A 48,515-nucleotide genomic window follows, 5' to 3' on the forward strand; every position below is an offset into this window, starting at 1 on the left:
CTGGTCGCCGTCTCCCGGCCGGCGCGTTCGCCCTCGCGCAGCGCGGCCCGGGCCGCCGCCCGGTCGCCGGGCGCGGCGGGCCCCGCCGTGGCGGACGTCGAGGGCAGCGGTACGCCGACGAGCCGGGCGAGTTCGGCGGCGTGTGCGCGGTGCGCCTCGGCGATCGGGGCGAGCAGGCCGGCGAGCGTGGGATGCGCGGCGGCGGCGTCGCGGTGCCCGGCGGCGAGTCGGAGCGCCTCGTCGAGCAGCGGCGTGAGCGGGTCGGGCCCCGGGGTGGGGTCGTCGTCGCGGTCGAGGAGACCGCAGCCGGTCAGCGGCGCCGCCGCCCCGCCAAACGCCAGGAGGGCCCCGGCGCGCAGCATCTTCCGCCGGGAATGCCCGGTCGCCGCGTCGTGTCGTGTCGTTCTGGCCGTCGCCACCGGACAAGTCAACACCATCGCCGGCCGTACGTGGGCCACCGGCGTCGGTGCGCCGCCCGGCCCGCCGCCCGGCAGGCGCGTTACGCTCTGCGCAGCCACCGGCGCGTCAGCTCCGGTGGCGTGCCGGCATGGCGGCCGACAGGTGCCGTCGATCAGCAGGAGGGTGCGGAGATGACGCAGCGTGGCCGTGCCACGAGGTCGACGGGACCGGCGGGCAGGCCCCGACGCGCCGACGCCCCCAGGGGCGGGGAGCGTGCCGGTGGCCCGCGCGGCGACCTCGCCGCCCGGCGGGCCCGCCTGCGCGAGGTGATCGAGCCGGTGGTCACCGGCGCCGGTTACGACCTGGAGGAGCTCTCCGTCTCCCGGGCCGGCCGGCGGCACGTGGTGCGGGTGATCGTGGACGCCGACGGCGGGGTCAACCTGGACGCCGTCGCCGAGGTCTCCCGCGCCGTCTCCGCGGCCCTCGACGCCGCCGAGGAGGCCGCGGGCGACATCGTCGCCGGGGAGTACCAGCTGGAGGTCAGCTCCCCCGGCGTGGACCGGCCGCTCACCCTGCCGCGACACTGGCGGCGCAACGTCGGCCGGCTGGTGAAGGTGACGGCCCGCGGCGCGGGCGCCCCGTCCGACCGGCCCGACGGGCAGCCCAACGGCGACCGGCAGGTCACCGGCCGGGTGGTCGAGGCCGACGACGAGCGCGTCGTGCTGGAGACCGACATCGGCCGGGCCGCGTGGGCGTACGCCGCGCTCGGCCCCGGCCGGGTGCAGGTCGAGTTCCACCGCCTCGGTGAGATCGAGGAGGCGGACGAACCCGACGACATGGACGACACCGACGACACCGACGACTTCGACGACGAAGATGATGTGGAGGACGAGGAGAGGTGAACATCGACCTCGCGGCGCTGCGCGCACTCGAGCGCGAGCGGGAGATCCCGTTCGACACGATCCTCGCGGCGATCGAGACCGCGCTGCTGACCGCCTACCGGCACACCGAGGGTGCGGAATCGCACGCCCGGGTGGAGATCGACCGCAGGTCCGGCGCGGCCATGGTCTACGCGCAGGAGCTGGACGGCGACGGCAGCGTGGTGCGGGAGTGGGACGACACCCCGCACGACTTCGGCCGGATCGCCGCCATGACCGCCAAGCAGGTGATCCTCCAGCGGCTGCGGGAGGCCACCGACGAGGTGCACTTCGGCGAGTACGTCGGCCGCGACGGCGACCTGGTCACCGGCGTGGTGCAGGCGCACGAGGCCCGCAGCGAGAAGGGCATCGTCAGCGTCGACCTCGGCAAGCTGGAGGGCGTGCTGCCTCAGTCCGAGCAGGTGCCGGGGGAGCGTTACGCCCACGGCGAGCGGATCCGCTGCGTGGTGGTGCACGTGGCCAAGGGGATGCGGGGCCCGCAGATCACCCTCTCCCGGTCGCATCCGGCGCTGGTCAAGAAGCTCTTCGCGCTCGAGGTGCCGGAGATCGCCGACGGCACGGTCGAGATCGGTGCGATCGCACGTGAGGCAGGTCACCGTACGAAGATCGCGGTCCGCTCCACCACCCAGGGCGTCAACGCCAAGGGCGCGTGCATCGGGCCGATGGGGCAGCGCGTACGTGCCGTGATGAGCGAGTTGCACGGCGAGAAGATCGACATCATCGACTGGTCGGACGACCCGGCGACGTTCGTCGGCAACGCCCTGTCGCCGGCCAAGGCCCTGCGCGTCGAGGTCGTCGACCTGGCCAGCCGCACCGCCCGGGTCACCGTTCCGGACTTCCAGCTCTCCCTCGCGATCGGCAGGGAGGGGCAGAACGCCCGACTTGCTGCCCGGTTGACCGGTTGGCGGATCGACATTCGGTCCGACGCCGAGCAACCTGGTGCCACCGGCCGGGGCGGGGCTGATCACGTCCCCGAACCGGGCGGCGCGATCTCGGGCACCTAGGGGTAGACTTTCTCCAGTGGTACGACGCGCGCTGCCGGAGCGCACCTGTGTGGGCTGCCGGCGACGTGCGCCGGCCAGCGAATTGCTGCGGATCGTCGCGGTCGGCGACGAGGCTGGTCACAGCCTTCGGCCCGATCCGGCCCGCAGGCTGCCGGGTCGGGGAGCGAACATGCACCCGGATCCGGCCTGCTTCGCGCAAGCGGTGCGGCGACGCGCTTTTGGGCGCGCGCTGCGCATCAGCGGGGTCCCCGACCACGGTGAGCTCGCGGAGCACGTCGATGCGCCAACCACTACGTCCGGTCAGCCCGACCGGGCGAGGGTCGCTAGCAGGGTAGGACGACCGACATGAGCACACGATGAAGTCCCTGAAATGACCAGGCTTCAAGTGCACGAGTGAGGTCGCTGCGGGTACTGCCCGCACGACCTCGGAGTGAGGAGTGCAGTGGCAGGTAAGGCCCGCGTACACGAGCTTGCAAAAGAGCTCGGGGTCGAAAGCAAGACCGTTCTCGCCAAGCTCAAGGAGATGGGCGAGTTCGTGAAGTCCGCGTCCAGCACCGTCGAGGCGCCCGTCGCCCGACGGCTGCGCAGCGCGTTCGTCGCCTCCGCCGGATCTCCGGCACCGGCCGCCCCACCGGCGGCCGCCCCGGCGGCGACCCCGACCCCGACGACCTCCCCGGCCCCCGGCGGACCCCGGGTCTCGGCCAAGCCGATGCCGCCCCGGCGGCCGGCCGCGCCGACGCCCGGCCCGAAGCCCAAGGGTCCGGTGCCCGGTCCGCCGCAGCCCGCGGCCCCGGTCGCCAAGCCGGCGAGTGCCCACGACATCGAGGTGGCGGCCGCCGAGGCGCGTGCCGCCGCGCTGAAGGCCGAGCAGGAGGCGGCGGTCAAGGCCGCCCAGGCCGCTCGGCAGCAGCAGCGTGAGAACGTCCGTCGGGAACCCCCGGCGGACGGTGGCAACCGTCCCGGTCCCCGACCGGGTCCCGGTGCCATGCCGCCCCGCCCGGGTTCCCCGGCCGCCGGTCGTCCCGGCGCCCCGGCACCGGGCCCGGGTGGCCGTCCGGGCGGACGTCCGCCGGCGCGCGGCGCCGGTAACAACCCGTTCGGCATCCAGGGCAGCCAGCAGCAGCAGCGGCCTCCGGCCGCCGGTGCGGGTGGTCCCCGGCCCAGCCCGGCCGGCATGCCGCCGCGCCCGAGCCCGGCCTCCATGCCGCCCCGTCCGAGCCCGGCGTCCATGCCGAGCCAGCGTCCCGCCACCGGTCGCCCCGGCCCCGGTGGTGCCGGTCGCGGCCCCGGTGGCGGCGCGGGTCGTCCCGGTGGTGGCGGCGGTGGCGGTGGCTTCCGCGGCGGTCCCGGTGGTGGCGGCGGTGGCGGTGGCTTCCGCGGCGGTCCCGGTGGCGGCGGCGGTGGCGGTGGCTACCGTGGCGGTCCCGGTGGCGGCGGCGGTGCTCCGGGCGGCGGTTTCCGTCCGGGTGCTCCCGCCGGTGGCGGCGGTCGCCCCGGTGGCGGCGGTCGTGGCCGTGGCGGCGGTGCCGCGGGTGCCTTCGGGCGTCCGGGTGGCCGGCCGACGCGCGGTCGCAAGTCCAAGAAGCAGCGCAGACAGGAGTTCGACAACCTGTCGGCCCCGACCATGAGCTCGGGTGCACCCCGGGGTCAGGGTCAGGTCGTCCGGCTGTCCCGTGGCGCCTCGCTGTCGGACTTCGCCGACAGGATCAACGCCAACCCGGGTTCGCTGGTCCAGGAGATGTTCAACCTGGGCGAGATGGTCACGGCGACCCAGTCCTGCTCCGACGAGACCCTGCTGCTGCTGGGTGAGCACCTCGGCTTCGATGTGCAGATCGTCAGCCCGGAGGACGAGGACCGCGAGCTGCTCGCGCAGTTCAACATCGACCTCGACGCCGAGATCGCGGAGGACCGCCTGGTCAGCCGTGCGCCGGTCGTGACCGTCATGGGTCACGTCGACCACGGTAAGACCAAGCTGCTCGACGCGATCCGCAAGGCGAACGTCGTGGCCGGCGAGGCGGGTGGCATCACCCAGCACATCGGTGCCTACCAGGTCCACGTGCCGCACGAGGGCGAGGACCGCGCGGTGACCTTCATCGACACCCCGGGTCACGAGGCGTTCACCGCCATGCGTGCCCGTGGTGCCCAGGTCACCGACATCGTGGTGCTGGTCGTCGCGGCCGACGACGGCGTCATGCCGCAGACGATCGAGGCGCTGAACCACGCCAAGGCGGCCGACGTGCCGATCGTGGTGGCGGTCAACAAGGTCGACAAGCCGGAGGCGAACCCCGACAAGGTCCGCCAGCAGCTGACCGAGTACGGCCTGGTCGCCGAGGAGTACGGCGGCGACACCATGTTCGTCAACGTGGCGGCGAAGCCGGGCATCGGCATCGACGAGCTGCTCGAGGCGGTCCTGCTGACCGCCGACGCGTCGCTGGAGCTGACCGCTCCGATCGACGGGCCGGCGCAGGGTGTGGCCATCGAGGCGCACCTGGACAAGGGCCGCGGCGCGGTGGCGACGGTGCTGGTGCAGAAGGGCACCCTGCGGGCGGGCGACTCCATCGTCGCCGGCGGGGCGCACGGCCGGGTCCGGGCGATGCTCGACGAGAACGGCAACCAGGTCGCCGAGGCTGGTCCGGCCCGTCCGGTCCTGGTGCTCGGTCTGACCGCGGTGCCGGGTGCCGGCGACACGTTCCTCGCCGCTGCGGACGACCGCACGGTGCGGCAGATCGCCGAGCAGCGGCAGGCACGGCGGCGGGCGGCGTCCTTCGCCAACTCCCGCGGCCGGGCCACCCTCGAGACGCTCATGGAGCAGCTCAAGGAGGGCGAGAAGACCTCGCTCAACCTGGTGCTCAAGGGCGACGTCTCCGGTTCGGTGGAGGCCCTCGAGGACGCGCTGTTCAACCTCGACATCCCGGAGGAGGTCCAGCTCAGGATCATCCACCGGGGCGTGGGTGCCATCACCGAGAGCGACGTCATGCTCGCGAGCGCCTCGTCCGAGGCGGTCACGATCATCGGCTTCAACGTGCGGGCCGCCAACAAGGTCCGTGAGATCGCCGACCGCGAGGGCGTGGAGATCCGGTACTACACCGTGATCTACCAGGCCATCGAGGAGATCGAGGCGGCGCTCAAGGGCCTGCTCAAGCCGGAGTACGAGGAGGTCGAGCTGGGCACCGCGGAGATCCGCGACGTCTTCCGCTCCTCCAAGATCGGCAACATCTCCGGTTGCATCGTCCGGTCGGGCATCATCCGGCGCAACGCCAAGGCGCGCCTGCTGCGGGACGGGTCGGTGGTGGCGGACAACCTCACCGTCAGCTCGCTCAAGCGGTTCAAGGACGACGCCACGGAGGTGCGCGAGGGCTTCGAGTGTGGTCTGACCCTGGGTGGTTACAACAACGTCCAGGTCGGCGACGTCATCGAGACCTTCGAGATGCGGGAGAAGGTTCGCTCCTGATCCGCTGAACCACTGATCGAGGGGTTTACGCCGCGAGGCGTAAACCCCTTGATCATGTGGGGGGCGGTGCGGGTATCGTCCGGGGCGATGTTCACCGGAACCGCGGTCTTCGACCTGCTGCTGCCGGGCGACTCCCGGTCGCTCAAGGCCAAGAGATCATACGTACGGCCGATCGTGGCGGCGCTGCGCCGCTTCGAGGTCTCGGCCGCCGAAGTGGGAGCGCTCGACCTGCACGGTCGGGCCGAGATAGCCGTGGCCGTGGTGGCCGCCGAGGCGTCGCACGTCCGCGAGGTGCTGGACTCCTGCGAGCGCCTGGTGGCCGCCAGGCCGGAGACCGAGTTGCTCTCGGTGCGCCGGCGGCTGTACGGCGAAGAGGACTGACCGGCGGCGCCCGTCCGCCGGAGGCCGGCAGGCAGCCGGCGCCGCGCGGCGCGGGTGGCCGCGCGGGTAGTGTTCGAATGGTTGGGCCGTCGGCTCCGGGGCGCTCCGCGTCGCCGGAGCGCGGCCGGGAGCAGGACACCGTGGAGGTGGCGAGATGTCGGATCCGGCCAAGGTACGCCGGCACGCGGAGCGGGTGCGTGAACTGGTCGCGTCGGTGGTGCGCAGCCAGATCAAGGACCCCCGGCTCGGCATGATCACGATCACCGACGCCCGGATCACCGCCGACCTGCGCGACGCGACCGTCTTCTACACGGTGCTCGGCGACACGGCGGCCCAGGCGGGCACGGCGGCGGCGCTGGAGAGCGCCAAGGGCATGCTGCGCAGCACGGTCGGCAAGGCCCTCGGGCTGCGCCACTCGCCGACGCTGACCTTCGTCCTGGACGACGTGCAGGATCAGGTCAAGCACATCGACGACCTGCTCGCCCAGGCCCGCAACGCCGACGCCGAGGTGCAGCGGCTCGCGGCCCGGGCCGAGTACGCGGGCGAGCCCCAGCCGTACCGGCTGGAGGAGGACGAGGACGCCGACGTCGACGCCGACGAGGCGCGCGACGACTCCGACGCCGACGAGACCCCGCCCCGGGGCGGGGACCCGAGGTGACCGAGCCCTCCGGCGCTCCGACCGGTGGTGCCCTCGCCGGGGAGGCGTCCCCGGTCGCCCCCGATCCGGCCGAGGCGGCGCCCCCGGTCGGCACCGGACCCGTCGAGGCCGACTGGGCCGCCGCCGTCGCGGCCGTGCGGGCCCTGCCGCCCGACGGGCGGGTGCTGCTGATCTGCCACGTCAACCCCGACGGGGACGCGCTGGGCAGCATGCTCGGCTTCGGGCTCGGGCTGCGCCGCCTCGGTGTCCGGCGGATGCAGGCGACCTTCCCCGGCCCGCCGGAGGTGCCGGAGCCGTTCCGGGGGCTGCCCGGGCTCGACCTGCTGGTGCCGGCCACCGAGGCGTATCCGGACCCGGACCTGGTCGTCTGCTTCGACGCGGCCAGCGAGTCGCGCCTCGGCGAACTGGTCGACCGGCTGGAGACCGCCCGCGCCGCGCTGGTGCTCGACCATCACGCGTCGAACACCCGATTCGGCCGGATCAACCTGGTGGACCCGCACGCGGCGGCCACCTCGGTGGTCGCCGAGGAGCTGCTCGCCCGCCTCGACGTCCCGCTGGACGTCGGCATCGCGGAATGCCTCTACGTCGCACTGAGCACCGACACCGGCTCGTTCCGGTTCGAGGCGACCACCCCGGCGGTGCACCAGCTCGCGGCCCGTCTGCTGGCCACCGGCATCCGCCCCGGTGAGATCTCCCGGCGGATCTTCGACACGCGGCCGTTCGGCGCCGTCCGCCTCTTCGGCGAGGTGCTCGGCCGGGCCCGCCTGGAACCCGCGAGGGCGGCCGGGCACGGTCTGGTGTGGACGTACGCGACCCAGGACGACCTGGCCCGCCACGACCAGCGGCCGTACGTGCTGGAGGCGTTGATCGACTCGGTCCGGTGCACGGCCGAGGCCGACGTGAGCTGCGTGGTCAAGCAGACGCCCGCCGGCGACTGGGCGGTGTCGATGCGTAGCAAGGGTGCGGTCGACGTCAGCCGGGTGGCGGTCGCGCTGGGTGGTGGTGGGCACCGCTTCGCCGCCGGCTTCACCGGTTGCGGGACGGTCGACGAGGTCGTCGACCGGATCCGCGCGGAGCTCGACGGTGCGCTGACCGGAGCCCGCCGGGACTGAATCGGCACGGGCCGGGACGGGAAGATCAGGGTGAGCCCGGGGAGTGTCCGTCTTCCCGGTTCCCGCGAGTACGGGGAGAATCGCGGGATGGAACAGCCCCACGACCTCGCCGTCGAGGCGCCCCGCGCCTGGGACCGTCCCGCCGTCACCGTGCCGGTGCTCGTCTGCCTCTCCCTGGTCGGCGGCCGGTTCCCGTCCTTCTCGACCGAGGCCAATCTCTGGACCCTCGGCACCGGCGGGGTGCTGATCTGGCTGGGCCTGAGCAACCGGGTGCCCCGGCGGCCCGCGCCGCGCCGGCTGGGCACCTCGGCTGCCTGGTGGGCCCTGCCGGTGGTGGTCTTCGGGGTCTTCGAGGGGGCCACGTTCGTGCTGGCGGCGGGTGACGACTTTCCCACCTTCTCGCGGCTGGCCGATCCACTGCTGGAGGACCGGCTGGTCCGCTCGGCGGCGTGGCTGGGCTGGCTGTCGGCGTTCTGGGGACTGGTGCGGCGATGATGCGGACGCTGGCCATCGGTGGTTTCCTGGTCTCCCTGGTGCTCTTCGCCGTCGTCGAGTGGGCGGCCCGGCGGGAGGGCTCCCGGATCCCCACGCTGGGCGAAATCTGCGCCTACGTGATGCGCTACGAGGTGGGCCAGGTGCCGGTCGGCCGGATCGGGCTGTTCGGCTTCTGGTGGTGGCTGGGCTGGCACTTCCTGGCCCGCTGACTGGGCGTCCACCGCCCCCGTGCCGGCCGCAACGGCGGCGACCGCGCCCACGTCCGGGGCTCCCGACGGTCGACGGCTCCGGACGTGAGTCCAAATCGCGGGAAAGGCGGGCAGCATGTGGAACTGAACGATAGCTTGGGAATCGGTCGGCGTCGTGTGGCGGCGCTGACCGTGGGCGGTGTCACCACACCCGGCGGCGCCCCCCTGCAGGGTCGATCGACCCGGGCTCACGCTGCCCACCAGCCGCTCCGGTGACCCCGGACCGCTGACGGGCGCTCAGCACGACCGCCCGTGAGGGCTGCCGTCCGTCGGCGGCCCACGCCCTGGAAGGGGACCACCATGCCGAGCAAGCCCAAGCCGCAGACCACCGACGAGGCCCGTGAGCAGATCCGCCGCGCGCTGCAGACCTCCATGGACACCCGTCAGTGACCCACGCCGACCGGAGATGACGCTGTCGGCGCACGCGCCGGCAGCGTCATCTCCCGTCCGACCCCGTCGGGACGATCCTCGCCGAGACGGCCGACGGACTCGCGCCGCACGCCCGCCCGTCCGGAGTGACGGGCGGCCACCACGGCGCCCGCTCGACCCGCGCCTCGCCGCGCCCACCTGCCGGTCCGCCGCGACCTGATCAGGCCGCGCTGCCGGTCCGGCGCGACCTGATCTGGCCGCGCTGCCTCGCCGGGGCGACCTGATCCGGCCGCGCTGCCGGTCCGCCGCGACCTGATCCGGCCGCGCTGCCGGTCCGCCGCGATCTGATCTGGCCGCGCTGCCTCGCCGGGGTGCTGCGCCGCCGCCGGGCGTACGGCGGCCCCCGGACCCGTCCCGACCCTCCGCCGGACGCCCGGCGACGTCGGACGCCCGGCCACATCGGGCTCCTCCTACCCGCTTTGCCGCCCCCCGCGCCGGTCCCGGCGCCCGGCTGCCCGCCGCGATCGCCCCGGTCGTGCCCGGCTGTTCTATCGGGATCGCCCCGCTCGTGCCCGGCTGTTCCGTCGGGATCGCCCCGCTCATGCCCGGCTGCCGTCGGGATCGCCCCGCACGCGCCCGGTGCCGCGCCGGTCTGCACCGGCACCGGCGCCGCCATGTCGTCCGCCCCGGCGCAGCCGCTCACCGCCGTGCTGCTCGCGGCCCGGCTCGTCGGGAAGTCGCCGGTGCCGGTGCTCTTCGGGGGCGCCCTTCCGTCGGTGCCGTGATCGTCGTCCTGTCGATCCCGACATCGGGCTGTCCAATTCGGCGTACCGGCCAGGCCGGCTGCCGGTAAGTGATCGGCACGCTTGCGATCCTTACCGAGGGATGCCAGGATCGGCGGCGATGAGCCAATCCGTCGTCCTCGAGCCCCGGGCCGCCACGCCCCGCCGGATCGCCGCGCTGGCCCTGCCGGCGTTGGTGGTGCTGGCCGCCGAACCGATCTACGTGCTCGTGGACACGGCGGTGGTGGGGCACCTCGGCCGGGTGCCGCTGGCCGCCCTGGCCGTCGGTGGGACGGTGCTGACACTCATCGCCTGGCTCGGCACGGTCGTCGCGTACGGCACCACGGGGCGGTCGGCCCGACGGTTCGGGGCGGGCGACCGGGCGTCCGCCGTCGCCGAGGGCGTCCAGGCGTCCTGGCTGGCCCTCGGGGTGGGGGTGCTGGTCGCGCTCGGCATGCAGGTCGGCGGCGGGGCGTTGGCGCGTACGCTCGCCGGAGGCCCCGGCGAGGTGGCCGACGCCGCCGCGCAGTGGCTGCGGGTCGCGGCGCTCGGCGCGCCCGGCCTGCTGCTCGCCGCCGCCGGCAACGGCTGGCTGCGCGGCGTGCAGGACATGCGCCGCCCGCTGGTTTTCGTGCTCGGTCCGAACGTGCTCTCCGCCGTGCTCTGCCCGCTGCTGGTCTATCCGGTCGGGCTGGGCCTGGTCGGCTCCGCCGTGGCCAACGTGGTCGCCCAGACCATCTGCGGGGCGCTCTTCGCCGGGGCGCTGATCGCCGAACGGGTCTCGCTGCGGCCCCGGCCCCGGCTGATCGGGCAGCAGCTGGCGCTCAGCCGGGACCTGCTGATCCGGGGCGTCGCGTTCCAGGCCAGCTTCCTCTCCGCCACCGCCGTCGCCGCCCGCTTCGGGGCCGCCGCCGTGGGCGCGCACCAGATCGCCCTGCAACTGTGGTTCTTCACCGCGCTCGTGCTCGACGCGCTCGCCATCGCCGCCCAGTCCCTGGTCGGCGCCGCCCTCGGGGCCGGCGACGACGCCGCCGCCCGGGACCTGGCGCGCCGGATCGGGCTGCTCGGCGGCGTCTGCGGCGTCGGGTTCGCCGTGCTCGTCGCCGCCGGCGCCGGCGTGGTCCCCGGCTGGTTCAGCTCCGATCCGCAGGTACGCGAGCAGGCCATGCTCGCCTGGCCGTGGTTCGTGGCGATGCTGCCGCTGGCGGGTGTGGTGTTCGCCCTCGACGGTGTGCTCATCGGCGCCGGGGACGTCCGCTACCTGCGCAACCTCACCATCGTGGCCGCGCTCGGCGGCTTCCTGCCCGCGATCTGGCTGGCCTACGGGCTCGACCTCGGGCTCGGCGGCATCTGGGCGGGGCTCACGCTGTTCGTGGTGATCCGGCTGGTCGCGCTGCTGCTGCGGCTGCGCTCCGGGGGCTGGGCCGTGGTCGGCGCGGTGCGCTGAGCCTCAGCACCTCGAGGTGGTCGTCATCGGGGCGGCCAGGTCGAAGAAGTCGCCCGGATCACCGCCCGGCACGCGAGGGCCGTGCAGGTCCGGCAGCCACTGCATCACGTTCAGCCAGCCGTCGCGCAACCAGGCGCAGTCGGCGTTCCAGGTGACGGCCCTCGCGGAGGCCAGCCAGAGCCCTCGCGACGACGCCGGAACGTCCTTCGGGTGAGGCACCTGCCAGACCACCCGGTCGCGGACTGCCACCAGGCCGGCGCCGGCCGGTGCGCGGCGCATCACGTCGAACGGGTACGCCCAGACGAACTCGGTGGTCACCTCCAGCAGGCGGACCCCGGCCACCGTCCTGGCGCGGTAGCTGATCCGTCCCTGCGCGCGGATGTCGTACTCCCAGTCCGCCCGGGATTCCATCCTCGTGGCGACGTGCAGGAAGCGGGCGTTGTCGAAGTGCGGCCGCATCTCCGCGCGGGAGTCCGGCGCCAGCAGGCCGAGGAAGGGTTCGATGTCGCCGACCAGCATCGCGGTCTCCAGCCGGCTCTCGATGAGCGCCTTCCGTACCGAGTCGAGCGCGGCCCGCACCTGGATCCTGTCGAACGGGCCCTTGGCGGTGGCCGCCGGCAGGACGATCGCCTCCTCCCGACGGGCGAAGGACGCCGCCGGGGTACCGGCGAAGAGATCGCGTGGGGTGCCGACGGCGCTGGTCGGCTCGGGCGATGCGCTCGGCGTCGGCGCGGCGGTCGCGGCCCGAAGCCCCTCGCCCACCCGGACGACCATCCATCCGCCCGCGCCGAGCATCAGCAGCGCGAGCGCGAGCGCGACACCGACCGTGAGCGGGCCGTTGTGCCTGGCCCAGAAGAAGCGCATCCTGTCCAGCCCGGCCGGCTGGTGCTCGGCGCCCATCGACCGCATCCAATCGGGCAGGCTGACCTGCTCCACCTCGGCGAATGCGACATCCCGTCGGCCCTCGACGCCATTGGCGGGAGGTGCCTGGTCGGCGGCCGGTGTCGCGCCGACGGGCGGCGTCAGGGCAGCCGGGGGGAGTTGTCCGGCCGGTTGGTGCCGGTCGGCCGGCGGTACCCGACCGGCGAGCTCGGAACCGGCGGTGGGCGGATCGGTGTCCATCGTGTCCCGTCAGATCGTGTCGCGCAGGCTCAGGTACAGCCAGTAGAAGAACCAGCCGACCAGGGCGATCGTCCCCGTCACGGTGGCGAGGAACACGACCACCGTGACCACCGGGCGGGACTCCGTCCGCTGGGTGGGGTCGTGCCGCCGCCACAGCGACCGGCGGGCGGCGCGCAGCACCGGCAGCCGATCGAGGAGTTCCGCGGCGACGCGGCCGGGAGTCCGTCGTGGCGGCGTGGGGTTACGCATCCACTCCGGCAGGTCGACGCGGGCGCGGTGTTCATGGGCGGGCGACGTCCCGGCGGGCTCTGGTGCCGCCACGGCCGGTGGTCTCGTGGGCTCAGGCTGCGGCCGGGCTGCCTGTCCGAGGTGCTCGGAGCTGGTGCTCATGGGTCATCCAGGGGTGGGTACGCGGAGGGGGGGGGAGCGATCTTTGCACCTGCCAGGCGACGGCGTGCTCCCGCCCGATCCCGGAGGCGGAAAACTACCCGACCGGTCCAGGAGCGACCGACCGGACGTACGGCGGCGGCGGGGCGTCCGGGCGGGTCTGGCAGGCTTGGGTGTCGTGAGCACAGACGGTCTGATCGTGGTCGACAAGCCCGGCGGCATGACGTCGCACGACGTGGTGGCGCGCATCCGCCGCCTGGCGCGGACCCGGCGGGTGGGACACGGGGGCACCCTCGACCCGATGGCCACCGGCGTCCTGGTGATCGGGGTCGGGCGGGCCACCCGCCTGCTCACCTACGTGATCGGCGCGCACAAGAGCTACACGGCCACCGTGCGGCTCGGCCAGGCCACCGTCACCGACGACGCCGAGGGCGACGTGATCGCGACCACCCCGGCCGGCCAGGTCACCGACGAGGGGGTCCGGGTCGCGCTGAGCGCGCTGACCGGCGAGATCGACCAGGTGCCGAGCGCGGTCAGCGCCATCAAGGTCGACGGGCAGCGGGCGTACAAGCGGGTGCGCGAGGGGGAGAGCGTCGAGCTGCCCGCCCGGCGGGTCACCGTGTCCCGGCTGGAGCTGCTGGCGGTACGCCGCGACGTGCCGGACGTCGTCGACGTGGACATCGACGTGACCTGCTCCTCCGGCACGTACATCCGGGCGATCGCCCGGGACGCGGGCCTGGCGCTCGGGGTCGGCGGGCACCTGACGGCGCTGCGCCGTACCGCCGTCGGGAACTTCGCCCTCGCGGAGACCGCCACCCTCGACGAGTTGGAGCAGCGCGCCCCCGAGGTGGTGGGCCTGCCGCTCGCGGCGGCGGCCGGACGGTTCTTCCCGCGCCGCGACGCCGGCGCCGACGAGGCGAAGGTGCTCTCCCACGGCGGGCCGCTCGACCCGGCGGGAATCACCGGCCCCTACGCGGTCTTCGGTCCCGACGGCGGGCTGATCGCTATCGTCAGCGAGCGGGACGGCCGGGCCCGCGCGGAGATCGTGCTCGCCCCCGCCTGACGGGGGTGGAGGACCGGCGGGCCGGCGCGGGCCGCCGGAGAGGCAGGGGAGGAGCGGCATGCAGCGGTGGCGGGGGTACGACGCGGCGCCCGGCGGCTGGGGGCGGTCGGTCGTCACCATCGGCGTCTTCGACGGCGTGCACAAGGGGCACCAGGCGACCATCGGGCACGCCGTGTCCCGGGCCCGCGAGCTGGGCGTGCAGTCGGTGGTGGTCACCTTCGACCCGCACCCGGCCGAGGTGGTGCGCCCCGGCTCGCACCCGGCGGTGCTCACCGAGACCAACCGCAAGGCCGAACTGATCGAGGCGCTCGGCGTGGACGTGCTCTGCGTGGTGCCGTTCACCCCGGAGTTCTCCCGGCTGCCCGCCGAGGCGTTCGTGCACGACATCCTGGTCGAACACCTGCACGCCGCCCTGGTCGTGGTGGGCGACAACTTCCGCTTCGGACACAAGGCCGCCGGCGACGTGGCGCTGCTGGAGCGGCTCGGCCGCACCTTCGGCTTCGCCGTCGAGGGGGCGCCGCTGGTCGCCGAGGCGGGCACGGTCTACTCCTCCACGTACATCCGCTCCTGCGTCGACGCCGGTGACGTGACGGCCGCCGCCGCCGCGCTCGGCCGCCCGCACCGGGTGGAGGGCGTGGTGGTCCGCGGCGACCAGCGCGGCCGCGAGCTGGGCTTCCCCACCGCCAACCTGCTCTGCCACCGGTACGCGGCGATCCCCGCCGACGGCGTCTACGCCGCCCGGCTGGTGCGCCGGGGCCACGCCGACACCATGGCGGCGGCGGTGTCGGTCGGCACCAACCCGACGTTCTCTGGCCGGGAGCGGCGGGTGGAGGCGTACGTGCTCGACTTCACCGGCGACCTCTACGGCGAGCGGCTGGCGCTGGACTTCGTGGCGCACCTGCGCGGGCAGATCCGCTACGACGCGATCGAGCCGTTGATCGCCCAGATGAACCAGGACGTCGAGCGGACCCGGCGCGTGCTCGGCTGACCCGCGTCGCGGCCCTTGACAGGCCGTCGCCCTGCCGGGCTGGTAGTCTGGCGGGGACGTCGGCTGACCGACGTGGGGCCTCGCGTGCCTGCACGACGCCGCGGGTGCGAGGTACCGGTCCGTTTCCGGTCCGCAGACCGATCCGACGGACATCATCGAACCACCCACGAAACAGGGAGAACATGGCGCTCGACCAGGAAGCCAAGGCCAAGATCCGCGCGGAGTACGCGACCGCCGACGGCGACACCGGTTCGCCGGAGGTGCAGGTCGCGGTCCTCACCAAGCGGATCGCCGAGCTGACCGAGCACCTGAAGGTGCACAAGCACGACCACCACAGCCGCCGTGGGCTGCTGCTGCTGGTCGGCCGTCGCCGTCGGCTGCTCAACTACGTCCAGAAGAAGGACATCAACCGCTACCGGTCGCTCATCGAGCGGCTCGGTCTGCGCCGGTGACGTGACGGGGGAGCGGCCCGACCGGGCCGCTCCCCCGCTCCGCCACCACACGAAAACCGGGCCGCGCGACCACCCGAGAAGGGAGCCGGTCAGCGTACCGGTCTCCGGTAGTGGCCCCCGGGCACCCCGGCATCCCGCCGGCCACCCGGGCGCTTCGATCGAAGACCGGCCGTCTGAGCAGCTTCCCGCGTCGTGGGCCCCCGATGCGAAGGAGCACGACAGCACCATGACCGAGACCAACCTCGGCACCGAATCCCGCACCGCCGTGATCGACAACGGGTCCTTCGGCACCCGTGAGATCACCTTCTCCACCGGCCGGCTGGCCCGTCAGGCCGCCGGCTCCGTCGTCGCCCAGCTCGGCGAGACGGTCGTCCTCTCCGCCACCACCGCCGGCAAGCAGCCGAAGGAGCAGTTCGACTTCTTCCCGCTGACCGTCGACGTCGAGGAGCGGATGTACGCCGCGGGCCGCATCCCCGGCTCGTTCTTCCGCCGCGAGGGCCGCCCCAGCGAGGACGCGATCCTCACCTGCCGGCTGATCGACCGGCCGCTGCGCCCGTCGTTCGTCAAGGGCCTGCGCAACGAGGTCCAGGTCGTCGAGACCATCCTCGCGCTCGACCCGCAGCACCCCTACGACGTCGTGGCGATCAACGCCGCCTCGATGTCGACCAAGCTCTCCGGCCTGCCGTTCTCCGGCCCGATCGGGGCGACCCGGGTCGCGCACATCGACGGCCAGTGGGTCGCCTTCCCGACCCTGGAGGAGCTGGCCCGGGCCACCTTCGACATGGTCGTGGCCGGCCGCTCGCTGCCGGACGGCGACGTCGCGATCATGATGGTCGAGGCCGAGGCGACGCCGAACGCCGTGACCCTGATCGCGGGCGGCGCGACCGTCCCGACCGAGGAGATCGTGGCCAGCGGCCTGGAGGCCGCGAAGCCGGCGATCCGCGAGCTGTGCCGCGCGCAGGCCGAGCTGGCCGAGGTGGCCGCCAAGCCCGTCGCCGAGTTCCCGGTGTTCCTCGACTACCAGGACGACGTCTACGAGGCCGTGGCCGACGTGGCTCGCGCCGAGGTCGCCGAGGCTCTCCAGATCGCCGGCAAGGCCGACCGCGAGGAGGCCCTCGACCGGATCAAGGCCAAGGTCAACGAGGAGCTCGGGGGCCGCTTCGAGGGCCGCGAGAAGGAGCTCGGCGCCGCCTTCCGGTCGCTCACCAAGTCCGAGGTGCGCAACCGGGTGCTGCGCGAGCAGGTCCGCATCGACGGCCGCGGCCCGCGCGACATCCGTCCGCTGACCGCCGAGGTCGGCGTGCTGCCCCGGGTGCACGGCTCGGCGCTGTTCGAGCGCGGCGAGACCCAGATCCTGGGCGTCACCACGCTGAACATGCTGCGCATGGAGCAGATGGTGGACACCCTGTCCCCGGAGAACCGCAAGCGCTACATGCACAACTACAACTTCCCGCCCTACTCGACCGGTGAGACCGGTCGGGTCGGCTCGCCGAAGCGGCGCGAGATCGGCCACGGCGCGCTCGCCGAGCGGGCGCTGATCCCGGTGCTGCCGTCGCGCGAGGAGTTCCCGTACGCCATCCGGCAGGTCTCCGAGGCGCTCGGCTCCAACGGCTCCACCTCGATGGGCTCGGTCTGCGCCTCGACGCTGGGCCTGCTCTCCGCCGGTGTGCCGCTGAAGGCGCCGGTGGCCGGCATCGCCATGGGCCTCATCTCCGACGAGGTCGACGGCAAGACCCAGTACGTGACGCTGACCGACATCCTCGGTGCCGAGGACGCGTTCGGTGACATGGACTTCAAGGTGGCCGGCACGCCGGAGTTCGTCACCGCGCTCCAGCTCGACACCAAGCTCAACGGTATCCCGTCGGACGTGCTGGCCGCCGCGCTGCAGCAGGCGTACGAGGCCCGGCAGACCATCCTCGGCGTGATGCAGGCGGCGATCGAGGGCCCGGCCGAGATGTCGGAGTACGCCCCGCGGGTCACCACCGTCAAGATCCCGGTCGACAAGATCGGCATGGTGATCGGCCCGAAGGGGCAGACCATCAACGCGATCCAGGACGAGACCGGCGCCGAGATCTCCATCGAGGACGACGGCACGATCTACGTCGGCGCCACCAACGGCCCGTCGGCCCAGGCGGCGGTCGACCGGATCAACGGGATCGCCAACCCGACGCTGCCGAAGGCCGGGGAGCGGTTCCTCGGCACGGTGGTCAAGACCGCCGCGTTCGGCGCGTTCATCTCGCTGCTGCCGGGCCGCGACGGCCTGCTGCACATCTCCAAGGTGGGCGACGGCAAGCGGGTCGAGCGGGTCGAGGACTTCCTCAACGTCGGCGACCGGGTCGAGGTCGAGATCGCGGACATCGACGCCCGCGGCAAGATCTACCTGGACAAGGTCCGCCCGGAGGGCGCCGAGGCGCCGGCCGCCGGCGAGGCCGCCGGTGGCGAGCGTCCGGCCGGCCGGGACCGCGACGACCGGGCTCCGCGTGACCGGGGCGACCGTGAGCGCGGCGGCGACCGGGGCGGTCGTGGCCCGGGCGGCGGCGAGCGCGGCGAGGGCGGCGGCGAGGGCGGCGAGCGTCCGCGCCGCCGCACCCGGCGCAGCTGACGCACCGCACCACATCGCATCACCCACCCCTCGTCGATCTGGAGCAACACGTGAGTCGGGCCGTCAGCGCGCCGTTTCCGCCGGATCGACGGGGGGTGGCGTCCGTCCCGGGCCCCGCGGGGGCCCTGCACCGCAGCGCCGGGGCGGCCCGCTCCGGCGGCGCCGCCCGGGCGGTGACCCGCACCATCAGCGACGACCCGCTGGGCGGCACGGTACGCCGTACCGTGCTGCCCAGCGGGCTGCGCGTGCTCACCGAGGCGATCCCCGCGATGCGCAGCGTCTCGTTCGGCGTCTGGGTCGCGGTCGGCTCGCGGGACGAGACCGGCCCGCAGGCCGGCGCGGCGCACTTCCTGGAGCACCTGCTCTTCAAGGGCACCAACAAGCGCAGCGCGCTGGACATCTCCGCCGAGATCGAGGCGGTGGGCGGCGAGACCAACGCCTTCACCACCAAGGAATACACCTGCTACTACGCCCGCGTGCTGGACGAGGACCTGCCGCTGGCCATCGACGTGATGTGCGACGCGGTCGCCGACTCGGTGCTGGAACCGGCCGACGTGGAGACCGAGCGGGGCGTGATCCTCGAGGAGATCGCCATGCACGACGACGAGCCCGGTGACGAGGTGCACGACCTCTTCGCCCGCGCCGCCTACGGCGACCACCCGCTGGGCCGGCTGATCTCCGGCACCGAGGAGACGGTCACGCCGATGACCCGGCGGCAGATCCAGGGCTTCTACCGCCGCCACTACACGCCGCCGCGGATCGTCGTCGCCGCCGCCGGCAACCTCGACCACGCCACGGTGGTCAAGCTGGTCCGCCAGGCGCTGCGCGGCACGCCGCTGGACACCGACCCGGCGACGCCCGCGGCGCACCGGTCGGCCACCCCGGCCGTACGCACGAAGCCCGCCACCACGCTGGTGGAGCCGAAGGAGACCGAGCAGGCGCACGTCATCCTCGGCTGCCCCGGCATTGACCGGCTCGACGAGCGGCGCTTCGCCCTGGGCGTGCTCAACAACATCCTCGGCGGCGGCATGTCGAGCCGGCTGTTCCAGGAGATCCGCGAGCGGCGCGGCCTGGCCTACTCGGTCTACTCCTACGCCAGCCAGTACGCCGACAGCGGCCTCTTCGCCGTCTACGCCGGCTGCGCCCCCGGCAAGGTCGACGAGGTGCTGGAGCTGACCCGGGCGGAACTCGCCCGGGTGGCCGCCGACGGCCTGACCGAGGCCGAGGTGGCCCGCGGCAAGGGGATGAGCAAGGGCTCGTTCGTGCTCGGCCTGGAGGACACCGGCTCGCGGATGAGCCGACTGGCCAAGGGCGAGCTGCTCTACGGCCACCTGATGCCGGTCGACGAGCTGCTCGGCCGGGTCGACGCGGTAACCGTGGCCGACGTTAACACCCTGGCCGCCGAGCTGCTGAGCCGGCCGATGTCGCTGGCCGTGGTCGGCCCGTTCGGCGCGGACGACTTCTCCGCCCGCTGACCCCTCCCCGCGCTCCTGCCGCGCACCGGTCGGCCCGGATGCGCGTCCCGGCGGGGGCGGTCGGCCCGGACGGGCGCCTGCCGGCGGGTGGCGGTGGGCTCGGGTGGGTGTCTCCCGGCGGCTGACGGTCCGCCCGGATGCGCGCGTCCCGATTGGGATAGGTTGTGCCCCGTGAGTGACGAGCAGGAGAAGAGCCCGGACGAGCTGATCCGGGTCGGCGTGCTGGGCGCCCGGGGGCGCATGGGCGTCGAGGTGTGCCGGGCCGTGGACGCCGCCGCCGACATGGAACTGGTGGCCATGGTCGACCAGGGCGACGGCCTCTTCGCCGCGTCCGACGCCGGGGCCGAGGTGGTCGTCGACTTCACCACCCCCGACGTCGTGATGGACCACCTGCACTGGTGCATCGACCAGGGCATCAACGCGGTCGTCGGCACCACCGGCTTCACCGAGCAGCGGCTGGAGCAGGTGCGCGGCTGGCTCGCCCACAAGCCCGGGGTGGGCGTGGTGATCGCCCCCAACTTCGGCATCGGCGCGGTGCTGATGATGCAGTTCGCCGCCCGCGCCGCCCGGCACTTCGAGTCGGTAGAGATCGTCGAGCAGCACCATCCCCGCAAGCTGGACGCCCCCAGCGGCACCGCCACGCACACCGCGCGGCTGGTCGCGGCCGCCCGCGCCGAGGCCGGGCTCGGCCCCGTGCCGGACGCCACGAAGGACGAGGTCGCCGGCGCCCGGGGCGCCGACATCGACGGGGTACGCGTGCACGCCGTGCGCGCCACCGGGCTCGTCGCCCACCAGGAGGTGATCTTCGGCACGGTGGGGGAGACGTTGACCATCCGGCACGACTCGTACGACCGGGTCTCGTTCATGCCGGGCGTGCTGCTGGCCGTCCGCGCGGTGCGCACCCGGCCCGGCCTGACGGTCGGCCTGGACGCCCTGCTCGACTGACGGTTAACCCTTCGCGGAGCACCCGGGCGGCCCCTAGGCTGCCCGGGTGATCGAATCTGGACTTTGCGACCGGGCCGGGCGCCGGGTCACCCTGCGCCCCGTGGACGACGGCAACTGGCGGGCGGTGGCCGATGTCGCCCCGCGCGACGACCAGCGCGCGTGGGTCGCGGCGCTGGCCGCCCGCTACCTGCTGCTGACCACGCGATCCGACGTGTGGACCTCGCTGGCGGTGTACGCGGACGAGACCGTCGCCGGGCACGTCATGTGGGGCGTCGACGACGACGGGTCCCGCTGGATCGGCGGCATGGTGATCGACGCGGCCCAGCAGGACCGGGGCGTCGGCCGGGCGGCCGTGCGCACCCTGGCCGGGTGGCTCGGCGGCCAGGACGGCGGCGGGCACCCCGTCCGGCTCTCCTACCACCCCGACAACGCCCAGGCCGCCCGCCTCTACACGAGCCTCGGCTTCGTGCCCACGGGGGCGATGGAGGACGACGAGCTGGTCGTCGAGCTCATTGCGCCCGCCCAGGGCCCGCCGCGCGCCTGACCGGGTCAGCCCTCCTCGATCACCGACAGGATGTTGCCGGCCGGGTCGGTGAACCACGCGATGGTCGGCCCGTTGTCGCGCATGACGCCCCGCTCGTCCTGGGGCATCCCGGGGTAGCGCGCGAACCGGACCCCGCGCGCGGTCAGCTCGTCGACGGCCCGGTCGACGTCGTCGACGGGGAAGTTGAGCACCGTGTAGGCCGCCGGGGTGTGGTCCGCCTTCGGATAGACCATGACGTCCCGGCCACCGGCCAGGTGCAGCGTCAGCAGGCCGCCCATGGCGTCGTCGCGTGACACCCGCAGCCCGAGCGTGTCGGTGTAGAACCGCTCGGCCTGCCCGGTGTCGTCCACCGCGAAACTGCTCCACGCCCTCGTGTCCGTGAACATGCCCGATGCCTCCCTGTGGTGGACGCCGTCACCGCGACCATGGAGTCACCGTAGGCGACGCCCCCGACAGTGTCCGGCGGAACGCGACGCACCTCCGCCCCGGAGCGCCAGGCGGCGCGGCGCGGAACGCCGGGCACCTCGGCGCCGGAGCGCCAGGCGGCGCGGTGCAGGGACCCCCGGCCCGGTGCGCCGCTGCGGGCCCGGGACAACACCCGGCCCGGTCAGTCCCCGGGCGTCGCCGGTGCCGGCGGCGACTCGCCCGGCGGCAGGTCCGGCAGCGTCGCCTCGGCGGGCGTCGCGTCCGCCGGGTCCGCGTCCGCGGGCACCGCCACGTGCAGGCGCACCTGCCCGACGAGCATGTCCTCCACGTCCAGGGCGCGAGCCGCCCCGTCGGGCTCCCAGCCGGTGCTGGTGAGGAACTTGCGGGTCGCCGCGTCGCCGTCGAAGGCCCAGGCCAGCGCGCGGGTGAACCCGTCGGCACGCCACAGGTCGACGGTGGCGGCGAGCAGCCGGCTGCCGTGCCCCCGCCGGCCCCAGCGCGGCTCCACCAGCAGGTCCGTCACCGCGGCGACGTCCGGCCCGAGGACCTCCGCCGGCTCACCCGGCGCGAGTGCCTCCGCGTCGGCCGGACCGGAGGCGGCGAACCCCACCAGATAGGATTGCTCGGCCTGTTCGACGGCGACCAGCACCCGATGGGCGCCGGAGGGCGGCTCCTGCACGGCCGCGCTCCACCGCCGGGCGAGCCACGCCTCGTCCAGGTTGTCGAGCACGTGCCGGGGCAGGATCCGGCGATAGGCGACCCGCCAGGTCGCGAGTTGGATGCGTGCGATCTCGCCGGCGTCTTCCGGACGCGCCGGGCGGACGTACCCGAGAGCCATGGGACGCAAGCCTACGCAGGGCCAGGGAGGCGATGGTGGCGCAGGGTCCCCGACGGGCGGTCCCGCAGGTCGTCGGCGTCGTCGCGCTCGTCGTCGCGGTGGCCGCCTTCCTGTCCGTCGCGGCCGTCCGGCACGGCTTCTTCGACCTGAAGGTCTACTACGGCGCGCTGACCTGGTGGGTGCACGACGGCGGGGAGATCTACGACTTCCTCAAGCCCGGCACCCAGTACGGCTTCACCTATCCGCCCTTCGCGGCCCTGGTCATGCTGCCGATGGCGTACCTGCCGTGGTCGGCGGCGATCGCGGTCAGCGTGGCCGCCAGCGTGGTGGTCACCGCCGTGCTGTTCTGGTGGCTGGTCGACCCGATCTCCCGCCGCTCCGGCTGGACCCGCTGGTTCGCCCTCGTCGTGGCGCTCTGCCTGGCCGCCGCGTACGAGCCGATGCGCGAGACGGTCAACTTCGGCCAGGTCAACATGCTGCTGCTCTTCCTGGTCGCGGTCGACCTGCTCCGGCTGCTGCCGGCCGGCAACCGGTGGGCCGGCGTGGGCATCGGCCTGGCCACCTCGATCAAGCTGACCCCGGGCGTCTTCATCGTCTACCTGCTGGTCACCCGCCGCTGGCGGGCAGCGGCCACCTCGATGGCCGCCGCGGCGGGCACGACGCTGCTGGCCGCCGCGCTCTTCCCCGACGCCTCACGGGAGTTCTGGACGGAGGCGCTGTGGAACACCGGCCGGGTGGGTGAGCTGGCGTTCGTCTCCAACCAGTCGCTGCGCGGCGTGGTCGCCCGGCTGAATCCCGAACACCCGAGCACCCTGGCCTGGCTGGCGCTGGTGCTCGCCACGCTGGCGTTGTGGGCCTGGCGCTCCCGGGCCGCCGTGGCGGCCGGCGACGAGGCGACCGGCCTGGCGCTGACCGGCGCGGTGATGTGCCTGGTCAGCCCGGTCACCTGGGTGCACCACCTGGTCTGGCTGCTGCCGGCGCTGATCCTGCTGGTGGACAACGGGATGGCGGCGCCCGCCGGCGGCCGCCGGCGCCGCGTCCTGCTGGGCGCCGCGATCGTCGGGTACGGCTTCCTGATCAGCCGGATTGTCTGGGCCTGGGAGAAGGACTTCACCGGCCTCGACGGCTTCCTCGGCAGCAACACCTACGTCTGGATCAGCCTGGCGCTGCTGGCGTTCCTGCCCATCCGTCGCTGGGGCGACGCGGGCCGGGTCAGCCGCCGCAGGGCGACGCCGGCCGGGTCAGCCGTCGAGGCGCCCGGTGTACCGCAGCTCGACGAGCCCGACCGGCGGGCGTCCGCCGGCCAACGGCACCGGATAGGTCGACCGCTCACCGTCCGGTGACAGCCCGGCCCGCTCGCAGAACCGGCGGGCCCGGTGGTTGGCCTCCAGCACCCAGAGCCGGTAGTCGGACAAGCCCCGCGCGACCAGCCCGGCCCGCGCCGCCGCCAGCAGCGCCCGCGCCGTGCCGTCGCCCCAGCGGGTTGGCTCCACGTACACCGCCACCACCTCGCCGTGCGCGGCGTCGAGGTCGCCCCGGTCCTGGTTGTTGCGGTACGGACCGAACGTGGCGAACCCGGTCAGCGCCCCGTCGTCCTCGGCGAGCAGGGTGGTGAAGGGGTGCTCCGGGTCGGCCGTGCCGAGGTCCCGACGGCGCTGCGCCCAGGCCGTGACGTTCAGCCGCCGCAGCACCTCGTCCGGCATGATCCCGGCGTAGCCGGCCTGCCAGCCGTGGATGTGCACGCGGGCGACCGCCTCGGCGTCGTCGGGCTCCTCGCGGCGGATCGTGAGCATGCGTCCGTTCTATGCCCCGGCGGGCGATCGGTCCAGCGTCCGCGCCCGTGTCGTACCCGTGGATTAGGGTGCCCGACGATGGCCGCACCGGAATCGCTCTCGCTCGCCCAGGCCCGCCGGGTGGCGCTCGCCGCCCAGGGCTTCGCCGACCCCGCACCCGGCGGCGCGCCCACCCGCCGGCACCTGCGCCGGGTCCTCGACCGGGTCGGGCTGATCCAGATGGACTCGGTCAACGTGCTGCAACGGGCGCACTACCTGCCGCTCTACAGCCGGCTCGGGCCCTACCCGACCGCGCTGCTGGACACCGCCGCCTACCGCCGCCCCCGGGAGCTGTTCGAATACTGGGGACACGAGGCGTCGCTGGTGCCCGTCGGGCTGCACCCGGTGTTGCGCTGGCGGATGGCGCGGGCCCGCTCGGAGGCCTGGGGCGGGATGCGGCGCATCGCCCAGGAGCAGCCCGACCTGGTGGCCTGGGTCCGCGACGAGGTGGCCGCCCGGGGTCCGCTCACGGCCGCCGAGATCGAGCACGACGCCCCGCGGGAGACCGGAAACTGGGGGTGGAACTGGTCCGCGGTGAAGCGGGCGCTGGAGTTCCTCTTCTGGGCGGGGGAGGTCACCACCGCCGACCGCACCACGTCGTTCGCCCGCCGCTACGACCTGCCGGAGCGGGTGCTGCCGGCCGAGGTGCTCGACGCGCCCACGCCGACCGACGCGGACGCGCACCGCGCGCTGGTGGGCATCGCCGCGCGATCGCTCGGGGTGGCCGCCGAGCCGGAGCTGCGCGACTACTTCCGGCTGCCGGTGGCGGGCGCCCGGCAGGCCATCGCCGACCTGGTCGAGGCGGGCGAGCTGCTGCCGGTCGCCGTGCAGGGCTGGCGGCGGCCCGCCTGGCTGCACGCCGGGGCGCGGCTGCCCCGCTGGGTGCGCCACCACACGCTGGTCAGCCCGTTCGACCCGCTGGTCTGGGAGCGGGCCCGCACCGAGCGGCTCTTCGACTTCAACTACCGCATCGAGATCTACGTGCCGGCCCCGCAGCGGGTGCACGGCTACTACGTGCTGCCCTTCCTGCAGGGGGAGCGGTTCACGGCCCGGGTCGACCTGAAGGCCGACCGGAAGGCCGGCGTGCTGCTGGTGCCGGCCGCCTGGGGCGAGCCGGGCGTCGACCGGGGGGAGACCGCGCTGGCGCTCGCCGCCGAGCTGCACCGCCTCGCCGGTTGGCTGGGCCTGGACGCGGTGGCCCCGCCCGCCGCCGGCGACCTGGCCGGCCCGCTGGCCGCCGCGCTGGTGGGCGTGGCCGGTGTACGGTGAGCGACGTGACGAGCGTTGACGGACCGGCCTCCCCGTCGCATCCGCAGCAGACGGGTGGGCTCGACGCCCCGCGCCCGGCGGACCCGGCCGCACCGACTGGCGGATGGCCCACGGACCAGGCTCCGCCCCACCCGGGCTCGCCCCACCCCGGGGCACCCCACCCGGGCTCGCCCTATCCGGGGGCGGCTGCCTATCCCGTCGCCGAGCCGGACCGGCTCACCCGCTTCGTCGTCCGCCTCTACGAGCGTTCCCCGCGCTGGGCGGTGCCGCTGGCCGCGCTCGGCTGCGTCGCCGCCGGCATCGGCTACGCGCTGATCAGCGACCCCACCCGCTCGGCGCCCGACGCCGCGCCGACCTGTCTGCTCAAGCTCACCACCGGGCTGGACTGCCCGGGCTGCGGCGGCACCCGCGCACTCTGGTACGTGCTGCACGCCGACCTGCCGGCCGCCGCCCGGCACCACTTCCTCTTCGTCTTCGCGCTGCCCTTCCTGGCGTACCTCTTCGTCGCCTGGGCGGGCCGGCAGGCGTTCGGTTGGCGCCTGCCCGAGCTGCGGATCAGCTCCCGGGTGATCGGCGTCTTCCTGGCCTCCTGGCTGGCCTTCACGATCCTGCGCAACCTCCCCTGGGCACCGTTCACCTCCCTCTACGTCTGACCCTCGCCCCGCGCCGAGCCCGACGTCTGTGCCTGCCGCTGGGCGGTGGCGCCTGGTCCGACGTCCGCGTCTCCGCCGGCCGGTCGCGCCTACGAACCTGCCGTCCGTCCGCCCGGTGACCAACCGCCACACGCGCCCTTTCGAGCTGAATCGTCTACGACATCAGCAGCCGCGGCCTCCCTTCCGTGGGGCCACGGAGGGAGGCCGCGGGCGATGAGCCCGTCCGGCGTCCCGGCGGCGATGAGCCCGTCCGGCGTACGTCGGGGGCAGCCGTGCCGGTCGCGCACGCCGGCGCGTGCGCGTGCGACCGGTGCGCGTCCCGCCGGCGCGGAGGTCCTCCGGCCGGCTGCCCGCGTGGGGGTCCCGCCGCCGGCCGCCCGCGTGGCGTCGTGCCGCCGGCCGCCCACGTCCGCCGCCAGCGCGCGCGATGTCGTAGCCGACTCAGCTCGAAAGGGCACGCACGAACCTGCCGTCACCCCCGCTCACTTCGTCGGGCGACCGCGATCCGGCCGCCGGTGACCGACATTGCACCCGGCGAGCCTGGCTTGGGCGGGCCGGGGCGACGCCACTACAGTCCCAGGAATGCCGGAGATGGTGCAGCCCCAGGTCAAGCTCGTCGCGTGGACCCACTTCGAGGCACCCGAAGAGGTGCCGTGGTCGACCGACGCCGAGGGCGGCCAGGCACTGGCGGAGTTCGCCGGCCGGGCCTGCTACCAGAGCTGGAAGAAGCCGAACCCGGCCACCGCCACCAACGCGGGCTACCTCGCGCACATCCTGGAGGTCGGCCACCTGAGCGTGCTGGAGCACGGCTCGGTCAGCTTCTACTTCAGCGGGGTGTCCCGCTCCTTCACGCACGAGCTGATCCGGCACCGGCACTTCTCGTACTCCCAGCTCTCCCAGCGGTACGTGCCGGAGCGCGACGCCGCCATGGTCGAGCCCTCGGTGATCGCCGACGACCCGGAGCTGCACAAGAGGTTCGTGGAGGCCGCCGAGGCGAGCGTGCGCGCGTACAACGAGCTGCTGGAGGGGTTGGAGCGGCGTTTCGCCGACGTGGAGAACGCCACGCTGCGGCGCAAGCAGGCGCGCCAGGCGGCCCGCGCGGTGCTGCCCAACGCCACCGAGACCCGCATCGTGGTCACCGGCAACTACCGGGCCTGGCGGCACTTCGTCGCCATGCGCGCCACGGAGCACGCCGACGTGGAGATCCGCGAGCTGGCGGTGGAATGCCTGCGGCAGCTCCAGGGCGTCGCCCCGAACGTCTTCGCCGACTTCGTCATCTCGGCCCTGCCCGACGGCACCGAGGTGGCCGCCAGCCCGCACGCAGAGCTGTCCTGAGCCCTTCCCCGGCGGGGCGTCGGTGGTCGTCCGCTAGGTTGGTGGCATGACGCACGACCACCCTGACACGCCCACCCGGGCGGTGTCCCGCCCCTTCGGGCGAGTGCTCACGGCCATGGTGACGCCGTTCACCGCCGACGGCTCGCTCGACCTCGACGGCGCCGCGCAGCTCGCCAGCTACCTGGTCGACGAGCAGGGCAACGATGCGCTGGTGGTCAACGGCACCACCGGCGAGTCGCCGACCACCACCGAGGCGGAGAAGGAACAGCTGATCCGGGCCGTGGTGGAGGCCGTCGGCGACCGCGCCAAGGTCGTGGCCGGGGTCGGCACCAACGACACCCGCCACACCATCGAGCTCTCCGTGGCCGCCGAGAAGGCGGGCGCGCACGGTCTGCTCGTGGTCACCCCCTACTACAACAAGCCACCGCAGAGCGGGCTGCTGCGGCACTTCACCGCGGTCGCGGACGCCACCGGCCTGCCGGTGATGCTCTACGACATCCCGCACCGGGCGGGCGTGCCGATCGCCACCGAGACGATCGTGCGCCTGGCCGAACACGCCCGGATCGTCGCGGTGAAGGACGCCAAGGGCGACCTGACCGCCACGAGCTGGGTCACCAGCCGGACGAACCTCGCCGTCTACAGCGGAGAGGACTCGCTGACCCTGCCGTCGCTGGCCGTGGGCGGCGTCGGCGTGGTCGGCACCTCGACCCACTTCACCGGCGTGCTCACCAAGCAGATGATCGAGGCGTACGACGCGGGGGACACCGCCACCGCGCTGAGCCTGCACCGGCGGCTGCTGCCGCTGTTCACCGGCATCTTCCGTACCCAGGGCGTGATCCTGGTGAAGGCGGGCCTGGCGGCCGCCGGGAAGCCCGCCGGACCGGTGCGTTCGCCGCTGGTGGACGCGACCGACGACGAGATCGCCCAGCTCCGCGCGGACAGCGCGGCGGCGGGCGTGGAACTGCCCGAATGACCAGATCACACGACGGACGCCGAGTGACGGCGTCGCAGAATGAGGTGGACGCGTGACCGAGGCGCACTTCGAGACGGAACTGCCCCCGCCGCTGCCGGAGGGTGGGCTGCGGGTCATCCCGCTCGGCGGGCTCGGCGCCATCGGTCGCAACATGACCGTCTTCGAGTACGACGGCAAGCTGCTGGTGGTCGACTGCGGGGTGCTCTTCCCCGACGTCGAGCAGCCCGGGGTCGACCTGATCCTGCCCGACTTCGGTCCGATCCTGGACCGGCTCGACGACGTCCAGGCGATCGTGCTGACCCACGGTCACGAGGACCACATCGGCGCGGTGCCGTACCTGCTCGCGCACAAGCCCGACATCCCGCTGGTCGGCTCCCAGTTCACCCTCGCCCTGGTCGAGGCGAAGCTCGCCGAGCGGCGGATCCAGCCCTACACGCTGACCGTGCGGGAGGGGGGCCGGGAACGGCTCGGCCCGTTCGAGTGCGAGTTCTTCGCGGTCAACCACTCGATCCCCGACGCGCTCGCGGTGGCCATCCGCACCCCCGCCGGCCTGGTGCTGCACACCGGCGACTTCAAGATGGACCAGCTTCCGCTGGACGGCCGCATCACCGACCTGGCCGGGTTCGCCCGGCTTGGCGCCGAGGGCGTGGACCTGCTGCTCTCGGACTCCACCAACGCGGAGATCCCCGGCTTCGTCACGCCCGAGCGGGAGATCGGGCCGGTGCTCGACTCGATCTTCGCGAAGGCCAAGGGCCGGATCATCGTCGCGTCGTTCGCGTCGCACGTGCACCGGGTGCAGCAGGTCTTCGACTCCGCCGCCGAGCACGGCCGCAAGGTCGCCCTGATCGGCCGCTCCATGGTCCGCAACATGGGCATCGCCCGGGACCTGGGGCTGCTCAACATCCCGGCCGGGCTGGTCGTCGGGATCGAAGAGGCGACGAACATGCCGCCCGAGCAGATCGTGCTGATGTCCACCGGTTCGCAGGGCGAGCCGATGAGCGCCCTGGGCCGGATGGCCAGCGGCGACCACCGGCACATCACCATCGCCCCCGGCGACACGGTGGTGCTCGCCTCGTCGCTGGTGCCCGGCAACGAGACCTCGGTCTACCGGGTGATCAACCGGCTGGCCCGGGCCGGCGCCGTGGTGGTGCACAAGGACGTGGCCAAGGTGCACGTCTCCGGCCACGCGCCCGCCGGTGAGCTGCTCTACCTGCTCAACGTGGTCCGACCGAGCAACCTGATGCCGGTGCACGGCGAGTGGCGGCACCTGCGCGCGCACGCGCGCCTCGGCATCGAGTCCGGCGTCGCCCCCGACCGGGTGGTGCTCTGCGAGGACGGCGACGTCGTCGACCTCGTCGAGGGCCGGGCCAGCCTCGTCGGGCACGTGAAGAGCCGCTACGTCTACGTCGACGGCCTCGCCGTCGGCGACGTCAGCGAGTCGCTGCTCACCGAGCGCCGGATCCTCGGCGACGGCGGGTTCATCGCCACCACCGTGGTGGTCGACTCGGTGACCGGCAAGGTGGTGGGCGGCCCGACCCTGTCGGCGAAGGGCTTCTCGGAGGACCCGGAGGCGTTCAACCCGGTGATCCCGCTGGTCACCGAGGCCCTGAACCGGGCCGCCTCCGACGGCATCACCGACCCGCACCAGCTCCAGCAGATCGTCCGGCGCACCGTGGGACGGTGGGTGAACGACGCGTACCGGCGGCGGCCCATGATCGTCCCCACCGTCGTCGAGGTCTGACCCCGCGCCGCCGCGACGCCCGCCCGCACCCCGTGTGCCGGCGGGCGTCGCCGTAGGTCCGGCCGTGAAGGGTCAGGGCAGCGCGGCCACCGCCTCGGCGTACGCCACGCCGGTCTCCACGGCCGCGTCGAGCAGGACCCTGAGCTGGTCGGGGGCCACCCCGTGCGCCAGGTCGGTGGCGACGTGGCCGGCCAGCAGCAGCTCACCCTCCCCCTCGTGCACGTACGCCTTCGGCAGCAACCGGTCGTGGTTCCAGGCGTTGCAGAAGGCGTACGCCTCGACGAGCCGCTCGGCCGGCAGCCGGCGGCTCGCCACGGACCGGGCCTGGAGGATCTCGCCCCGCTCGCCGACGCGCCGGAACTGGATCAGCGCCTCGCCCCACCGGCCCGTGACGGCGCCGCGCTCGTCCACGGCGTACCGGTCCCCGCGCCGGTCCAGGACGGCGGTGATCATCGCCAGGCTCAGCGGGCGCGGCTCCCCGTCCGGCGGCTCCTCGTGGGGCAGGTCGTCGGCGTCGTCGTCCGGGTCGTCGTCGGGCGGCAGGGGCACCGGCGCGGCGGCCGGCCGCTCGGCCAGCCAGGACGCGATCCGGCCGGACTGGTGACCGGTGCCGTTGCGGGCGTCGAAGCTGCCGGCCAGCGCGGTGGCCACCCCGAGCAGGGTGGCGCCCAGCGTGGCCACGTCGAGGTCGGCGGCCGGGCGCACCCCGTACGCCGGGCGGTGCACCGTGCGCCCGCCGAGCCCCGCCTCGACGGCGAGGGCACAGACCAGCGCCCCGGCGGCGGCGAACTCCATCGCGGACAGGTCGTCGTGCGGCCGGTCCAGCCGGGGCAGCTGCTCGGCGAGGACGTCGAGGCCCCGGGCGGGGTGTCCGGCCAGCGCACACCACCGCAGGTGCGCGGCGAGCAGCGGGAAGGCGGCCCGCTCCCGCCGGTGCCGCCGGTACGCCCGCACGTGCGCCTCGGCCGCCCGCTCCGGCTCCCCGGCCCGTAGCCAGGACAGCAGCCCGGCGGCCAGCGTCCGTTCCGGCTGCTCGGTGCAGTCGACGGTCCCGGCCGGGACGTTTCGCAGCGCGGCCAGCGCGGCCGGGTGGTCGCCCCAGCCGGCGAGCAGTTCGGCCCGTCGGGCCGCCGCGCAGTCCGGGCAGCCGCCGACCGGTCCCGGACCGGCCGTCGACCAGCGCTCGTACCACCGTCGGGCGGTGGGCTCGTCGCCGAGGTGGTCGGCGACGCGGCAGCGCAGCTCGGCGACCGCCGCCGGATCGTCGGCGGCACGCGTGGCGAGGTCGTCCAGCATGGCCCGTGCCTGGTCCAGCCCTACCCGGGGGGAGCCGAGCAGGGCCTCGACCGCGTGCCGCTGGTAACGACGCAGCGCCTCGGCCCGGTCTGCCGCGAGCAGGTCGGGGCGGCGCTCGGCGGTGGCGAGGCAGCGGCGCACGGGCTCGACCGACCGCCACCGCTCCCCGTGCAGGAGGCACGCCTCGATCAGCGTGAAGCGGGCCGCCAGCGCCGTCCGGTCGTCACCCGTGGCGTCGGCGTGCGCGGCGATCCGCTCCAGCTCGGTGCTGCGGGCCTCGCCGTCGGGCGAGTCGCGAGCGTCGGCGAGCGCGCCGGCCAGCGCGGGGTCGGGCTGCCGGCCCCCGCGCCGCAGCCCGCTCCACCAGCCGGGCAACCCGAACGGGTCGAGGCCGCGACCCGCCAGGTCCCCGCTCCGGTCCGTCACGCCACCACCCCGCCCGGCAGCCGGGCCACCTCGGTGGCGAGCTGGCAGCCGGTGGCGATGCCGCAGTCGAGGAGCTGGTCGAGCTGGTGTGCGGTGACGCCGCGTTCCAGGTCGGTGATGACCTCGCCGCAGACGCGGGCCCGCCCGTCGTCCTCGACGTGCACGAACGCCTTCGGCCAGAGCCGGTCGTGGTTCCAGGCGTTGCAGAACGCGTGCAGCGCCGGCACGTACTCGATCGGGAACGTCGGCGCGGTCAGGGTGCGGACCTGGAGCAGCTCTCCGGCGGTGCCGGGGCGCAGGAACCAGATCAGGCTGTCGTCCCAGCGGCCGACCAGGTCGCCGTCGGCGTCGGTCTCGACGCGGTATCCCCGGCTGGCCAGCACGGCGGCGATCAGCTCGCCGGTGAGCGGTTCCAGCGCCCCCGGGTGTCCGGTCAGGGGGGCCTCCCGGCCGTCCTCGGTTCCCGGCGACGCCATGGGGGCATCCCTTCTGAGGCAGATATCACGCGACGCGGCGGGGCCCGCGCTGCGACACGCGGACACGACCCGGAAAGGCGGCGATCTGCCGGGTCACGCCATTAGGTTGATGCTATGGCGGGCCGTACCAATCAGGCGAGCCGGCGGCGCGGCGCGTCGCCGCGTGGCACCACGAACAGTCGTGCCCGTCAGCCGGCGAAGAAGGCCGGCCGGGCGGCGCCCCGGCGGCGGCCGGCGGCCCGGCCCGGCCCGGGCCCGATCGTCGGGCAGGCGGTCCGCGCACTGTGGATGGGGATGGCGCACGGCGTCGGCTGGGCGTTCCGGCAGGCCGGTTCCGCCCGGGGGCTCGACCCGGAGCAGCGCCGTGACGGCGCGGGCCTGCTGGTCTTCGGCCTCGCCCTGCTCAGCGCGGTGGCCCTCTGGTTCTCCGGGGCCGGCCCGGTCGGCGCGCGGCTGGCCGACACCTTCCGGCTCTTCCTCGGGGCGATCTCGGTCGTGGTGCCGGTGCTGCTGATGATCGGCGCCTGGCGGCTGATGCGTGAGCCCGTCGACCCCGAGCACCGCGGCCGCGGCCTGGTCGGCTGGACGTCCATGCTGGTCGCCACCGCCGCGATGCTGCACATCGGACAGGATCCGGCGGACGCGGGCCAGCGCGACTTCGCCGGCGGCCTGGTCGGCGCGGGCGTCGGCAGCCTGATGGAGCGGGCGGTCACCGCCTGGGTGGCCGTGCCGCTGCTGGTCCTGCTGCTGGTCTTCGGTCTGCTGGTGGTGACCGCGACCCCGATCATGAAGGTGCCGGAGCGGCTCGGCCTGCTGTTCGGCACCCGGATCGCCCCGCCGGTCGGGCAGGAGGAGGAGGACGAGGCGCCCGCGAAGCCGGCGCCCCGCAGGCGCCCGGCGAAGCGGGCGGCCCCGCCGCCGCTCGACCCGGCGGAGTTCGACGAGGACCTCGACGGGGTGGACATGCAGGACACCCTGGTCCTGCCGCGCAAGCCCCCGGGCCGAGTCCCGGCCAGCCGCAAGCCGGCCGAGCCGCCGGAGCACTCGCCCGCCCCGACCCGGGCCGAGCAGCTCGCGCTGACCGGCCTGGCGGGCGACTACACGCTGCCGCCGGCGAACATGCTCGGCGGCGGGGCGGCCCCGAAGTCCCGGAGCAAGGCCAACGACGAGGTGATCGTCGCGCTGACCGGCGTCTTCGAGCAGTTCGGCGTGGACGCCGCCGTGACCGGGTTCACCCGCGGGCCGACGGTCACCCGTTACGAGGTGGAGCTGGGTCCGGGCGTCAAGGTCGAGCGGATCACCCAGCTCTCCCGCAACATCGCCTACGCGGTGAAGTCGCCGGACGTGCGGATCCTCAGCCCGATCCCGGGCAAGAGCGCGGTCGGCGTGGAGATCCCGAACACCGACCCGGAGAACGTGGCGCTCGGCGACGTGCTGCGTTCGCGGGCCGCCACCAGCGACCACCACCCGATGGTGGTGGCGCTCGGCAAGGACATCGAGGGCGGCTACGTGGTGGCCAACCTCGCCAAGATGCCGCACATCCTGATCGCGGGCGCGACCGGCGCGGGCAAGTCGTCCTGCCTGAACTCGCTGCTGGTGTCCATTCTCACCCGGGCCACCCCGGACGAGGTGCGGCTGCTGCTGATCGACCCGAAGCGGGTCGAGATGACCGGCTACGAGGGTATCCCGCACCTGGTCACGCCGATCGTGACCAACGCCAAGAAGGCGGCCGACTCGCTGGAGTGGGTCGTCCGCGAGATGGACATGCGCTACGACGACCTCGCGGCCAACGGGGTCCGGCACATCGACGACTTCAACCGCAAGGTGCGCAACGGCGAGATCAAGGCGCCGCCGGGCAGCGAGCGGGAGATGCGCCCCTACCCGTACCTGCTGGTGATCGTGGACGAGCTGGCCGACCTGATGATGGTGGCCCCCCGCGACGTGGAGGACTCGGTCGTCCGGATCACCCAGCTCGCCCGCGCCGCCGGCATCCACCTGGTGCTGGCCACCCAGCGCCCGTCGGTCGACGTGGTCACCGGCCTGATCAAGGCCAACGTGCCGTCCCGGCTGGCGTTCGCCACCTCCTCGCTGGCCGATTCGCGGGTCATCCTCGACCAGCCGGGCGCGGAGAAGCTGCTGGGCCGCGGCGACGGGCTGTTCCTGCCGATGGGCGCCTCGAAGCCGGTCCGGATCCAGGGCGCCTGGGTGACCGAGCGCGAGATCGCCGACGTGGTGAAGTTCTGCAAGGACCAGCGCGAGCCGGAGTTCCGCCCCGACGTGCTCGCCGCGCCCGACACCGGCAAGAAGAAGGTCGACGAGGAGATCGGCGACGACCTGGACCTGCTGGTCCAGGCGGTCGAGCTGGTGGTCACCTCGCAGTTCGGCTCGACCTCGATGCTCCAGCGCAAGCTGCGGGTCGGCTTCGCCAAGGCGGGCCGGCTGATGGACCTCATGGAGACCCGGGGCGTGGTCGGCCCGTCCGAGGGGTCCAAGGCCCGCGACGTGCTGGTCAAGCCGGACGAGCTGGAGGAGGTCCTGCTCGGCCTGCGCGGCGGCGAGTGAGGCCGTCGGCCGTACGTCGTCCGACCGGGCCGGGAGGGAGCATTGCTGCACCGTGTCCACGCTCGCCCCGCCTGGGCTCACGACACACGCGACGGGCCCGCCGGCACGCCGGCGGGCCCGGTCTCCGCCGGGGGAGCGGTGGGTCAGTTGTTGACGAGCGCGTTGATGATCAGCAGGCTGACCACGATGGCGGCCACGTTGGCGGCGGCGGCGTACCAGCCGAGCGGCTTGTCGCCGAGCACGGCGCCGACGATGCCCAGGACCAGCCCGATCACGCCGAAGATGAGCGGGTTGAGCAGGAGCGCGAGGACCGCGAAGACGAACGCCACGATCGTGCAGATGCGGGCGGCGTTGGTGCGTGGGCGGGCGGTCGAGTGCATGTTGGCCATGTCTGCCTCCGTGGGTGAGAGCCTTCCGGTGCCAGGCACAGCTCTACCCACTGTGGTCGCCCGTCACGCCTCGGCCCGCGGACACCGTGTCAGTGGAAGACCTTCAGGCCGACGACGCCGGCGACCACCAGCAGCAGGCAGGCGATTCGGGGCAGGCTCGCCGGCTCGTTCAGCGCGAGCATCCCGACCAGGGCGGTGCCGACCGCCCCGATGCCGACCCAGACGACGTAGCCGGTGCCGACCGGGATCTCGCGCAGCGCGTACGCCAGGCCGGCCATGCTGAGCACCAGGGTCACCACGAAGACCAGCGACGGTACGAGCCGGGTGAAGCCGGCGCTGCGGTCGAGGGAGACCGCCCACGCGGTCTCGAGAAGTCCGGAGACCACCAGCACGATCCAGGCCATGGGGGAACACCTCCGTGTCGGCGCCCGGACCGCCGGGGGCCGGGACGAGTGGGCTCGGCAACACACACGCGGGGCGTCTTGGCCTGACCGGGTACGCCCACCACTCGTCCGGGGCGACCTGGGGCCGCCACGACCGACGGTAGCACCGCCCCGGGCGGTGTCCCGGGTGAGCCGGGCCACCGCGGCTTGACCTGAACCTCGCTTCAACTCGCAGTATCGGGACATGCCGCTGCTCTTCGACGATGCCCAGGTCGCCGCCGCGCTGGACGCCCCCGCCACGGTCGCCGCGATGCGGGACGCCCTGCTCGCCGCGTACGCCGGCCGGCTGGTGGCCCCGCCCCGGGCCGCCGCGCCGCTGGGCGGGGGACGGATGGTGCTCACCGCCGGTCATCTCACCGGCGAGTGGTACGGCTTCCGCTCGTACGACACGTTCGGGCACCCGCAGAGCGAGCAGGTGGTCGTGCTGCACGACGGGCGCACCGGGGCCGTACGGGCGGTGGCGGTCGGGGAGGAGCTGGGCTCGCGGCGTACCGGCGGGCTCGGCGGGGTCGCCGTGGACGCCCTGTCCCGGCCCGACGCCGCCACCCTCGGCGTGATCGGCTCGGGCGGGCAGGCGTGGACCCAGGTCTGGGCCGCCGCCGCCGTCCGCCCGCTGCGCGAGGTCACCGTGCACAGCCGCTCCGCCGTCCGGCGGGAGGCGTTCGCCGCCCGGGTCCGCGCCGAGCTGGGCGTGTCGGCGCGGGCGGTCGACTCGGCGCGGGCCGCCGTCCGCGACCGCGACGTCGTGGTGCTCGCCACCACCGCCGCCGACCCCGTGCTCGACGCCGCCGACCTGGCCCCCGGCACCCACGTCAACGCGGTCGGCTTCAAGCAGGTCGACCGGCACGAGTTCGGCATCGACCTGCTGGACGCGGCCCACCTGCTGGTGACCGACTCGCCGGCGCAGGCCGCCGCGTACGACCCGCCGATGCTGGCGACGCTGCCCGCGTACGCCGGGCGGTTGCGCGACCTGGGCGCGGTGCTGGCCGGCGCGGTCCCCGGCCGGACCGGCCCGGACCAGGTCTCGCTCTTCTGCGCGACCGGCCTGGCCGGCACGGAGGTCTTCCTGCTCGACCGGCTGGTCCGGGTCGCCGCGGCGGTGGCCTGAGCCGGGCGCGGCGGCGGGGCGTGTGCGGCGGCCGACGCGGGCGGCCCGCCGTTGACGGCCGCCACCGGCCCGCCCGGTACCCTCGGATGGTGTCTGCCACCTCCCCTTCCCCCGCCGACGGCCGCCGGGTCGCCCTGCTGACCCTGGGCTGTGCCCGCAACGAGGTCGACTCGGAGGAACTGGCCGCCCGGCTGCATGCCGACGGCTGGCAGGTCACCACCGACGGCGAGGGCGCCGACGTGGTGGTCGTCAACACGTGCGGCTTCGTGGAGAAGGCAAAGCAGGACTCCATCCAGACCCTGCTGGCCGCCGCCGACACCGGCGCCAAGGTGGTCGCCGCCGGCTGCATGGCCGAGCGCTACGGCCGCGAGCTGGCCGACAGCCTCCCCGAGGCGCAGGCGGTGCTGAGCTTCGACGACTACCCGGACATCGCCGCCCGGCTGGACGCGGTGGTGGCCGGCGAGCGGATCGGCGCGCACACCCCGCGCGACCGGCGCGAGCTGCTGCCCCTCACCCCTGTCTCCCGGCGCGACAGCGGAGTGTCGCTGCCCGGGCACGGCACCCCGGTGCGGGGCGTCACCGAGACCGACGAGCACACCCCGGCCCACCTGCGTCAGGTGCTGCGCCACCGGCTCGACACCGGCCCGGTCGCCTCGCTCAAGCTCGCCAGCGGCTGCGACCGGCGCTGCGCGTTCTGCGCCATCCCCGCCTTCCGCGGCGCCTTCGTCTCGCGTACGCCGGACGAGCTGCTCGCCGAGGCGGAGTGGCTGGCCAGGACCGGCGTACGCGAGCTGGTGCTGGTCAGCGAGAACTCCACCTCGTACGGCAAGGACCTGGGCGACCCCCGGGCGCTGGAGAAGCTGCTGCCGCAGCTCGCCGCGATCGACGGCATCGTGCGGGTGCGGGCGAGCTACCTCCAGCCGGCGGAGACCCGGCCCGGCCTGGTCGAGGCGATCGCCACCACGTCGGGCGTGGCGCCCTACTTCGACCTGTCGTTCCAGCACTCCAGTGAGCCGGTGCTGCGCCGGATGCGCCGCTTCGGCTCCACCGAGAGGTTCCTGGAGCTGCTGGCGAGCGCCCGCGCGCTGGCCCCGGACGCGGGCGCGCGCAGCAATTTCATCGTCGGCTTCCCGGGCGAGAGCCGCGCCGACTACCAGGAGCTGGTCCGGTTCCTGAGCGAGGCGCGGCTCGACGCCATCGGGGTGTTCGACTACAGCGACGAGGACGGCACCGAGGCCGCCGGGCTGCCCGGCAAGGTCTCCGCCGCCACGGTCAAGCGCCGCTACGACAGGCTCGCCGCGCTCGCCGACGAGCTCTGCTCGCAGCGTGCCGAGGAGCGCCTGGGCTCCACGGTCGAGGTCCTGGTCGACTCGGTCGACGATGGTGTGGTCGAGGGACGGGCGGCCCACCAGGCTCCCGAGGTCGACGGCTCGACCACCCTCGTGGCCCCGTCCGACGGCGGGGTGGACCTGGCCGCGCTGCGCCCCGGCGACCTGGTGCGGGCGACGGTCACGGGCACCGAAGGGGTGGACCTCGTCGCGGTCCCGGATGAGATGATCTCGGCTGCGCCCGGCGCAACACGGTGACGGCGGGTCCGGACGGAGCGGGGGAACCGCGTGGTGGTGTGCCAGGTGCGCCACGGAGGCCGCAGCGGGGTGCGGCGGTGACCGGGGCGGCGGACCCGACGCCCGCGCCGGTGGTGGCCCGCGTGCCCGTGCTGAACGCGGCCAACGCGCTCACCGCGCTGCGGCTGGCCCTGGTGCCGGTCTTCGCGGCGTCCGTGGTCGCCTCGGCGATGACCCATGTCGGCTGGCGGATGGTCGCCTGCCTGATCTTCGCCGTCGCCTCCGCGACCGACCTGGTGGACGGCTGGATCGCCCGCCGGTTCGCCCTGGTCACGTCGGTGGGCAAGGTCGCCGACCCGATCGCGGACAAGGCGCTCACCGGGGCCGCGCTGCTGCTGCTCTCCTGGTACGACCGGCTGCCCTGGTGGGTGACCGCCGTGATCCTCGTGCGCGAACTGGGCATCACCGCGCTGCGCTTCTGGGTGATCCGGCACGGCGTCATCGCGGCCAGCCGGGGCGGCAAGCTCAAGACCGCGCTCCAGATCCTGGCCATCACGTGGTATTTGTGGCCGATGCCGGACGCGCTCGCCGCCGTCGGCCCGTGGATCATGACCGCCGCGGTCGGCGTCACGGTGCTCACCGGCTTCGACTACGTCGCCCAGGCCCTCCGGCTGCGCCGCCGGAGCTGACCGGTCCCGGCGGTCCTGCCCGCGCCCGTGCGATAGGCGAGGATGAGTAGGGCCGGCGGGGCGGGGAAAGGATCCGGGTCATGGACAGTGACGCTGACGGAGCGCGGCCGGTCGGTAGCCCGGCGGCCGGCGTGGTGCACAGCCTTTCGGAACGGCACGAGACCCTGGCCACCGTCGAGTCGCTGACGGGCGGCCTGCTGGCGGCCTCGATCGTGGAGATCGCGGGGGTGAGTGGGATCTTCCGGGGCGGCCTGGTGGTCTACGCCACCGAGCTCAAGTCGCGACTTGCCGACGTACCCGAGGACCTGCTGGCCGAGCGGGGGCCGGTGGACCCGGACGTGGCGGTGGCCCTCGCGGAGGGTGGGCGGCGACGCTGCGGCGCCGACTGGGGCCTGGCCACCACCGGGGTGGCCGGCCCGGAGCCGCAGGACGGTAAGCCGGTCGGGCTGGTCTACGTCGCGGTGGCCGGGCCGTCCGGCACCCGGGTCCGGCAGCTCGACCTGGACGGTGGCCGCGACCACATCCGCTCCGCCGCGGTCGTCGAGGCCCTGCGGCTGCTCGCCGCGCGGATCCACGAGACCGACGCGGCCCAGGCCGATGCCGAGGCGACCGGGACCGACGGCGGGCGTAGCGACCCGGCCGGCGCGCGGCGGCGCTGACGGCTCTCCGCGGATCCGAGGGGCGGGGTGGGATGTCGTGGGGGCCCGCAGCGGGTACGGTTGCGGGAAGGCTCCGGCGACCGCCCCGGCTCGAATGCGCCGGTCGGCCGCGTGGACGAGTGGACGAGTGGTGTCCCTCAGGGGGAGGTGCGAGTGGTCCTGCTACGCCGTGTGATCGGTGACGCACTGCGGGCGCGCCGGCAGGGGCAGCACCGCACCCTGCGCGAAGTCTCCTCCGCCGCCAACGTCAGCCTCGGCTACCTGTCGGAGATCGAGCGCGGCCAGAAGGAGCCCTCCAGCGAGCTGCTGGCGGCGATCTGCGACGCCCTCGGCGCCCGCCTGTCCGAGCTGCTGCGCGAGGTCAGCGACACCGTCGCGCTCGCCGAGCAGATGCCCGGCGTGCTGGTGCCCGTGCAGGACGAGCAGGCCGTGCCCGCCGCGGCCGTCGCCGTGCGCAGGAGCGCGGGTCGGGGCGTGCACCAGGTCAGCTCGGACGGCACGGTCGCCGTCCAGGTCCGCCAGGACTCCCCGCTCAAGGCCACCCTGCGCAGCTCCCGGGTCCGGGGCAGCGAGCGCGACGTGGTCTGCGCCGCCTGACCCGGCTCGCTGTCGCGCCACGTGGTCGGCCTCGACCGCGCCGCGTACCCTTGATCGCGGACGGCGTCGGCGCTCGCTTCGCTCGCCGGTACGGGCGCTCAGGTGGCGCCCGGCTGGGACCATGGAGCCACTGCCCGCGCCGGAGCCGGCCGGGAGCGCCCGGCTCGGTCGAGGCGGAGCGACGCTACTGAGGGGACAACGCAAAGATGGCGAACCCGTTCGTCAAGGGGTGGAAGTACCTGATGGCGCTCTTCGGCGCCAGGATCGACGAGCACGCCGATCCGAAGGTGCAGATCCAGCAGGCCATCGAGGAGGCCCAGCGCCAGCACCAGGGGCTGGTCCAGCAGGCCGCCGCCGTGATCGGCAACCAGCGGCAGCTGGAGATGAAGCTGTCCCGTCAGATGTCCGAGGTCGAGCGGTTGCAGGCCAACGCCCGCCAGGCCCTGGTCCTCGCCGACCAGGCCCGCGCCCGGGGCGACGAGACCGAGGCCGGCCGCTACGAGCAGTCCGCGCAGACCCTCGCCACCCAGCTGGTCTCGGCCGAGCAGGCCACGGAGGACCTCAAGACGCTGCACGACCAGGCGCTCGGTGCCGCCGCCCAGGCCCGCCGGGCGGTCGAGAACAACTCGATGATCCTGCAGCAGAAGCTCGCCGAGCGCACCAAGCTGCTCAGCCAGCTCGAGCAGGCCAAGATGCAGGAGACCGTGGCCCGCTCGCTGGAGTCGATGTCGGCGCTGACCGCCCCCGCCAACACGCCCTCGCTCGACGAGGTGCGCGACCGCATCGAGCAGCGGTACGCGACGGCCATGGGCCGCGCCGAGCTGGCCGGCAACTCCGTCGAGGGCCGCATGCTGGAGATCCAGAAGTCGACCCTCGACTCGGCCGGCTCCTCGCGGCTGGAGCAGATCCGCTCGAGCATGGCCGGCGAGCAGCTCGGCGGCAAGCAGGAACGACCGGGTGCGCAGCAGGCTCAGCCCGCCGCGCCGGCCGCCGACCCGGCGGCTGCCGCCCGGCTGGACGAGATCCGGGCGAGCATGGGCCGCGAGCGCGGCACCGGAGACACCACCGCCGCCGGCTGAGCGGCCGGGTCGAGGAGGCAGAGGTGGCAGACGAGCGCACGCGGTACTTCCGGCGCCTGAGCCGGTTGCGGCGTTCCGCGCGCCGGTGGAGCGTCACGGCCGGCGGTCTGAGCGGCGCTGCCGCCGTGCTTGCCCCGTACGCCGGGCTGGGGCTGCCCGACGCGGCCTGGGCGGCCGGGGCGGGCGGCGCGTTGGCGCTCGCCGCCTGGCGCTGGATCGACCTGCGGGCGCTGGCCGCGCAGCCGGCGCCGCCGGCGCTCGACCCGGCCGAGGCCGCCGCGCGCTCCCGCGCCCGGCTGGTCGCCGCCGTCGAGCGGCTTCCCGTCGGCCCCGGCGTGCTGGCCGAGGTCCGCCGGGTGCGCTCCCGGGTGGCGTTGCGCGGCACCAGCGCGGCCGAGCCCTGGGCCCGCCTGGACCGGGCGGCCCTCACCCTCGCCGGGATGACCGGCCGGCTCACGGGGCTGGCCGAGCCGGCCGTGCTGGAGGCTGCCGAGGCCGACCGGTCGCTGCGGGACCTCGCCGGCCGGGTGGCCAGCGTCGACCGCGCGCTGCGGCTCGCCCCGGCCGAGGCCCGGCCGGCGCTGGCCGAGGCGCACCGGTCCCTGACCTCGCAGCTGGAGCAGGGCGTCGCCGCGTACGAACGGCTGGTCGTGGCCGCCGCCGGCTACGTCGCCGGGGAGGCCCACCCCGACGCCGCGCATCCGGCCGCCTCCCGCCTCACCGAGGCGACCGACCTGCTGCACGGTGTCGCCTCGGCCCTGACCGAGCTGCGCGGCGTCGGCGCCCCACTGCGCACGCCCTGACCACGGGCACCCCCCAGCCCGGTCGATCATGCGGGCGTGGTGCCGGGTTCGGCACTTTCTTGAGGGCCTTCGTGCCCACCACGAAAGCACGATCGGCGCAGGGCACGCGGGCCCGGGTGCGGGTGGTCACGGCGGCGTGGTCACCGGGATCGGGCCGGTGAACGGGGAGCTGCCGACGACGTTGAACGACCGGATCCGGTAGTGGTAGGTGACGCCGCGCGCCAGTCCGGTGTTGGTGAAGCCCCGGCCGGTGACGGTGAACGTCGTCACCTCCCGGCCGAACGCCGGATCCAGGGCCCGCTGCACGATGAACCCCGCGCCCGGCGCGGCCGGGGCGCTGGACGTCCAGCCGAGGATCACCGTCGCCGTGTCCGGACCGGGCGCCGTCGCGGTGGCCGTCACCCCCGTGGGCGGGGCCGGCGCCGGCGGGGTGGTCGCCCTGGCCACGGTCGACCAGGCCGACGCCGCGCCGAGATAGGTGGTCCGCACCCGGTAGTAGTACGTGGTGTCCGGGGCGACGGCGGCGTCGAGGTGGTTGTCGCCGACGCCGATGGCGGTGGTGCCCGGCCCGCTGCTGAACGTCGGGTTGGTGGCCCGCTGCACGTCGATCCCGGTGGCGAAGGAGCGGTTGGCCCAGCGCAGCGCGATCCGCAGCGGCGCGGCCGGCGGGATCGCCGCGGTCAACCCGGCCGGCGTGGCGAGGTGCACCGAGGCCGGCACGCTGTTGGACCACGTGGAGCAGCTCGCCGCGTTCTCCGCCCGGATCCGGTAGTGATAGGTCACCCCGGGGGTGACGCTGGCGTCGGTGTGGCGGGTCGCCGTGGCCGCCACGGTGATCGCCGTGAGCCCCTGCGTGAAGGCGGCGTCGGTGGCCCGCTGGAGCAGGTGACTGGTGGCCGGTGGCCGGCTGCCGTTGCCCGTCCAGGTCAGCGCGATCGCCGGCAGCGCGGTGGCCGAGCCGGGCGCGGGGGTCGCGGTCAGGCCCGTCGGCGCCCGGGGCGACACCCGCAGCACCAGCGGACGGGTCATGCCCTGGTCCCGGTGACCCCCGAGCTGGCTGTGCCACTGGTACTCCCAGCCCAGGTTGACGAGCTGGTTCACCACCACCGCGGGCCGGCCGTCCACCGGACTGACCGGGGTCGAGCCGGTCCGGGCGCCGGCCGGCCGGAGCGGATCGAGCAGCCGTACGCTGTCGCCGATCTTGAACGGCAGGGGCGGCGCGACCGGCCGGAGCGCGACGATCACGTCCTCGCGCGGGTCGACCCGGACGACCTGCTTCCACCCCCGCTCCGTCGGGTGTGGCGCCCGGATGGCGCCGTCGAAGCCGACGCGGCCGACGAGCTGCACGTCGCAGCCGGTGAACCGCACCGGCTGGGTCTGCCGGCTGTTGCCGCGGATCCGCCAGAGCTGGGTGCCGTCGGCGGGCCCGCCCACCGCGACGGTCGGGTCGCTGACGTGCAGCACCTCGGTGGCCGGATCGGTGGGCCCGAGGGGCAGCACGGTGGGGGAGAGCGGTCCGGCGTGCGGGTGTCCCACCCCGAGGCGGCCGACGAGCCGGCCGTGGTCCGGTTCGAAGACCTGCTGCACCGCCTTGACCTCGATCGGCAGGAGCACCGGGGCGGCGGCGCCGGTCGGGACGAAGCTGACCGTCGTGGCGTGCACCGGCACCACCGTGGCGCGCGCCGTCCGGGTGCCGAACGCCGCGTCGTACGCTGGCTGCGGCACGATCGGCGGGCGCTGGCTGGCCGCGTACGCGCCGGGCAGGCGCTCGCGCAGCCGGGCCAGGTCGTACGGCGACGCCGGGGTGCCCGCCACCCGGAACTGGAGCAGGGTGCGGGTGTTCGGCCCGTATCCGGGACGCGTCGGCGGCGCCCCGCCCTCGGCGCCGCGGTCCGGGCCACCGGTGAAGTAATCGGCGCGCGGGTCGAAGCCGGGCAGCGGGGCCGGGCAGTCGTTGTAGAGGATCAGCGTGCCGCCGGGCGGGACGGTGGAGAAGTCCACCAGCACGTCGGCGACCTCCCCGGGGGCGAGCAGCAGCGCGTGCGCGTCGACGTTGAGCACGGTCGGGTCGCGCCGGTCGTAGCGGTAGCCGACCGGCTGGTTGGGCACCACCACCGGGGCGGGGAGCAGGCCGCACTCGTTGCCGATCTGGACGAGCTCCGGGCCGGCGGCGCGCGGATCCGGGACCCCGCCGTCCCGCCCGTCGGTCGGCCAGCCGGGCGGCCGGTCCGGCGCGCGTACCGCCTGCACCATCGGCACCTCACCGGCGCACGCGTCGGCCAGCCCGCCGTCCGGGTCCCACATCGGCCCGTCGGAGCGGGCCCGGTAGAGCTGGAGGTTCAGGCCGCGGTCCAGGCAGGCGTTGAGGATCCGGAACCGGTACGTCCTCGGCTCCACCTCCAGGTACGGGTACGCGATCCCGTTGACGAGCATGGTGTCGCCGAAGGCGTCCGGCACCGCCGACGGGTGCCCGACGCCGGGTACCAGCGGCGGCTCGTCCGGTTCGGCGACGGGGTCGTGGTGCGGGTTCGGCACCGGGCCCGCCCGGTGGGCCGTCGCCGCGTGCTCCCGCTGCCCGGTGTCGTCGCCCGTACGCGCCCACGGGCCGTAGTCCCACCGGCCGGTCGGGTTGCTCCCGTCGGACCGGTACGGGTTCTGCCGGGGCTGGTAGACGTGCGGGTGCCAGAGGCTGCCCCGGGCGCCCCAGCGGTCCCGGTCCCACGTCGGGTCCTCGCCGGCGAGCTGGGCGTCCTCGGGCACGAAGGTCTTGTCCTCGATGACCAGGGGCAACTGGTCGGCGGGGAGCACCCCGTCGGCGACGAGCCGCTCCTCGGCGGCGTCGGTGAGCAGGTAGAGCGCGACCTGCCCGGAGTAGACGGTGAGCCGGGCCAGACCGACGGTGTTGTCGTGGAACCAGCACAGCCGTCCGCTCTGCTCGTTCGGGTAGTAGAGCGTGGTGGCACCCGCGCCGGGCGGCGGCATGTCGGGTACGTGGGTCAGGCCGGGGCCGGTCGGGTAGGGGGTGATCTCGGCGGCCGGGGTGACCCAGTGCCAGGGATTGCCGGCGCTGGTCCAGCAGGTGTGCGCGCCCGCCAGCCGCAGCACGGCCCGGTTCTGCGGGTAGGGCGCCGGACCGTCGAGCGGGCCGGCCCCCGCGCCGTCGACGGTCGGGTCGACCGGCAGGAAGAGCTCGCCGCAGCGGCCGGTGGGGAGCAGGTTGACGAACTTGACCCGGACCGGCCTGCCGCGCCGGGCCAGGAACAACGGGCCGAGGTGCCAGGGCCGCCCCGCTGGGGCGACCGTGTTGTGCCCGTGGGCGTCGGTGCCGAGGTTGAGCTGCCGGTAGCCGCGCAGCCGGGTCGCCGGCAGGTCCCGGTGCAGCCGCTGCGCGTACTGCTCCAGGCCGATCTCGTAGTAGTCGCAGCCCGGGTAGCTGATGGTGTCCGGCACCGGCACCGGCAGGTGGGCTCCCAGCTCGGTGCGGCCGCGCGTGCCGGGGCGCGGGAGCGCGTCGACGAACTTGCGGATGCCGGTGCCGGGCACCACGCGGCCGTCGGCGTCGACGACCGGCAGCGGGCTGCGCGCGTGGTTCGGCACCGGACCGAAGTAGCGGGGGACGGCGGCCGGGTCGAGGCTGGCCGGCGCGGGGATCGGCTCCGCCGCGCGGCGGGCCGCCGGGACGGCAGGCGCCCCGGTCGCGTCGGCGACGTCGTCGTCGGCGCGGGCCGGCGTCCGCTCCAGCCACGGGACGCGGAGTCTGCGGAACAGCTCCATGGGCTCTCCCCGGTGTCCGGGCACGCCGGCCGCCACGGCGGCGTGGCGGACCGGTCGCGCTTCGCTGACGATGCGTGAGGAGTCAACTGCAGCATGCGACCTCGACCGGGGGTTAGGAAGTGCCCAATCGTCCGTTTCTGTGGCGGGGATGCGACTCGCCGCCGCGGCGACGGAGTGTCCGGCCCGACACGCCGGACCGGTCGGCGGAGCGCTGCGGCCGGTCGGCGGCGCCCACCGGCCGCCGGCGAGCTCCGGCCGGTGGGCCGTCAGCCGGTGGAGGGTTCCGGCTGGCAGACCGGGCACCAGTAGGTGACCCGCTCGCCCAGTTCCTCCTTGCGGATCGCGGTGCCGCAGCGACGGCAGGGCTGGGCGCGCCGGCCGTAGACGTAGCTGGTCTGCCCCCGGTGCAGCGACCCGGTGGTGCTCTGCGTCCAGCGGCCCCGGTTAGCGGCGAGCAGCTTCTGCGCCAGGGCCACGGTGCCGGCGAGGTCCGGCACCGCGCGCACCGGGCTCCACGGCGAGACGCCGCGCAGGAAGAGCACCTCGCACTTGTAGAGGTTGCCGACGCCGGCCAGGTTGCGCTGGTCCAGCAGCGCCTCGGCGATGGTGGCGTCCGGGTGGGCCGCCAGTCGGCGCACCGCCTCCGACGGGTCCCAGTCCGGGCCGAGCAGGTCGGGGCCGAGGTGCCCGACGAGCGACTCCTCCTCGGCGGTCGGGACCAGCGCCAACTCGTGCAGGTGGTAGCCGACGGCGACCGCCCGCGCGGCACGCAGCACGACCCGGATCAGGTGCGCCGGCCGGGCGGCCCACCGTTCCCCCGGCGCGTACGCCCGCCAGGCGCCGTCCATCCGCAGGTGCGAGTGCAGCGTCCAGCGCGCCCCGTCGTGCGTCCCCGAAGCCTCGGCGGGCGGCGGGGCGGCGAGGCGGAGCAGCAGGTGCTTGCCCCGGCTGGCCGACTCCCGCACGGTCCAGCCGGTGAGGTCGGTCGCGGCGAGCTGCGGCACCCGGAAGTCGCTGCCGGTCAGGCGGGCGCCGGCCAGGGCGCGGTGCAGTACGCGGGCGGTGTTCCAGACGGTGTCGCCTTCGGGCACCCCTGCATCCTCCCTCGTCCGAGCGGAATTCGCATGTGTCGCTATTTGTATGGAGGTTCCTGTCGATCTAAGGACAAGAGCATGCTCAGGGGGTTCTGAGGAGAATGCCCATGATTCTGCCCCATCGTCGTGCCCGTACCCTCGCCCTCGCCGTCATCCTCGCCCTGGCCCTCCTGCCATCCCCGAGCCCCGCGCTCGCCGCCGGCGGCAGCGAGCGGTGGAGCGCCGACCTCTCCCGCGTCGACGCCGACGACGTCAACGTCCGGCACACCCGCGCCGGGCTCCGCCTGACCGACCCCCGCCCCGCGCCGGCCCGCGCGCCCCGCGGCGCGGTCGCCGAGGGGATCTTCCTCGCGCCGCCGCGCACCCTGGCCCGGCCCGCCACCCGGGTCCGCGCCGCCGTCGACGCCCGCACCGCCGCCGGCGCCACCGCCGAGGCCCACGTGCGAGGCTGGCGGGCGGCGGGCTGGACCGAGTGGCGCGCGGCCGCCGGCGGGGCGGTCTTCGACCGGCCGGTCACCCGCGTGCAGACCCGGGTGGTGCTCACCGCGAGCCGACCGGGCGCCACCGCCGAGGTGCGCGCCGTACGGCTCACCGCCGACACCGTCGCCGCCGTCTCCGCCGCCACGCCCGGCCTCACCTACCGGGTGTACGCGACCCGGATCGGGCTGGTCGGCGAGGTGACCGCCAACGGGCACACGATCGTGGCCCGGGACCACTTCGTCTCGCTGCCGTCGCGGCGCGCCCTCGCCCCGGCCGAGACCGGCGACTACACCCTGCGGGTCTGCACCACCACCGGCAGTCGCTGCGAGTACGCCCCGGTCTGGGACGTCGGGCCGTGGAACACCCGGGACGACTACTGGAACCTCAGCGGCGTGCGGGAGAACTGGAAGGACCTCCCGCAGGGCCGGCCGCAGGCGCAGGCGGCCTACCAGTCCGGCTACAACGGCGGGCGGGACCAGTTCAGCCGGGTGGTGCTGAACCCGGCCGGCGTCGACCTCGCCGACGGCACCTTCTGGGACGGGTTGCAGCTCACCACCAACGCCTGGGTGGACGTGGCGTATCTGTGGACCGGCAGCGGCCCGCGCGGTGTGGTCGGCGACGGCCCGCTGAACGTCCGCGCCGGCGCCGGCACGGGGTACGCGGTGCGCGGCCTGGCCGCCCGCCACGCCAACGTGCCGATCCAGTGCTACGTGACCGGGCAGACCGTCACCGGCCCGTACCGGACCACCAACCGGTGGAACCGCCTCGCCAGCGGCCAGTACGTCAGCCACGCGTACGTCTCGGCGGTCTACGGCGGCGCCGTGCCGCTCTGCTGATCACCGCCCGCGTACGCCCGCCCCGGTCGACCGAGGGTTGGCGGAAATGGGACAGCGGCACTGACCGACCGGCCACTGCCGGGACGGGATCCGGTTGGGCAGACTGCCAGGGGTGACCAACCGGAGCCTGCCCGCCGTCGCCGTGCTCGTGATCGCCGCCGCCCTCACCGCCGCCTGCGGCGACGACGCGGACGACCGGCGCGCCGCGCCTTCCGCCGCCGCCCCGGCGTCCGCCCCGGCGTCCGCCCCGGCCGCCGTCCCGTCGGCGGGCCCGACGGGCGCGCCGACGCCGACGCGGAGGCGGATCGGA

The 48,515-nt window shown here is 74.6% G+C and carries 44 protein-coding genes, 1 pseudogene and 1 riboswitch; of the genes and pseudogenes, 33 read left to right on the forward strand and 12 right to left on the reverse strand.

Annotated elements, in window-relative coordinates:
- The coding region (locus V6U77_RS21615; RefSeq protein WP_334608309.1) for a hypothetical protein at positions 1-419 on the reverse strand (419 nt) is incomplete at its 3' end.
- Positions 420-590: 171 nt separating this feature from the next.
- On the opposite strand from V6U77_RS21615, the gene rimP reads away from it, so the two are divergent.
- The 10 genes from rimP to V6U77_RS21665 all read left to right on the forward strand — a co-directional run bounded on the left by rimP (position 591) and on the right by V6U77_RS21665 (position 11,284).
- Positions 591-1,301 (forward strand): ribosome maturation factor RimP, encoded by a 711-nt coding sequence (gene rimP / locus V6U77_RS21620; protein ID WP_334608310.1) that lies wholly within the window; start codon positions 591-593, stop codon positions 1,299-1,301.
- Positions 1,298-2,341 carry a transcription termination factor NusA gene (gene nusA, locus V6U77_RS21625; RefSeq protein WP_334608311.1) on the forward strand — a complete coding sequence of 348 codons (1,044 nt, stop codon included), beginning with the start codon at positions 1,298-1,300 and terminating at the stop codon, positions 2,339-2,341. Before rimP ends, nusA begins: the two co-directional genes overlap by 4 nt.
- Positions 2,342-2,357: 16 nt before the next feature.
- Positions 2,358-2,690, forward strand: coding sequence for a YlxR family protein (locus tag V6U77_RS21630; protein WP_334608313.1), 333 nt, complete (start codon positions 2,358-2,360; stop codon positions 2,688-2,690).
- A gap of 93 nt (positions 2,691-2,783) precedes the next feature.
- A complete protein-coding gene (gene infB, locus V6U77_RS21635; RefSeq protein ID WP_334608314.1) occupies positions 2,784-5,792 on the forward strand; it encodes a translation initiation factor IF-2 in 3,009 nt (1,002 codons plus the stop codon).
- Positions 5,793-5,879: 87 nt separating this feature from the next.
- Positions 5,880-6,173: a DUF503 domain-containing protein gene (locus tag V6U77_RS21640; protein ID WP_334608316.1), complete on the forward strand. Its 294-nt coding sequence runs from the start codon at positions 5,880-5,882 to the stop codon at positions 6,171-6,173.
- A 154-nt stretch (positions 6,174-6,327) separates the two neighbouring features.
- Complete coding sequence (rbfA, locus tag V6U77_RS21645) at positions 6,328-6,831, forward strand: 30S ribosome-binding factor RbfA (RefSeq protein WP_334608318.1); 504 nt, start codon at positions 6,328-6,330, stop codon at positions 6,829-6,831.
- A 134-nt stretch (positions 6,832-6,965) separates the two neighbouring features.
- Positions 6,966-7,943 carry a DHH family phosphoesterase gene (locus V6U77_RS21650; RefSeq protein ID WP_334608376.1) on the forward strand — a complete coding sequence of 326 codons (978 nt, stop codon included), beginning with the start codon at positions 6,966-6,968 and terminating at the stop codon, positions 7,941-7,943.
- Between the two features lie 87 nt (positions 7,944-8,030).
- Positions 8,031-8,438 carry a hypothetical protein gene (locus V6U77_RS21655; RefSeq protein WP_334608319.1) on the forward strand — a complete coding sequence of 136 codons (408 nt, stop codon included), beginning with the start codon at positions 8,031-8,033 and terminating at the stop codon, positions 8,436-8,438.
- On the forward strand, positions 8,438-8,647 hold the full coding sequence (locus tag V6U77_RS21660; RefSeq protein ID WP_334608377.1) for a DUF6186 family protein: 210 nt from the start codon (positions 8,438-8,440) through the stop codon (positions 8,645-8,647). Before V6U77_RS21655 ends, V6U77_RS21660 begins: the two co-directional genes overlap by 1 nt.
- Positions 8,648-9,958: 1,311 nt before the next feature.
- Positions 9,959-11,284, forward strand: a complete 1,326-nt coding sequence (locus tag V6U77_RS21665; protein WP_334608322.1) for an MATE family efflux transporter — start codon at positions 9,959-9,961, stop codon at positions 11,282-11,284.
- A 3-nt stretch (positions 11,285-11,287) separates the two neighbouring features.
- Here V6U77_RS21665 and V6U77_RS21670 read toward each other — a convergent pair whose 3' ends face one another.
- Complete coding sequence (locus tag V6U77_RS21670) at positions 11,288-12,406, reverse strand: hypothetical protein (RefSeq protein ID WP_334608324.1); 1,119 nt, start codon at positions 12,404-12,406, stop codon at positions 11,288-11,290.
- Between the two features lie 9 nt (positions 12,407-12,415).
- On the reverse strand, positions 12,416-12,727 hold the full coding sequence (locus tag V6U77_RS21675) for a hypothetical protein (protein WP_334608327.1): 312 nt from the start codon (positions 12,725-12,727) through the stop codon (positions 12,416-12,418).
- 244 nt (positions 12,728-12,971) lie between these two features.
- Here V6U77_RS21675 and truB point away from each other — a divergent pair, with 244 nt between their 5' ends.
- The 7 genes from truB (at position 12,972) to V6U77_RS21710 (ending at position 20,862) form a co-directional block, all read left to right on the forward strand.
- Positions 12,972-13,856: a tRNA pseudouridine(55) synthase TruB gene (truB, locus tag V6U77_RS21680; RefSeq protein ID WP_334608329.1), complete on the forward strand. Its 885-nt coding sequence runs from the start codon at positions 12,972-12,974 to the stop codon at positions 13,854-13,856.
- A gap of 58 nt (positions 13,857-13,914) precedes the next feature.
- A complete protein-coding gene (locus V6U77_RS21685; protein ID WP_334608330.1) occupies positions 13,915-14,844 on the forward strand; it encodes a bifunctional riboflavin kinase/FAD synthetase in 930 nt (309 codons plus the stop codon).
- A gap of 182 nt (positions 14,845-15,026) precedes the next feature.
- On the forward strand, positions 15,027-15,296 hold the full coding sequence (gene rpsO, locus V6U77_RS21690) for a 30S ribosomal protein S15 (protein WP_121396038.1): 270 nt from the start codon (positions 15,027-15,029) through the stop codon (positions 15,294-15,296).
- Positions 15,297-15,522: 226 nt separating this feature from the next.
- Positions 15,523-17,898: a polyribonucleotide nucleotidyltransferase gene (locus tag V6U77_RS21695; protein WP_334608332.1), complete on the forward strand. Its 2,376-nt coding sequence runs from the start codon at positions 15,523-15,525 to the stop codon at positions 17,896-17,898.
- Between the two features lie 50 nt (positions 17,899-17,948).
- Entirely contained in the window at positions 17,949-19,373 is a 1,425-nt protein-coding gene (locus V6U77_RS21700) for a M16 family metallopeptidase (protein WP_334608334.1), read from the forward strand.
- Between the two features lie 171 nt (positions 19,374-19,544).
- Positions 19,545-20,318 carry a 4-hydroxy-tetrahydrodipicolinate reductase gene (dapB, locus tag V6U77_RS21705; protein WP_334608335.1) on the forward strand — a complete coding sequence of 258 codons (774 nt, stop codon included), beginning with the start codon at positions 19,545-19,547 and terminating at the stop codon, positions 20,316-20,318.
- 46 nt (positions 20,319-20,364) lie between these two features.
- Positions 20,365-20,862 (forward strand): GNAT family N-acetyltransferase, encoded by a 498-nt coding sequence (locus tag V6U77_RS21710; protein ID WP_334608336.1) that lies wholly within the window; start codon positions 20,365-20,367, stop codon positions 20,860-20,862.
- A gap of 5 nt (positions 20,863-20,867) precedes the next feature.
- Here the strand turns inward: V6U77_RS21710 and V6U77_RS21715 are convergent, their stop codons facing one another.
- Both V6U77_RS21715 and V6U77_RS21720 read right to left on the reverse strand, forming a co-directional pair.
- A complete protein-coding gene (locus tag V6U77_RS21715; protein ID WP_334608337.1) occupies positions 20,868-21,248 on the reverse strand; it encodes a VOC family protein in 381 nt (126 codons plus the stop codon).
- Positions 21,249-21,538: 290 nt separating this feature from the next.
- Positions 21,539-22,126: pseudogene (locus V6U77_RS21720) on the reverse strand (GNAT family N-acetyltransferase); the annotation flags it as partial.
- A 32-nt stretch (positions 22,127-22,158) separates the two neighbouring features.
- Between V6U77_RS21720 and V6U77_RS21725 the strand changes: the two are divergent.
- Positions 22,159-23,469 (forward strand): glycosyltransferase 87 family protein, encoded by a 1,311-nt coding sequence (locus V6U77_RS21725; RefSeq protein ID WP_442934476.1) that lies wholly within the window; start codon positions 22,159-22,161, stop codon positions 23,467-23,469.
- Here V6U77_RS21725 and V6U77_RS21730 read toward each other — a convergent pair.
- Positions 23,368-23,919 carry a GNAT family N-acetyltransferase gene (locus tag V6U77_RS21730; RefSeq protein ID WP_334608341.1) on the reverse strand — a complete coding sequence of 184 codons (552 nt, stop codon included), beginning with the start codon at positions 23,917-23,919 and terminating at the stop codon, positions 23,368-23,370. The two genes, V6U77_RS21725 and V6U77_RS21730, sit on opposite strands and share 102 nt — an antisense overlap.
- Before the next feature lie 78 nt (positions 23,920-23,997).
- Between V6U77_RS21730 and V6U77_RS21735 the strand changes: the two genes are divergently transcribed.
- The 5 genes from V6U77_RS21735 to V6U77_RS21755 all read left to right on the forward strand — a co-directional run bounded on the left by V6U77_RS21735 (position 23,998) and on the right by V6U77_RS21755 (position 29,929).
- Positions 23,998-25,227: a winged helix-turn-helix domain-containing protein gene (locus tag V6U77_RS21735; protein WP_334608342.1), complete on the forward strand. Its 1,230-nt coding sequence runs from the start codon at positions 23,998-24,000 to the stop codon at positions 25,225-25,227.
- Positions 25,224-25,880 carry a DUF2752 domain-containing protein gene (locus tag V6U77_RS21740; protein WP_442934477.1) on the forward strand — a complete coding sequence of 219 codons (657 nt, stop codon included), beginning with the start codon at positions 25,224-25,226 and terminating at the stop codon, positions 25,878-25,880. Before V6U77_RS21735 ends, V6U77_RS21740 begins: the two co-directional genes overlap by 4 nt.
- Positions 25,881-26,471: 591 nt before the next feature.
- Complete coding sequence (gene thyX, locus V6U77_RS21745; RefSeq protein WP_334608379.1) at positions 26,472-27,215, forward strand: FAD-dependent thymidylate synthase; 744 nt, start codon at positions 26,472-26,474, stop codon at positions 27,213-27,215.
- Positions 27,216-27,261: 46 nt separating this feature from the next.
- The gene (gene dapA, locus V6U77_RS21750; RefSeq protein WP_334608346.1) at positions 27,262-28,188 is read left to right on the forward strand and encodes a 4-hydroxy-tetrahydrodipicolinate synthase; all 927 of its coding nucleotides are present in this window, start codon (positions 27,262-27,264) and stop codon (positions 28,186-28,188) included.
- A 52-nt stretch (positions 28,189-28,240) separates the two neighbouring features.
- A complete protein-coding gene (locus tag V6U77_RS21755; protein WP_334608348.1) occupies positions 28,241-29,929 on the forward strand; it encodes a ribonuclease J in 1,689 nt (562 codons plus the stop codon).
- Positions 29,930-30,001: 72 nt separating this feature from the next.
- On the opposite strand, the gene V6U77_RS21760 is transcribed toward V6U77_RS21755, so the two are convergent.
- Both V6U77_RS21760 and V6U77_RS21765 read right to left on the reverse strand, forming a co-directional pair.
- Complete coding sequence (locus V6U77_RS21760; protein WP_334608350.1) at positions 30,002-31,651, reverse strand: YbjN domain-containing protein; 1,650 nt, start codon at positions 31,649-31,651, stop codon at positions 30,002-30,004.
- Complete coding sequence (locus V6U77_RS21765) at positions 31,648-32,127, reverse strand: YbjN domain-containing protein (RefSeq protein ID WP_334608352.1); 480 nt, start codon at positions 32,125-32,127, stop codon at positions 31,648-31,650. Before V6U77_RS21765 ends, V6U77_RS21760 begins: the two co-directional genes overlap by 4 nt.
- A gap of 114 nt (positions 32,128-32,241) precedes the next feature.
- Here V6U77_RS21765 and V6U77_RS21770 point away from each other — a divergent pair, with 114 nt between their 5' ends.
- Complete coding sequence (locus V6U77_RS21770; RefSeq protein ID WP_334608354.1) at positions 32,242-34,689, forward strand: FtsK/SpoIIIE family DNA translocase; 2,448 nt, start codon at positions 32,242-32,244, stop codon at positions 34,687-34,689.
- A gap of 143 nt (positions 34,690-34,832) precedes the next feature.
- Here the strand turns inward: V6U77_RS21770 and V6U77_RS21775 are convergent, their stop codons facing one another.
- Together V6U77_RS21775 and V6U77_RS21780 are read right to left on the reverse strand one after the other, a co-directional pair.
- Entirely contained in the window at positions 34,833-35,078 is a 246-nt protein-coding gene (locus tag V6U77_RS21775; RefSeq protein WP_334608355.1) for a hypothetical protein, read from the reverse strand.
- A gap of 89 nt (positions 35,079-35,167) precedes the next feature.
- Positions 35,168-35,482: a DMT family transporter gene (locus V6U77_RS21780; RefSeq protein ID WP_334608356.1), complete on the reverse strand. Its 315-nt coding sequence runs from the start codon at positions 35,480-35,482 to the stop codon at positions 35,168-35,170.
- Positions 35,483-35,549: 67 nt separating this feature from the next.
- Positions 35,550-35,615, reverse strand: a riboswitch (guanidine-III (ykkC-III) riboswitch).
- A 90-nt stretch (positions 35,616-35,705) separates the two neighbouring features.
- Between V6U77_RS21780 and V6U77_RS21785 the strand changes: the two genes are divergently transcribed.
- The 7 genes from V6U77_RS21785 to pspM all read left to right on the forward strand — a co-directional run bounded on the left by V6U77_RS21785 (position 35,706) and on the right by pspM (position 42,021).
- Positions 35,706-36,629, forward strand: coding sequence for an ornithine cyclodeaminase family protein (locus tag V6U77_RS21785; RefSeq protein ID WP_334608357.1), 924 nt, complete (start codon positions 35,706-35,708; stop codon positions 36,627-36,629).
- A gap of 86 nt (positions 36,630-36,715) precedes the next feature.
- A complete protein-coding gene (rimO, locus tag V6U77_RS21790) occupies positions 36,716-38,215 on the forward strand; it encodes a 30S ribosomal protein S12 methylthiotransferase RimO (RefSeq protein ID WP_334608359.1) in 1,500 nt (499 codons plus the stop codon).
- A 77-nt stretch (positions 38,216-38,292) separates the two neighbouring features.
- Positions 38,293-38,883, forward strand: coding sequence for a CDP-diacylglycerol--glycerol-3-phosphate 3-phosphatidyltransferase (pgsA, locus tag V6U77_RS21795; RefSeq protein WP_334608360.1), 591 nt, complete (start codon positions 38,293-38,295; stop codon positions 38,881-38,883).
- A gap of 80 nt (positions 38,884-38,963) precedes the next feature.
- The gene (locus V6U77_RS21800) at positions 38,964-39,542 is read left to right on the forward strand and encodes a CinA family protein (RefSeq protein ID WP_334608361.1); all 579 of its coding nucleotides are present in this window, start codon (positions 38,964-38,966) and stop codon (positions 39,540-39,542) included.
- Positions 39,543-39,695: 153 nt separating this feature from the next.
- On the forward strand, positions 39,696-40,139 hold the full coding sequence (locus V6U77_RS21805) for a helix-turn-helix domain-containing protein (protein WP_334608363.1): 444 nt from the start codon (positions 39,696-39,698) through the stop codon (positions 40,137-40,139).
- A gap of 206 nt (positions 40,140-40,345) precedes the next feature.
- Positions 40,346-41,218, forward strand: coding sequence for a PspA/IM30 family protein (locus V6U77_RS21810; protein WP_334608365.1), 873 nt, complete (start codon positions 40,346-40,348; stop codon positions 41,216-41,218).
- A 23-nt stretch (positions 41,219-41,241) separates the two neighbouring features.
- Entirely contained in the window at positions 41,242-42,021 is a 780-nt protein-coding gene (pspM, locus tag V6U77_RS21815; RefSeq protein ID WP_334608367.1) for a phage shock envelope stress response protein PspM, read from the forward strand.
- A gap of 126 nt (positions 42,022-42,147) precedes the next feature.
- On the opposite strand, the gene V6U77_RS21820 is transcribed toward pspM, so the two are convergent.
- A complete protein-coding gene (locus V6U77_RS21820) occupies positions 42,148-45,795 on the reverse strand; it encodes a hypothetical protein (protein ID WP_334608369.1) in 3,648 nt (1,215 codons plus the stop codon).
- 266 nt (positions 45,796-46,061) lie between these two features.
- Positions 46,062-46,886: a DNA-formamidopyrimidine glycosylase family protein gene (locus V6U77_RS21825; protein ID WP_334608371.1), complete on the reverse strand. Its 825-nt coding sequence runs from the start codon at positions 46,884-46,886 to the stop codon at positions 46,062-46,064.
- Between the two features lie 110 nt (positions 46,887-46,996).
- Between V6U77_RS21825 and V6U77_RS21830 the strand changes: the two genes are divergently transcribed.
- Both V6U77_RS21830 and V6U77_RS21835 read left to right on the forward strand, forming a co-directional pair.
- The gene (locus V6U77_RS21830; RefSeq protein WP_334608373.1) at positions 46,997-48,205 is read left to right on the forward strand and encodes a hypothetical protein; all 1,209 of its coding nucleotides are present in this window, start codon (positions 46,997-46,999) and stop codon (positions 48,203-48,205) included.
- Positions 48,206-48,317: 112 nt separating this feature from the next.
- Positions 48,318-48,515: hypothetical protein (locus V6U77_RS21835; RefSeq protein WP_334608374.1), on the forward strand; the 198-nt coding region annotated here is incomplete at its 3' end.

Source organism: Micromonospora sp. CPCC 205546, from assembly GCF_036902715.1.
In the GTDB taxonomy this organism is placed as follows: Bacteria; Actinomycetota; Actinomycetes; order Mycobacteriales; family Micromonosporaceae; genus Micromonospora.

Coding starts and splice junctions, on each gene's coding strand:
- rimP (WP_334608310.1), top strand. CDS start 591: ATGACGCAGCGTGGCCGTGCCACGAGGTCGACGGGACCGGCGGGCAGG.
- V6U77_RS21640 (WP_334608316.1), top strand. CDS start 5,880: ATGTTCACCGGAACCGCGGTCTTCGACCTGCTGCTGCCGGGCGACTCC.
- rbfA (WP_334608318.1), top strand. CDS start 6,328: ATGTCGGATCCGGCCAAGGTACGCCGGCACGCGGAGCGGGTGCGTGAA.
- V6U77_RS21655 (WP_334608319.1), top strand. CDS start 8,031: ATGGAACAGCCCCACGACCTCGCCGTCGAGGCGCCCCGCGCCTGGGAC.
- V6U77_RS21660 (WP_334608377.1), top strand. CDS start 8,438: ATGCGGACGCTGGCCATCGGTGGTTTCCTGGTCTCCCTGGTGCTCTTC.
- V6U77_RS21665 (WP_334608322.1), top strand. CDS start 9,959: ATGAGCCAATCCGTCGTCCTCGAGCCCCGGGCCGCCACGCCCCGCCGG.
- V6U77_RS21670 (WP_334608324.1), bottom strand. CDS start 12,406: ATGGACACCGATCCGCCCACCGCCGGTTCCGAGCTCGCCGGTCGGGTA.
- V6U77_RS21685 (WP_334608330.1), top strand. CDS start 13,915: ATGCAGCGGTGGCGGGGGTACGACGCGGCGCCCGGCGGCTGGGGGCGG.
- rpsO (WP_121396038.1), top strand. CDS start 15,027: ATGGCGCTCGACCAGGAAGCCAAGGCCAAGATCCGCGCGGAGTACGCG.
- V6U77_RS21695 (WP_334608332.1), top strand. CDS start 15,523: ATGACCGAGACCAACCTCGGCACCGAATCCCGCACCGCCGTGATCGAC.
- V6U77_RS21715 (WP_334608337.1), bottom strand. CDS start 21,248: ATGTTCACGGACACGAGGGCGTGGAGCAGTTTCGCGGTGGACGACACC.
- V6U77_RS21725 (WP_442934476.1), top strand. CDS start 22,159: ATGGTGGCGCAGGGTCCCCGACGGGCGGTCCCGCAGGTCGTCGGCGTC.
- V6U77_RS21730 (WP_334608341.1), bottom strand. CDS start 23,919: ATGCTCACGATCCGCCGCGAGGAGCCCGACGACGCCGAGGCGGTCGCC.
- V6U77_RS21735 (WP_334608342.1), top strand. CDS start 23,998: ATGGCCGCACCGGAATCGCTCTCGCTCGCCCAGGCCCGCCGGGTGGCG.
- thyX (WP_334608379.1), top strand. CDS start 26,472: ATGGTGCAGCCCCAGGTCAAGCTCGTCGCGTGGACCCACTTCGAGGCA.
- dapA (WP_334608346.1), top strand. CDS start 27,262: ATGACGCACGACCACCCTGACACGCCCACCCGGGCGGTGTCCCGCCCC.
- V6U77_RS21765 (WP_334608352.1), bottom strand. CDS start 32,127: ATGGCGTCGCCGGGAACCGAGGACGGCCGGGAGGCCCCCCTGACCGGA.
- V6U77_RS21770 (WP_334608354.1), top strand. CDS start 32,242: ATGGCGGGCCGTACCAATCAGGCGAGCCGGCGGCGCGGCGCGTCGCCG.
- V6U77_RS21775 (WP_334608355.1), bottom strand. CDS start 35,078: ATGGCCAACATGCACTCGACCGCCCGCCCACGCACCAACGCCGCCCGC.
- V6U77_RS21780 (WP_334608356.1), bottom strand. CDS start 35,482: ATGGCCTGGATCGTGCTGGTGGTCTCCGGACTTCTCGAGACCGCGTGG.
- V6U77_RS21785 (WP_334608357.1), top strand. CDS start 35,706: ATGCCGCTGCTCTTCGACGATGCCCAGGTCGCCGCCGCGCTGGACGCC.
- rimO (WP_334608359.1), top strand. CDS start 36,716: ATGGTGTCTGCCACCTCCCCTTCCCCCGCCGACGGCCGCCGGGTCGCC.
- V6U77_RS21800 (WP_334608361.1), top strand. CDS start 38,964: ATGGACAGTGACGCTGACGGAGCGCGGCCGGTCGGTAGCCCGGCGGCC.
- V6U77_RS21810 (WP_334608365.1), top strand. CDS start 40,346: ATGGCGAACCCGTTCGTCAAGGGGTGGAAGTACCTGATGGCGCTCTTC.
- V6U77_RS21820 (WP_334608369.1), bottom strand. CDS start 45,795: ATGGAGCTGTTCCGCAGACTCCGCGTCCCGTGGCTGGAGCGGACGCCG.
- V6U77_RS21830 (WP_334608373.1), top strand. CDS start 46,997: ATGATTCTGCCCCATCGTCGTGCCCGTACCCTCGCCCTCGCCGTCATC.